Origin of the sequence: Mesorhizobium sp. NZP2298, assembly GCF_013170825.1 — a bacterium.
Classification (GTDB): Bacteria; Pseudomonadota; Alphaproteobacteria; order Rhizobiales; family Rhizobiaceae; genus Mesorhizobium.
The window spans coordinates 2,207,245-2,264,915 of the sequence record NZ_CP033365.1 but is presented as its reverse complement, the minus strand read 5'-3'; the positions used below and the strand labels follow the sequence as shown (position 1 = coordinate 2,264,915).

General features: G+C 64.3%; 45 protein-coding genes (2 of these 45 only partly in view). 14 read left to right on the top strand and 31 right to left on the bottom strand.

All coding sequences use genetic code 11. The annotated features are described in order from the left end of the window. Positions 1-159, top strand: the end of a protein-coding gene (nirD, locus tag EB231_RS10915; protein WP_172348812.1) for a nitrite reductase small subunit NirD. 171 nt of this gene lie to the left of the window's left edge; only the last 159 of its 330 coding nucleotides appear in the window; its start codon lies beyond the left edge, outside the window; it ends in the stop codon at positions 157-159. A 4-nt stretch (positions 160-163) separates the two neighbouring features. Continuing rightward, positions 164-2,914 (top strand): nitrate reductase, encoded by a 2,751-nt coding sequence (locus tag EB231_RS10910; RefSeq protein ID WP_172352863.1) that lies wholly within the window; start codon positions 164-166, stop codon positions 2,912-2,914. A 12-nt stretch (positions 2,915-2,926) separates the two neighbouring features. On the opposite strand, the gene EB231_RS10905 is transcribed toward EB231_RS10910, so the two are convergent. From EB231_RS10905 to EB231_RS10865, 9 genes are all read right to left on the bottom strand, one after another. Continuing rightward, on the bottom strand, positions 2,927-4,321 hold the full coding sequence (locus EB231_RS10905; protein WP_172348811.1) for a glutamine synthetase family protein: 1,395 nt from the start codon (positions 4,319-4,321) through the stop codon (positions 2,927-2,929). Positions 4,322-4,353: 32 nt separating this feature from the next. Continuing rightward, positions 4,354-5,439, bottom strand: a complete 1,086-nt coding sequence (locus tag EB231_RS10900) for a branched-chain amino acid ABC transporter permease (RefSeq protein WP_172348810.1) — start codon at positions 5,437-5,439, stop codon at positions 4,354-4,356. 33 nt (positions 5,440-5,472) lie between these two features. After that, complete coding sequence (locus EB231_RS10895; RefSeq protein WP_172348809.1) at positions 5,473-6,372, bottom strand: branched-chain amino acid ABC transporter permease; 900 nt, start codon at positions 6,370-6,372, stop codon at positions 5,473-5,475. An 8-nt stretch (positions 6,373-6,380) separates the two neighbouring features. Continuing rightward, a complete protein-coding gene (locus EB231_RS10890; protein ID WP_056578155.1) occupies positions 6,381-7,085 on the bottom strand; it encodes an ABC transporter ATP-binding protein in 705 nt (234 codons plus the stop codon). A 42-nt stretch (positions 7,086-7,127) separates the two neighbouring features. Beyond that, positions 7,128-8,282 carry an ABC transporter substrate-binding protein gene (locus EB231_RS10885; protein ID WP_172348808.1) on the bottom strand — a complete coding sequence of 385 codons (1,155 nt, stop codon included), beginning with the start codon at positions 8,280-8,282 and terminating at the stop codon, positions 7,128-7,130. A gap of 45 nt (positions 8,283-8,327) precedes the next feature. Beyond that, the gene (locus EB231_RS10880) at positions 8,328-9,053 is read right to left on the bottom strand and encodes an ABC transporter ATP-binding protein (RefSeq protein WP_172348807.1); all 726 of its coding nucleotides are present in this window, start codon (positions 9,051-9,053) and stop codon (positions 8,328-8,330) included. A 145-nt stretch (positions 9,054-9,198) separates the two neighbouring features. After that, positions 9,199-9,783: a helix-turn-helix domain-containing protein gene (locus tag EB231_RS10875; protein WP_172348806.1), complete on the bottom strand. Its 585-nt coding sequence runs from the start codon at positions 9,781-9,783 to the stop codon at positions 9,199-9,201. Between the two features lie 71 nt (positions 9,784-9,854). Further along, positions 9,855-10,658 (bottom strand): N-formylglutamate amidohydrolase, encoded by an 804-nt coding sequence (locus tag EB231_RS10870; RefSeq protein ID WP_172348805.1) that lies wholly within the window; start codon positions 10,656-10,658, stop codon positions 9,855-9,857. 16 nt (positions 10,659-10,674) lie between these two features. Then, positions 10,675-12,084, bottom strand: a complete 1,410-nt coding sequence (locus EB231_RS10865; protein ID WP_172348804.1) for an aldehyde dehydrogenase family protein — start codon at positions 12,082-12,084, stop codon at positions 10,675-10,677. Between the two features lie 154 nt (positions 12,085-12,238). On the opposite strand from EB231_RS10865, the gene EB231_RS10860 reads away from it, so the two are divergent. From EB231_RS10860 to EB231_RS10830, 7 genes are all read left to right on the top strand, one after another. After that, complete coding sequence (locus EB231_RS10860) at positions 12,239-12,997, top strand: SDR family NAD(P)-dependent oxidoreductase (RefSeq protein ID WP_056578165.1); 759 nt, start codon at positions 12,239-12,241, stop codon at positions 12,995-12,997. 129 nt (positions 12,998-13,126) lie between these two features. Then, positions 13,127-14,512 carry an MdtA/MuxA family multidrug efflux RND transporter periplasmic adaptor subunit gene (locus EB231_RS10855; protein WP_172348803.1) on the top strand — a complete coding sequence of 462 codons (1,386 nt, stop codon included), beginning with the start codon at positions 13,127-13,129 and terminating at the stop codon, positions 14,510-14,512. Further along, positions 14,509-17,643 carry an MdtB/MuxB family multidrug efflux RND transporter permease subunit gene (locus EB231_RS10850; RefSeq protein ID WP_172348802.1) on the top strand — a complete coding sequence of 1,045 codons (3,135 nt, stop codon included), beginning with the start codon at positions 14,509-14,511 and terminating at the stop codon, positions 17,641-17,643. Before EB231_RS10855 ends, EB231_RS10850 begins: the two co-directional genes overlap by 4 nt. Further along, positions 17,640-20,924, top strand: coding sequence for an efflux RND transporter permease subunit (locus EB231_RS10845; protein WP_172348801.1), 3,285 nt, complete (start codon positions 17,640-17,642; stop codon positions 20,922-20,924). The genes EB231_RS10850 and EB231_RS10845 overlap by 4 nt, the downstream gene beginning before the upstream one ends. A 194-nt stretch (positions 20,925-21,118) precedes the next feature. Then, a complete protein-coding gene (locus EB231_RS10840; protein WP_172348800.1) occupies positions 21,119-21,493 on the top strand; it encodes a hypothetical protein in 375 nt (124 codons plus the stop codon). Between the two features lie 686 nt (positions 21,494-22,179). Next, a complete protein-coding gene (locus EB231_RS10835) occupies positions 22,180-22,908 on the top strand; it encodes a hypothetical protein (protein WP_246741010.1) in 729 nt (242 codons plus the stop codon). A 150-nt stretch (positions 22,909-23,058) separates the two neighbouring features. Beyond that, complete coding sequence (locus EB231_RS10830) at positions 23,059-23,925, top strand: hypothetical protein (RefSeq protein WP_172348799.1); 867 nt, start codon at positions 23,059-23,061, stop codon at positions 23,923-23,925. A 397-nt stretch (positions 23,926-24,322) separates the two neighbouring features. Here the strand turns inward: EB231_RS10830 and amaB are convergent, their stop codons facing one another. The 9 genes from amaB to EB231_RS10785 all read right to left on the bottom strand — a co-directional run bounded on the left by amaB (position 24,323) and on the right by EB231_RS10785 (position 38,212). Continuing rightward, complete coding sequence (gene amaB / locus EB231_RS10825) at positions 24,323-25,837, bottom strand: L-piperidine-6-carboxylate dehydrogenase (RefSeq protein ID WP_172348798.1); 1,515 nt, start codon at positions 25,835-25,837, stop codon at positions 24,323-24,325. Positions 25,838-26,041: 204 nt separating this feature from the next. Further along, positions 26,042-27,316 carry an RNA polymerase sigma factor gene (locus EB231_RS10820; RefSeq protein WP_172348797.1) on the bottom strand — a complete coding sequence of 425 codons (1,275 nt, stop codon included), beginning with the start codon at positions 27,314-27,316 and terminating at the stop codon, positions 26,042-26,044. Next, the gene (locus EB231_RS10815; RefSeq protein ID WP_056578181.1) at positions 27,313-27,687 is read right to left on the bottom strand and encodes a YciI family protein; all 375 of its coding nucleotides are present in this window, start codon (positions 27,685-27,687) and stop codon (positions 27,313-27,315) included. Before EB231_RS10815 ends, EB231_RS10820 begins: the two co-directional genes overlap by 4 nt. A 94-nt stretch (positions 27,688-27,781) precedes the next feature. Then, positions 27,782-28,876 (bottom strand): DNA topoisomerase IB, encoded by a 1,095-nt coding sequence (locus EB231_RS10810; protein ID WP_172348796.1) that lies wholly within the window; start codon positions 28,874-28,876, stop codon positions 27,782-27,784. A gap of 113 nt (positions 28,877-28,989) precedes the next feature. Next, on the bottom strand, positions 28,990-29,925 hold the full coding sequence (locus tag EB231_RS10805; RefSeq protein ID WP_172348795.1) for a glycosyltransferase family 2 protein: 936 nt from the start codon (positions 29,923-29,925) through the stop codon (positions 28,990-28,992). Between the two features lie 146 nt (positions 29,926-30,071). Next, positions 30,072-30,956, bottom strand: coding sequence for a transglutaminase family protein (locus EB231_RS10800; protein ID WP_172348794.1), 885 nt, complete (start codon positions 30,954-30,956; stop codon positions 30,072-30,074). Positions 30,957-31,122: 166 nt separating this feature from the next. After that, positions 31,123-33,534, bottom strand: coding sequence for a circularly permuted type 2 ATP-grasp protein (locus EB231_RS10795; protein WP_172348793.1), 2,412 nt, complete (start codon positions 33,532-33,534; stop codon positions 31,123-31,125). 6 nt (positions 33,535-33,540) lie between these two features. Further along, positions 33,541-36,900, bottom strand: coding sequence for a transglutaminase family protein (locus tag EB231_RS10790; protein ID WP_172348792.1), 3,360 nt, complete (start codon positions 36,898-36,900; stop codon positions 33,541-33,543). 115 nt (positions 36,901-37,015) lie between these two features. Further along, entirely contained in the window at positions 37,016-38,212 is a 1,197-nt protein-coding gene (locus EB231_RS10785; protein WP_172348791.1) for an acyl-CoA dehydrogenase, read from the bottom strand. 157 nt (positions 38,213-38,369) lie between these two features. On the opposite strand from EB231_RS10785, the gene EB231_RS10780 reads away from it, so the two are divergent. Then, on the top strand, positions 38,370-39,281 hold the full coding sequence (locus EB231_RS10780) for a LysR family transcriptional regulator (protein WP_172348790.1): 912 nt from the start codon (positions 38,370-38,372) through the stop codon (positions 39,279-39,281). On the opposite strand, the gene EB231_RS10775 is transcribed toward EB231_RS10780, so the two are convergent. From EB231_RS10775 to EB231_RS10740, 8 genes are all read right to left on the bottom strand, one after another. Continuing rightward, positions 39,282-41,603: a Tex family protein gene (locus EB231_RS10775; protein ID WP_172348789.1), complete on the bottom strand. Its 2,322-nt coding sequence runs from the start codon at positions 41,601-41,603 to the stop codon at positions 39,282-39,284. Between the two features lie 126 nt (positions 41,604-41,729). Further along, positions 41,730-42,911, bottom strand: coding sequence for a serine hydrolase domain-containing protein (locus EB231_RS10770; RefSeq protein WP_172348788.1), 1,182 nt, complete (start codon positions 42,909-42,911; stop codon positions 41,730-41,732). A 33-nt stretch (positions 42,912-42,944) separates the two neighbouring features. After that, complete coding sequence (locus EB231_RS10765) at positions 42,945-44,141, bottom strand: serine hydrolase domain-containing protein (RefSeq protein WP_172348787.1); 1,197 nt, start codon at positions 44,139-44,141, stop codon at positions 42,945-42,947. Positions 44,142-44,202: 61 nt separating this feature from the next. Next, complete coding sequence (locus tag EB231_RS10760) at positions 44,203-45,237, bottom strand: ABC transporter substrate-binding protein (RefSeq protein WP_172348786.1); 1,035 nt, start codon at positions 45,235-45,237, stop codon at positions 44,203-44,205. 22 nt (positions 45,238-45,259) lie between these two features. Further along, positions 45,260-46,060 (bottom strand): ABC transporter permease, encoded by an 801-nt coding sequence (locus EB231_RS10755; RefSeq protein ID WP_172348785.1) that lies wholly within the window; start codon positions 46,058-46,060, stop codon positions 45,260-45,262. After that, positions 46,053-46,973 carry an ABC transporter permease gene (locus tag EB231_RS10750; protein WP_172348784.1) on the bottom strand — a complete coding sequence of 307 codons (921 nt, stop codon included), beginning with the start codon at positions 46,971-46,973 and terminating at the stop codon, positions 46,053-46,055. The genes EB231_RS10755 and EB231_RS10750 overlap by 8 nt, the downstream gene beginning before the upstream one ends. Beyond that, positions 46,973-48,067 (bottom strand): ABC transporter ATP-binding protein, encoded by a 1,095-nt coding sequence (locus tag EB231_RS10745; protein WP_172348783.1) that lies wholly within the window; start codon positions 48,065-48,067, stop codon positions 46,973-46,975. The genes EB231_RS10750 and EB231_RS10745 overlap by 1 nt, the downstream gene beginning before the upstream one ends. A 139-nt stretch (positions 48,068-48,206) precedes the next feature. Then, positions 48,207-49,886, bottom strand: a complete 1,680-nt coding sequence (locus EB231_RS10740) for an amidohydrolase (RefSeq protein WP_172348782.1) — start codon at positions 49,884-49,886, stop codon at positions 48,207-48,209. Between the two features lie 258 nt (positions 49,887-50,144). Between EB231_RS10740 and EB231_RS10735 the strand changes: the two genes are divergently transcribed. The 4 genes from EB231_RS10735 to EB231_RS10720 all read left to right on the top strand — a co-directional run bounded on the left by EB231_RS10735 (position 50,145) and on the right by EB231_RS10720 (position 53,781). After that, positions 50,145-50,798: a TetR/AcrR family transcriptional regulator gene (locus EB231_RS10735; protein WP_172348781.1), complete on the top strand. Its 654-nt coding sequence runs from the start codon at positions 50,145-50,147 to the stop codon at positions 50,796-50,798. Positions 50,799-50,821: 23 nt separating this feature from the next. Further along, on the top strand, positions 50,822-51,853 hold the full coding sequence (locus EB231_RS10730) for a histone deacetylase family protein (protein ID WP_172348780.1): 1,032 nt from the start codon (positions 50,822-50,824) through the stop codon (positions 51,851-51,853). 450 nt (positions 51,854-52,303) lie between these two features. Continuing rightward, positions 52,304-53,014: a helix-turn-helix transcriptional regulator gene (locus EB231_RS10725; RefSeq protein ID WP_172348779.1), complete on the top strand. Its 711-nt coding sequence runs from the start codon at positions 52,304-52,306 to the stop codon at positions 53,012-53,014. Continuing rightward, positions 53,011-53,781, top strand: a complete 771-nt coding sequence (locus tag EB231_RS10720; protein ID WP_172348778.1) for a response regulator transcription factor — start codon at positions 53,011-53,013, stop codon at positions 53,779-53,781. The genes EB231_RS10725 and EB231_RS10720 overlap by 4 nt, the downstream gene beginning before the upstream one ends. Positions 53,782-53,892: 111 nt before the next feature. Here the strand turns inward: EB231_RS10720 and EB231_RS10715 are convergent, their stop codons facing one another. The 5 genes from EB231_RS10715 to EB231_RS10695 all read right to left on the bottom strand — a co-directional run. Further along, positions 53,893-54,327, bottom strand: coding sequence for a hypothetical protein (locus EB231_RS10715; RefSeq protein WP_172348777.1), 435 nt, complete (start codon positions 54,325-54,327; stop codon positions 53,893-53,895). After that, positions 54,324-55,406, bottom strand: coding sequence for a flagellar biosynthesis protein FlhB (gene flhB / locus EB231_RS10710; RefSeq protein WP_172348776.1), 1,083 nt, complete (start codon positions 55,404-55,406; stop codon positions 54,324-54,326). Before flhB ends, EB231_RS10715 begins: the two co-directional genes overlap by 4 nt. 67 nt (positions 55,407-55,473) lie before the next feature. Continuing rightward, entirely contained in the window at positions 55,474-56,484 is a 1,011-nt protein-coding gene (locus EB231_RS10705; protein ID WP_172348775.1) for a flagellar motor switch protein FliG, read from the bottom strand. A gap of 46 nt (positions 56,485-56,530) precedes the next feature. After that, positions 56,531-56,929, bottom strand: coding sequence for a flagellar motor switch protein FliN (gene fliN, locus EB231_RS10700; protein ID WP_140771704.1), 399 nt, complete (start codon positions 56,927-56,929; stop codon positions 56,531-56,533). Positions 56,930-56,945: 16 nt separating this feature from the next. Beyond that, positions 56,946-57,671, bottom strand: the 3' portion of a protein-coding gene (locus tag EB231_RS10695) for a FliM/FliN family flagellar motor switch protein (protein ID WP_172348774.1). Its footprint extends 222 nt past the window's final position; 726 of the gene's 948 nt are visible here — the last part of the coding sequence; its start codon lies off the right edge, out of view; its stop codon occupies positions 56,946-56,948.

The following is a 57,671-nucleotide window of genomic DNA, read 5'->3' as shown; positions in this document are numbered from 1 at the left end:
GGCGCGGCGGTGACCTGTCCCTTGCACAATTGGGTGATCTCGCTGGAGACGGGCAAGGCGCTCGGCGCCGACGAAGGCGTGGTGCGCACCATCCCGGTCAAGGTCGAGGGCGAACGCCTGTTCCTGGCACTGGAAGCGCTGGCGAGCCATGCGGCCTGAACACATGCAGATTGACGAGGCACGCGAGGTGAGGACCACCTGCCCCTATTGCGGGGTGGGCTGCGGCGTGCTGGCCAAGGTCGCCGCGGACGGGCAGGTGTCTGTCCGCGGCGACCCCGATCATCCCGCGAATTTCGGCCGGCTCTGCTCCAAGGGTTCCGCGCTGGCCGAGACGATCGGCCTCGACGGCAGGTTGCTTCATCCCGAAATCCACGGCCGCCGGACAGGCTGGGATGAGGCGCTCGACCTCGTCGCTTCGACCTTCTCGCAAACCATCGCCGAACACGGCCCGGATGCGGTCGCCTTCTATGTCTCGGGCCAATTGCTGACCGAGGATTATTACCTCGCCAACAAGCTGATGAAAGGCTTCATCGGCTCGGCCAACATCGACACCAATTCTCGCCTCTGCATGGCCTCGTCCGTAGCCGGCCACCGCCGCGCCTTCGGCTCCGACACGGTGCCGGGAACCTACGAGGACCTTGAACTCGCCGACCTCATCGTGCTGGTCGGCTCCAACCTCGCCTGGTGCCACCCCGTGCTCTACCAGCGCATCGCGGCGGCCCGGGAGAAACGGCCCGGGATGAAGATCGTGCTCATCGACCCGCGCCGCACCATGAGCGCTGACATAGCTGACATGCATCTGGCGATCGCGCCCGATGGCGACGCCGCTTTGTTCACCGGCCTGCTCGCCTGGCTCGGCCAGCACAATGCGCTCGACCGCGCCTATATCACGGCGCACACGACCGGCTTCGGCCAAGCCCTTTTCGCTGCCTCCACGCTCGATCTTGCCGGTGTTGCCACGGCCACCGGCCTTAGCGAAGACGAGCTTGGCCATTTCTATAGCCTGTTTGCCGCGACCTCCAGGACAGTGACGGTCTACAGCCAGGGTGTGAACCAGTCGTCGTCGGGCACCGACAAGGTCAATGCCATCATCAACTGTCATCTCGCCACCGGCCGCATCGGCAAGCCGGGAGCCGGGCCGTTCTCCGTGACCGGCCAGCCCAACGCCATGGGCGGCCGTGAGGTGGGCGGCATGGCGAATATGCTCGCCGCCCATATGGAGATCGACAACGCCGAGCACCGTGACCGCGTGCGGCGCTTCTGGAACGCGCCTGATATCGCGCAAAAACCCGGGCTGAAGGCCGTCGAGATGTTTCAAGCCGTGGCCGACGGCCGCATCAAGGCGCTGTGGGTCATGGCCACCAACCCGGTCGATTCGATGCCGGACGCCGACGCCGTCGAAGCGGCAATCAAGGCTTGCCCGTTCGTCGTGGTGTCGGACGTGCTGGCCAGCACGGACACGGTGCGCCACGCCCATGTAAGGCTGCCGGCCACGGCCTGGGGCGAAAAGGACGGCACCGTCACCAATTCGGAACGCCGTATCTCGCGCCAGCGCGCCTTTCTGCCTCCGCCCGGTGAGGCGCGGCCCGACTGGTGGATTGTCGCCGAAGTGGCGCGACGGATGGGGTTTGCCGAGGCGTTTACGCATACGGTCCCTGCTGAGGTTTTCGCCGAGCACGCCGCGCTGTCGGGCTACGAGAACGATGGCGCGCGGGATTTCGATATCGGCGCTTATGGCCGCGTTGATACTGCGGCTTACGAGGGATTGACGCCGTTCCAATGGCCGGCACCGGCCTTACCCCCCTCCCCCTTGGGAGGAGGGTCGGCTCACTGGTTGAGCGAAGCGGGACAAGCGAACCAGGATGAGATTGTCGCCGGCGACCCCCTCTGGCCTGTTCGCTTCTTCGCCAACGGTGGCTATTTCACACCCGACCGCAAAGCCCGCTTCATAGCCATCCGTCCCACCACCGAAATCCGCGCCACCCCCGACTTCCCCCTCATCCTCAACACCGGCCGCATCCGCGACCACTGGCACACCATGACGCGCACCGGCAAAAGCCCGCGTCTTTCCCAGCACATCGCCGAGCCCTTTGTCGAAATCCACCCCGTGGACGCGCAGCACCACGGCATCGACGATGCCGACATCGTGCGTATCTCTAGCCAACGCGGTGATGTGCTGGTCCGCGCCCTGATCACGTCCCGCCAGCGCCAGGGCAGCGTCTTCGCACCAATGCACTGGACCGACCAGTTCGCGGCAAGGGGCCGGCTCGACGCGCTGACCACGCAGCTCGTCGATCCGGTCTCAGGCCAACCCGCGCTGAAACACGTCGCCGCTCGCATGGAGAAATTTGCCGCCAAGGCTTTTGGTTTTGCCGTCACACGGCAACGCCCCGCGACCATTGCCGCAGACTATTGGGCGCTTGCCCGCTGCAAGGGTGGCTGGCGGGTAGAGCTTGCCTTCGCTGACGATGGCATCGACTGGACGGGCTTTGCCCAATCCCTGTTCGCCACGTCACCCGATGCTCAGATGCTCGCCTATCACGACCGCGACGCCGGCCGGCATCGCATCGCCGCCTTCGACCGTGAGCACCTCGTGGGCGCCTTGTTCGTCGCGCCTGGCCCGGTCGCGGTGTCGCGTGGCTGGGCGGCCGAACAACTCGAGGAGGTTTACGCCAGCCAGCGTGAACGCTTCCGGATCGTCGCCGGCCGCGCCGGTGCCGACCGGCCCGATGCCGGCGCCGCCGTCTGCTCCTGTTTCAACGTCGGCGCCAACCAGATCGTGGCGGCAGTGACAGCCGGCTGCGCCACCGTCGAAGCCATCGGCGGTGCGCTGAAGGCCGGCACCAATTGCGGCTCCTGCCGGTCTGAGATCCGCGCCCTCATCCAGGCCAATCGCGTCCAGGCCGCCGAGTGAGCCGCCCCCTCGTCAGCTGACGAAATAGCGCTGCCACTCGAAGTCGGTGATGTGCGACGCCTGCCAGGCATCGAACGCTGCCTGCTCCGCCCGCCGGCTCTCGGCGTAATTGTCGCGGAACGCTTCACCGAACGCCTCGGCGCAGAAGTCCGACGCGGCGAATGCCTCGATCGAGGCATTGAGCGTGCGCGGCAGTTTCGGCTTGTCGAGAGTGGCGAGGTTGGATGTCACCGGCGCTTCCAGCGGCAGCTCCTTTTCGATGCCCTCGCAGCCCGCCGCCAGGATCGCCGCGATCGACAGATAGGGATTGATGTCGGCGCCCGGCGCGCGATGCTCCAGCCGGCAGGCGCCGTCATTGGGCGTGGTGATGGCGCGGATTGGCGCGGTGCGGTTCTCGAAGCCCCAGGCGACATCTTCCGGTGACCAGGCGCCACGGTCGAAGCGGCGGTAGGAATTGACCGTCGGCCGGAACATGAGATGCGTTTCCTGCATCCGGTTGAGCACGCCGGCGAGGAATTTCTCGGCGACCGGCGTCAGCTTGTTCGGGCCAGCGGCGAAGGCCGGCTTGCCGTCGCGCCACAGGCTGACATGGTGATGCGCGCCACAAGCGCTTTCCTTGCCCGGCGGCTGGAAGCGGGTCATGAAGGTGGCAACTAGGCCCCGCTCGGCGCAGAGCTCGCGCAGGTGCAGCTTGGCGCGCATAGCGTCATCGGCTGCCTGCAGCGGGGTCTTCGGCGTCAGCGCATATTCATACATGCCATAGCCATATTCGGTGACCAGCGAGGCAACGCCGATACCGATGCTCTTCATCCGGGTGATGAACTCGGCGGCGAAGTCCTGATATTCGCCGCTGCGCACCAGATCATAGTTGATCAGCGAATGGCCCCAGGGCTTCAGCTCACGATAGCGCCCGGCGCGCATCAGATCGTGGTCGGCATGGAAGATGCCGAACTCGTATTCCAGCGCGAACATTGGCTCGTAGCCGAGCCCCCTGGCGCGCTCCTCGACACGAGCCAGCACGCCGCGCGGATCGAACGGACAGACCGCACCGTCGAGCATGTAGGAGCGGGTAATGGCCGAGGCGAATTTCGGCTTCCAGCCATGCCGCACAACGGTCGCCGGATCGATGATCCCCTTGATGTTGGGAAAGCCGTTCTCCTCATTGGCGCTGGGCGAAGCAAACGCGACATCGCCCATCGGCTGGCCGTCGCCATGGGTGACGCAATAGAGGATGGCGTTGATGGATTCGCCATGGGTCGACAGCTTCAACGGTGCGATCTTGGAGCGGAATGCGCCCGACGTGTCGACCGTATGCACCTCGATGAACTCGACCCCGTCTGCCGCGAGTTTCTTCTGCAACGCCTCGAGCTGGGGCGCGTAAGCCGCGGCCTTGTCCTCAAATTCCACTTTCAGTCCTCCACCAAGAATGCAGGGCGCCGCTATTTCGCGTTGCGCCGGAAAAATCGCGACAACAATTCGTCGAGCTCGTAGCGGCCGCTGATGCCGCCTGGCCGGAACGCCATGCACAGCACGATGACGACGCCGAGCGCCACGCCGGACAGGCCGAGCAATTGCGGTAGTTGAATACTGCCGATCGTCACGCCGGATTCGATACTGCGGATGAATTCGAGCCCGACCGAAAGCACGATCACGCCGGTCACCGCACCCGTCACCGTTGCCATGCCGCCCAGGATCAGCATCGCCAGCGTGTTGAAGATCATCTGGAAGTAGAACAGTTTCGGGCTGATCGTACCGGCGAAATAGGCATAGAGCACGCCGGCCAGGCCGCAGATCAGCGCCGACAGCACCCAGGACATCAGCCGCAGCCGCCGCGCGTCGATGCCGAGGGCTGCCGCTGCCTGCGGGCTTTGCGCGCTGGCCCTTAGTTGCAGCCCCCAGCGGCTGTCCTTGAACAGCCGTGCCAGCACGATCACCACCACCGAGGACACCAGCATCCAGGGCAGGCCAACCACCTTCGGGATACCGAAGAAGGCCTGGTTGCCCTTGAACAGATCGGTCCAGTTGAGAAACACCGAATGCACGATGATCAACAGCGCCAGGCTGACGATGGTCGCGGCGACGCCCGACAAGCGGCTGATGACCTTGCCGCTGATAGCGGCGACAATGCCGACCACAACGAGAGCGATCAACGCGGAGGACACAGGGTCGAGCTGAAGGGTTGCGAAGCCGAACGGCGCGTTGGGGATCGACAGCTTCTTCATCGCGAGCGGTGTCGAGAGAATGGCGACGCCATAGGCGCCAAGGCCGACAAAGGCGCTGTGGCCGAGATTGGCGATGTTGGAATTGCCCATGAACACTTGCAGGCCGACGACGACGATCAGGTTCACGAAGGCGCCGAGCGCAAGATAGGTGTAGTAGGTCGGCGCGAAACCGAGGATCGCCAGCCCGATCGCCAGTACCGGCAGCGATGTCACCAACCCGCCGATCAGTGAGCGCGTCAGGGCGCTGCTGGGCCGCATCACGGTGGCGGCGGGGGGCGCGGTGTTTTCGATCACTTGGGACACCTCAGATCTCCCCCACGTCAAATCTCCCCCACGTCAAATCTCCTTGTCGCCAAGTTCAACCCGCTGGCCGAGCAGGCCTTCCGGCCGGTAGACCAGCAACGCGACGATGATCACGTAGGTGAGCGCATCCTTGAAGCCCCCATATTCCTGCGGCAAGGCAACCAGCAGCCCGACTTCGATGAAGCCGAGCAGCATGCCGCCGGCCGCCGCCCCCGCCAGCGAGCCGAAGCCGCCGATGACGCAGGCAACGAAGGCCTTCAACACCAGGCTGAAACCGAGATCGGGCGAGACGCTGCCGCGCCGCGCGATGATGAAGACGGCTGCGATGCCGGCCAGCGCGCCCGAAATGGCGAAGGCGGTGGCGATTACCCGGTTGGCCTTGATGCCCATCAGCCGCACCGTGGCGAAATCACGCGATGCCGCGCGGATCGCCAGGCCAAGCGTCGAGCGGTTGAGGAAGAGCACCAGCGCCAGAATGGTCAGGCCGGAGACGACCAGCTCCATCACCTGCAGCGACGACACAGCGAAGGGGCCGAAGAACCACATCTGGTTCAGCCCGTTGAGGATCGAAACCGACTGCGGCTTGGGCGAGATCAGCAGCATGAACAGGTTCTGCACGACGATCGAGACGCCGAAGGCGGTGAGCAGTCCTGTCGTCGTCGGCGCGTAGCGCACCGGCCGGAACGCGACGCGTTCGAAGGCGACCGCCGCAAGGGCGGCGGCAGCGACGGCAAGCAGCACGGCCACGAATGGCGAGGTCAGGCCAAGGGCGGCCGCCAGGAACACGCTATAGGCCGAGACGCCGATGATTTCGCCATGCGCGAAATTGACCAGGCCCATGATGGAGAACACCACCGCCAGGCCGAGCGCGACCAGCGAATATTCCGCGCCGAAGGCCAGCGCGTTGAGAAGCTGCTGCAGGGCATAGTCCATGTCGCCGCCTACCCGCCAATATAGAGGTTGAAGAGGCCATGTTCGTCGGCAAGCTCGGCCGGCGGCCCGTCGTAGCGGAGCGTCCCGGCGCTGACGACATAGACGCGGTCGGCGAAGCGCAGCGCCTGCTTGGCGTTCTGCTCGACCACCAGCAGCGTCAGCCCTTCCCGCTTGAGTTCGCCGATGAAATCGAAGATCTGCACGACGATCTTCGGTGCCAGCCCGAGCGATGGCTCGTCGAGCAGCAACAGCTTCGGCCGCGACATCAGAGAGCGGGCGATGGCAAGCATCTGCTGCTCGCCGCCCGAAAGCGTGCCGGCCGCTTGGCCGTAGCGCTCGGACAGCACCGGAAACAGGGCCAGGAAGCGCTCGATATCGCCACGCACGCCCTTGGGGTCGCGTCGTGTCGCGGCCCCCAGCCGCAGGTTCTCGCCCACGGTCAGATTGGCGAAGATGTGCCGGCCCTCCGGTGTCGAGGTCAGGCCGGCGCGGATACGATCCTCGGTGCGGACACGCGAGATGTCCTGGCCGTCAAGGACGATGCGACCCGAGGCCGGCGTGACCAGGCCGGTCAGCGCGTTGATCGTCGAACTCTTGCCGGCGCCATTGGGACCGAGCAAGGCGACAAGTTCGCCCCGCCCGACCTTCAGGCTGAGGTCGCGCACCGCGCTCACCGCGCCGTAGCGGACGACCAGATTGTCGACGCTCAGCACGACGGGGCCTGCCAGGCTCTCATCATCATCGCCTGCTGCCCGTCAGTTCAGCGCCGGCACGAAAGTCGGCGGCGTGTCGGTGATCAGCACCCGTTTGCCGTTGGAGAAGCCCATCACCGGTACGGCTTTCACCGGATAACCCTTCTTCTCGGCGAAGGAGATGGTGGGCGCGGTGGTGCCGGGATAGCCGCCCGGTGCGCGGATCGCCTCGCGCAAGGCAGCGGGTTCGACGGTGCCGGACTTCTTGGCCGCCTCGTAGCTGATCTGCACCATGTCGGCGCCGAGCGCATCGAAGATGCCGTTGATCTTGTAGCCGTCGGCCTTGCACTGGGCGAGGAACTTGTCGATCGGGCTGTCGATGCCGGTCGCGCCATGGGTGGCGAACATCACCTTCTCCAGCGACGCCGGATCGCCGACGGTGCCTTCCAGGGACTTGTCGTCGAAGGCATCGCAGCCGGCGACCCAGCCGTCATAACCATTGGCGCGCAGCTGGCGGATGAAGATGCCGACATCGGGCAGCACGCCGCAGATATGGATGGCGTCGGGCTTCTGCGGCAGCGCCTTGATGCTGGCGATCTGCGGCGACCAGTCGGTGGTGCCCCAGGAATAGTTGAACTTGCCGACGACCTTGCCGCCGAGATGCTCGAACACCTCACCGAACCATTCCGGCAGCTTTTCCGAATAGGATCCGGCATCGGGCGAGACCATCAATGCCACGCTGCGCGCGCCCTTGCCGTAAAGCGCGTTGGCGGTGGCTGCCGCGTTGATCGGATCGGGCACCGCGCCGGCGATGAAATTGTCGAGCCCTGCCTGCTGCATTTCGAGCTGCGTGTTCGGCGCCGAAAACACGGTGGCGCCGTAGGGTGCCGCGATCTGCGCGGTCGGGATCAGCGCGTCGGGGAACGGCACGCCGGTGATGATCTGCGCGCCCGCATCGAGGAATTTCTGGCCGAGCGACACCGAAAGCTGGGGGTCGGAGCGGTTGTCCTCGATCATCAGCTCGACCTTGGGATCGCCTGCACCCGCAGCCTTGTTCAGCTTGTCGGCCATGCAGCGCGCGCCTTCGGCTTCGCTGTAAGGTGCATAGGTGCCGGTCATCGCAACGGCGAGCCCGATCTTCAGATCGGCGGCCTCAGCATGCGCCACCTGCAAAAGCCCCGCCGCGACGACCGCGGCTCCCAAGATCATCTTCTCCATTTGAACCCCTCCTTCTCTCTCTTGTTGTTGCTGGCCCGGGTGCCGTCACGATGTGGCCGACTGCCCGACATAAACCTCGATGACGCGCGGATCGCGCCACACCTCTTCGGTCTGCCCGGAGGCGATCACCTGGCCCTGGTCCATGACGCAGAGCCGGTCGCACAGCCGGTTGATGAAGCGCAGATCGTGGTCGATGACGATGGTGGCGCAGCCGACATCGCTGCGAATGCCTTCGATCGCCACCGCCAGCGTCTCGGACTCGCCTTCGTTGAGGCCCGCGGCCGGCTCGTCGAGCAAAAGCAGCGATGGGCCCAGCGCCAGCGCTCTGGCGATTTCGAGCCGGCGCTGGCTGCCGTAGGACAGCGTGCCGGCCGGGACGTCGGCAAAACCATCGAGCTGATACTGGGCGAGCAGTTGGTCGATGCCGATGCGCGCCGCCGCATCCGGGCGAACCGTCTGGCAGGTGATATGGGCGACCTCGACATTCTGCCGGACAGTCAGATCCTTGAACAGGCGGATGGTCTGGAAGGTGCGCGCGACCCCTGCCCGGGCGCAATGCTCGGGACCATGGCCGGTGATCTCCTGGCCTGCCAGCCGGACACTCCCGGTGTCGGGCTTGAGCACGCCGGAGATGGCATTGACCAGCGTGGATTTCCCCGCGCCATTGGGGCCGATCAGGCCGAGGATCTCGCCGGCTTCACAGGACAGCGACGCATTGCGCAATGCCTGTACGCCGCCAAAGGTCTTGCTGACTGCCTCAACCGACAGCATCGGTCACATCTCCCATCCCGGTCGATGGCTATTTCTCCTGTCGGCCGGTCAAGTGGATGCTAGACCTCCGACTTTTCCATAACAAGTATTTTTTTCCATTTTAGAAAATATTCTTGAGATGAGCAGGTTTGCGATCAGGCTGGGCTCAAATCCCCGCGCTGGCGGCAAGCCCGTCGCGTGGCACTGTGTTCGACATCAGCATGACGACTGGCTCGCCACCAAGCGCGATATAGGCGTGCTGCATTTCGCCGTCGAAGAGGATGCTGTCGCCCGGCAGCAGCACCGTCGGATCATAGTGGATCGTGTGCAGTTCCAGGCTGCCGCTCAACACGTGGATGAACTCTTCGCCCGAATGGCTGCGCCAGCCGCCATTCTCCTCAAAACTCTTCGCGCGCAGCGTGACGCGCCAGAAAATGTTGGTCTTGTCGCGGAAATCGCTGCACAGGACCTCGAATTCCATGGCATTGCCCTGGTGCAGGATGCCGCTGCCGGCGCGCGTGATGGAACGGCGCGCCTGCATGCCGGGCTTGGGGCTGAACAGGAAGGAAGCCACCGGCACATGCAGCACGCCGGCGATCATCAGCGCGACATCGACCGTCAGCCGCGCCTTGCCGTTCTCGAGTTTGGACAGTTGCGACACAGACAAGCCGGAGCGCTCGCTGAGATCACGCAGCGTGATGTTCTGCTCCTTGCGCGCGTCGCGGATCTTGCTGCCCACATTGCCCTGCATCGCCCATGCCCTTGGCTGTCGTGTTTCCAATTCGACAAGCTCTAGCGGGGCCGCCTTGGGGCGTCCAGCCTTTAGACGGCCACGGCTGGTTTCGGCCATAGCGACATCGCAACAGTTGCAAAGACGGTCTCGAGCGTGCGGCTGACAAGCTCGAATGTTTCCGGATCGGAAAGCAGGTCGTTGCGGACCTCGAGGTAGAGGCAAGGCCTGCCCTGCTCCAGACCGTGCCTGTTCAGCGTGTAGCCGATCGCCTGGCGCCAGTCATAGGGTTCGTTGTCGCCGATCCTCAAGCCTGTTTCCGCACCGTGCGCGCCAAGCATCTTCAGCACCGAGGTGACGAAGGCAGATGGCTCCCGCCACAAGACGCCGATGTCGACATTGCGCCTGACGCCAGCCATCACCGGGGTGAAGGAATGCACCGAGACCAGGGCTTGCCGCCCGGCTGCGGCCTCGACGATTGCCTGTTCGACCGGCGCCCAGGCGATGGACTTGCGCAGCCTGACATCGGTCGCATCCGGCGTGACATTGCCGGGCACCGGGATGCCACCTAGATCCGGACGCATGAAGTCCCATTCCCCGGCCGGCCTGTTGTAGTCCAGGAACAGCCGCGAGTAGTGCGCGATAACGGCTGGCGCCCGCAACGTGCGCGACAGCCGGCGCGTCAAGGCGTCGATGCCGATGTCGACCGCGAAATGCGTGCCGAGATAGGGCCCTGGCAGGCCAAGGTCATGCCAGGGCGCGGGCACGACATGGCCGGCGTGCTCGGCGATCAGCAGGTAGGGGCTGGCGGCATCGATGTGCAGGCGCTCGACGCTGGCCGCGGCCAGCGCGGCGATGGCCGCATCGTCAAGCCCTGCAAGGCCCACAGCGTTCATCGCACCAGGCTCTGGATCAACCGATGACGGAGCGGACATGGTAGGCCTTCGCCGCTGTAGCCTCCGTCAGTCCGGCGCGGCCATTGGTGCGGCCAAGGCCGGAGTTCTTGATGCCGCCCCAGGGCAGATGCAGGTCGGCATGGTCGCAGCGGTTGAGATAGACCGTGCCGGCCTCGACTTCGTCAAGCAGCGCCACGCCGCGCTCGATATCCCTGGTCCAGATCGAGGCGCTCAGCCCGAAATCGCTGTCGTTCATCAGGCGGATCGCCTCGTCATCGCTGCCGACCGACTGGATGCAGGCCACCGGCCCGAACAGTTCGTCGCGCATGATCTGCATGCTGTGATCGACCCCGACCAGCACCTCCGGCGCGACATAGGCGGCGCCGAGGCCGGAGGCCTTGAGCGCGCCGTCCTGCGGCATCAGGCGCCTGGCCCCTGCCCGCACCGCGCTGTCAGTGAGACCGCGAATGGTGTCGGCCGCACTCGCCCGCACCACAGGGCCGACCATTGGCTTCTCGTCGAAGGGATGGCCAATGGTCCATTTGGCCGTCTCGGCGACCAGGGCTTCGACGAAGCGGTCATGGATCGCCTTGTCGACATAGATGCGCTCGACCGAGCAGCAGGACTGGCCGGCATTGGAGTAGGTGCCTTCGGCGATCTGCGGGATCGTCGCCTCGAGATCGGCATCGGCCCTGACATAGGTCGGGTCCTTGCCGCCGAGTTCGAGATGCACCTGTGTGAAGGTGCCGGCGGCGGCCGCGTGGACACGCCTTCCGCCATTGACCGAGCCGATGAAATTCACCGCGTTGAAGGCACCCGACGCGATCAGCTTCTCGGCATCGGCATGGTCGAGATGCAGGCTCTGGAAGACACCTTCCGGGCCACCGGCGGCACGGAAGGCTTCCTCGGCCAGTTCGGCGATCAGCGGCGTCTGCGGCGAATGCTTGAAGATCACGACATTGCCGGCCGCGAGCGGCGACGTCACGAGATAGCCGAGCATGGCGGTCGGGTAATTCCAGGCACAGATCGACAGATGCAGGCCACCTGCCACGGGCTTGGCGTAGCGGCGGATGTTTTCGTCCGAGGGATACGGCACATCGGCCAGCGTTTCCGGTGCGACGCCGGCCAGCAGCTCACCAACCAGTGCCAGGCGCGGCGTCTCGTCGGCCTGCCACAGGGGCCGGCCGATCTGCCACGCCACCATTTCAGCCAGCGGCGTTGCCCGCGCTTTCATCTCCTCGCCGAAACGCAGCAGCACCGCCAGCCGCTCGGCCAGCGGCGTGCGCCGCCACGACGGCAGCGCGGCTCGTGCCCGGCTCAGCGCGGCTTCGATGGCCGCCCCGTCCGCATAGGCGCGCGTCGTGTAGGTCGAGCCGTCGACGGGAGAAGTCACGGAAAAGGTCCGCGCGCCGGAATGCAGGTTCATGGTCGTGAATCCATCCGAGATGAGAGGTCTTTCGGGCCACGATATCGCGATTTTCCATTTTGGCAAATTTTTTCTAATACCGCTTGATGGAATTTTTATCCGCCCCTATTGTCCCGACATCGCGCATTGGCGGCAGCACATGAGGGGAGTTGAGATGATCGCTTACGATTTCACCGGCAGGCATGCGGTGGTCGCCGGCGCGGGCGGCGGCATGGGCGAGGCGATCACGCTGGCCCTGCTCGATGCCGGCGCCTCCGTCACCGCCATCGACGTCAAGGCCCGTCCGGCGTCGCTGGCCGCCTATGACGACAGGCTCACCTTCGCGCAAGGCGATCTGACCGACGCCGCCTTCGTCGAACAAGTCGTCAATACGGCGGGCCGCGAACGCGGCGGCATCGACTATCTCGCCAATGTCGCGGGGGTCCTGTGGTTCGGCCGCGACAAGTCGGCGCTCGAAATGGACCTCGACGTCTGGGACGAGGTCTTCAACATCAATCTGAAGTCCTTCGTCCACACCGCACGCTCGGTCGTTCCGCATATGCGCTCGGGCGGGCGCGGCGGCGCCATGGTGCATTTCTCGACCATCCAGTGGTATCGCGGCGACGCCAATCCGCAGGACGCCTACCAGGCCTCGAAGGCAGGTGTGTGCGCGCTCTCCAAATCACTCGCCATGCAGCTCGCCGGTGAGCGCATCCGCTCCAACGCCATCTGCCCCGGCATGGCGTTGACGCCGCTGCAGGCGCGCTGGGACACCGAGGAAAAGCGCTCGGCCGTTGCGAGCTACGCACCGCTCGGTCGCATCGGCACGCCTCAGGACATGGCCAATGCCGCGCTCTTCCTCCTCTCCGACGCCGCGAGCTACATCACCGGCATCGAGCTTGCCGTCGATGGCGGTCTGTTGATGCGCATGTAGAAGCCGCCCACCAGGGCGCGATGGCGACCGAGGCGAACGGCCGGAGAAAGCCGTTCAAACCTGTCCAAGTGTTAATTCGACTTGGGCCGGATTCGGCCATATTGGTTCATGGGGGTGAAAGACGCCGCCATGGACCAGCAATTGGAAATGCCCCTGCAGACGACCGTCGCGCAACGCCGTTCGCGCGGCTGGATTCCCTGGCTGATCTTCATTGCGATCGTTGCCGCCACGGGCGCCTATCTCTATCAGCGACCGCATGTCGAGGCCAGGCAGTCCGGCGGCAGACGCGGCGCGCAGCCGACGACGATCGGCGCCGCCGCCATCGAAAAGGGCACGATAGACGTCACCCTCAATGCGCTCGGCACGGTGACCTCGCTCTCCACCGTCACGGTCAAGCCGCAGGTCACCGGTCCGCTCGTCCAGGTGAATTTCAAGGAGGGCCAGGATGTCAAGAAGGGCGACCTGCTGGCTGAGATCGATCCCCGCCCCTATCAGGCGGCGCTCGCCCAGGCTCAAGGCCAGTTGGTGCGCGACCAGGCGATGCTCAAGGATGCTGGGCTCGACCTCGTTCGCGACCAGAAGCTGGTGGCCCAGGGGACGGTGACACCCCAGACCCTCGACGCGCAGGTCGCCCTTGTCGCGCAGGATCAGGGTTCCATCCAGGTCGACCAGGCGATGATACAGACCGCCACCCTCAATCTCGATTATTGCCGCATCCTGGCTCCCGTCGACGGGCGGGCCGGACTGCGCCAGGTCGATCAGGGCAACTACGTAACCCCCAGCGATGCCAACGGCATCGTCGTCATCACGCAGGTGCAGCCGATCAGCGTGCTGTTCACCGTGCCCGAGGATGAATTGCCAGCGATCGCGCAGCGCATGCAGCAGGGGGCCACGCTGCCCGCCACGGCCTTCGACCGTGCCGGAGCCAAGAAGCTCGCTGACGGCCAGCTCGAAACCTTCGATAGCCAGATCGACCCGAGCACCGGCACCATCAAGCTGAGGGCGGGCTTCGCCAATGAGGCGCGTGTCCTCTATCCGAACCAGTTCGTCAATGTCGTGCTTCTCGTCGACGAGCACAAGGACGTGGCGATCTCCCCGATCGCCGCGATCCAGCGCGGCCTGCCCGGCACCTTCGTCTACCTGGTCAATCCCGACAGCACGGTTTCCGTGCGCAAGGTTACGCTCGGCGTCACCAATGGCGAGCATGTCGAGATACTCGCCGGCCTGAACCCCGGAGACCGTGTCGTCGTCGACGGCGCCGACAAGCTCCGCGACGGCGCCCACATCAATCTCGGGCAGGACGGCCAGGCGCCACTCCCGGCACCGGCCTCAGCGCAGGCTCCAGCGCAGACACCTCCGCAGGCCTCGGCTGCCGCGCCCACGGGGACAGCACCCCAGGCACAGACGCCGGCACCCGATCAGCCCACATCCGATACGCCGAAGCCTGACGACACGGGCAGGCACAAGGGCCAGGGTCGCAAGCACCGTCACGCGGAGTCCGGGCAGCAGCAATGAGCCCGTCGCGAGCCTTCATCCTGCGGCCGGTGGCGACGTCGCTGTTCATGGTCGCCATCATGCTGTCCGGCCTGCTGGCCTATCGCTATTTGCCCGTCTCGGCCCTGCCCGAGGTCGACTATCCGACCATCCAGGTGCAGACCTTCTATCCCGGCGCCAGCCCAGACGTTATGACCTCCTCGGTCACCGCGCCGCTGGAGGTCCAGCTCGGCCAGATCGCCAACCTCAACCAGATGAACTCGGTAAGCTCGGCCGGCTCCTCGGTCATCACGCTGCAGTTCAGCCTGGCGATCTCTCTCGATGTCGCCGAGCAGGAGGTGCAGGCCGCCATCAACGCCGCCGGCAACCTGTTGCCGGCCGACCTGCCGGCGCCCCCGATCTACGCCAAGGTCAATCCTGCCGACGCGCCTGTGCTCACCCTCGGCCTGACCTCGGCCACGATGCCGCTGCGTGACGTGCAGCAGCTTGCCGACACCAGGTTGGCGCAGAAGATATCGCAGCTGCCCGGCGTCGGCCTGGTCAGCCTCAGCGGCGGCCAGCGGCCGGCCGTGCGCGTCCAGGCCGACCCGCGCAAGCTCGCCGCCTATGGCCTCAATCTCGACGACCTGCGCACCACCTTGGGCAGCGCCAACGTCAACACCCCCAAAGGCAATTTCGACGGACCGTCGCGCGCCTACACCATCAACGCCAATGACCAGCTGAAGAGCGCCGACGAATACCGCTCGCTGATCGTCGCCTACAAGGATGGCGCCCCGGTGCGCTTGAGCGACGTGGCTGATGTGGTCGACGCCACCGAGAACAACAGGCTGGCGGCCTGGATGAACAGCACGCCGGCGATCATCCTCAACATCCAGCGTCAGCCCGGCGCCAACGTCATCGACGTGGTGGACCGCATCAAGGCGCTGCTGCCGCAGCTCCAGGCCTCGCTGCCGAACGCCGTCGACGTGAAGGTCCTGACCGACCGCACCACGACCATCCGCGCCTCCGTGCGCGACGTCGAATATGAGCTGACGCTGTCGATCATCCTGGTCGTGCTGGTCATCTTCGTCTTCCTGCGCAGCGCGCGCGCCACGCTGATCCCCAGCCTCTCGGTTCCCCTGTCGCTGGTCGGCACGCTTGGTGTCATGTACCTGTTCGGCTTCAGCCTCGACAATCTGTCGCTGATGGCGCTGACCATCGCCACCGGCTTCGTCGTCGACGACGCCATCGTCGTCATCGAGAATGTCGCGCGCTACGTCGAGGAAGGCGCGACGCCGCTGCAAGCGGCGCTCAAAGGGTCGCAACAGATCGGCTTCACCATCATCTCTCTGACCGTCTCGCTGATCGCGGTGCTGATCCCGCTTCTGTTCATGGGCGATGTCGTAGGCAGGCTGTTCCGCGAATTCTCCATAACACTGGCCACCACCATCCTTATCTCCGCCGTGGTATCGCTGACGCTGGTGCCGATGGCCTGCGCCAAGCTGCTTAAGCCCTTTTCGGCGGTGCATGAGAACGCCCTGCAGCGCACCAGCCATGACTTCTTCGACTGGGTGATCCGCGGCTACGGCCACGCGCTGACCTGGGTACTCGACCGGCAGACGCTGATGCTGGTGGTGGCGGCGGCGACGCTGGTCCTGACGGCGGCTCTCTACGTGGTCATCCCCAAGGGGTTCTTCCCCGTGCAGGACACCGGCGTCATCCAGGCGATCACCGAGGCGCCGCAGTCGATCTCCTATGCCGCCATGGCCGACCGCCAGCAGCAGCTGGCCGCCATCATCCTCAAAGACCCCGATGTCGACAGCCTGTCGTCCTTCATTGGTGTCGACGGCACCAACACCACGATGAATGTCGGCCGCATCCTGATCAACCTCAAGCCGCATGAAGGGCGCAGTGCCGACATCACCGCGGTCATCGCCCGCCTGAAACAGGAAGCCGCTTCGGTGGCGGGCGTGACGCTCTACATGCAGCCGGTTCAGGACTTGACCATCGACGGCCAGGTCAGCCGCACCCAGTATCAATTCGTACTCCAGGACGCCAATGCCGACGAACTGGGAGAATGGACGCCAAAGCTGCTCACAAAACTGAACACTCTGCCGCAGCTCACCGATGTCGCCAGCGACCTGTCGAACAGCGGCCTTGCCGTCTTTGTCGACATCGACCGCGACCAGGCCGCGCGCTTCGGCATCACGCCGGCGACCATCGACAACGCGCTCTACGACGCGTTCGGCCAGCGCATGGTCTCGACCATCTACACCACGTCAAGCCAGTACCGCGTCATTCTCGAGGCCGCCCCCTCCGAACAGGATTCGCTGAAGGCGCTGTCCTCCGTCTACCTGCCCTCATCAACGGGCGGCGCGCCGGTGCCGCTGTCGGTGGTGGCAACCACCCATGTCGCCACCACGCCGCTGCAGATCACCCATATGGGGCAATTCCCCGCCACCACCGTCTCGTTCAACCTGGCGCCGGGCGCATCGCTCGGCGAGGCGGTCACCGCGATCGAGCAGGCGCAGGCCGAGATCGGCATGCCGCTCAGCATCATCACCAGCTTTCAGGGCGCCGCGCGCGCCTTCCAGGCTTCGCTCGACAACACGCTGTTCCTGATCCTGGCGGCGGTGGTGACGGTCTACATCGTGCTCGGCGTGCTCTATGAGAGCTTCATCCATCCGATCACCATCCTGTCGACGCTGCCTTCGGCCGGCATCGGCGCGCTGCTGGCGCTGATGATCGCCGGCCAGGACCTGACCATCATTTCGATCATCGGCATCATCCTCTTGATCGGCGTGGTCAAGAAGAACGCCATCATGATGATCGACTTCGCACTCGACGCGCAGCGCCATGAGGGCAAGACGCCGCGCGAGGCCATCTACCAGGCCTGCCTGCTGCGCTTCCGCCCGATCCTGATGACGACACTGGCGGCGATGCTGGGCGCCCTGCCGCTGATGCTGGGCACCGGCGTCGGTTCGGAACTGCGCCATCCCCTGGGCGTCTCCATCGTCGGCGGCCTGCTGCTCAGCCAGTTGCTGACCCTGTTCACCACGCCGGTGATCTATCTCTGGTTCGACCGCCTTGCCGCCCGGCTGCAAGGCATCGAGCCCAACCTGCCCCGTGCCCCCGATCTTCCCAGCATCCAGGGCATGGACGCAGCGCCATGAACCTGTCGGTTCCCTTCATCCGGCGGCCGGTGGCGACGACGCTGCTGACCTTCGGCCTGCTGGCGGCCGGACTTGTGGCGTTTCCGCAATTGCCGGTGGCGCCGCTGCCGGCGGTCGACTACCCCGTAATATCGGTGCAGGCGTCGCTGCCGGGCGCCAGCCCGCAGGTGGTGGCCAACACTGTCGCCAGCCCGCTCGAGCGGCATCTCGGCGAGATCGCCGACGTCAACGAGATGACCTCGTCGAGCAGCGTCGGCAGCGCCCGCATCACCTTGCAGTTCGGCCTGGACCGCGACATTGACGGCGCGGCGCGTGACGTCCAGGCGGCGATCAACGCCGCGCGCGCCGACCTGCCGTCCAGCCTGCGCTCCAACCCGACCTATCGCAAGGTCAATCCCGCCGATGCCCCGATCCTCATCCTGTCGATGACATCGGACACTTTGTCCAAGGGCCAGCTCTTCGATGCCGCCAGCACCGTGCTGGCGCAGAAACTCTCACAGGTCGACGGCATCGGCGAGGTGTCGGTGGGGGGCAGCTCGCTGCCGGCCGTGCGCGTCGAACTCAACCCCCAGGTGCTCTACGACTACGGCATCGGGCTGGAGGACGTGCGCGCGGCCCTTGCCTCCGCCAACGCCCACAGCCCCAAGGGCGCGATCGATGTCGGCCAGCAGCGCTATCAGATCTACGCCAACGACCAGGCCAACAAGGCGGACGCCTACCGTTCCCTGATCGTTGCCTACCGCAATGGCGCGCCGGTCAGGCTTTCCGATGTCGGCCAGGTCAGTGATTCCGTCGAAAACATCCGCAACGCCGGTCTCGCCAACGGCAAGCCGGGCGTGCTGATCATCCTCAACCGGTCGCCCAACGCCAACATCATCGCGACGGTGGACCGGGTGAAGGCACTGCTGCCGACGCTGCGCGCCTCCATCTCGCCGGCCATCGATCTGTCGCTGGCGGTCGACCGCTCGACCACCATCCGCGCCTCGCTGAGCGAGGTCGCGCGGACGCTGATGATCGCCATCGGCCTGGTGATCCTCGTCGTCTTCGCCTTCCTGCGCGACGTGCGCTCGGCGCTGGTGCCGATCGTGGCGGTGCCCGTGTCCCTGGTCGGCACGCTGGGCGCCATGTACCTCATGGGCTTCAGCATAGACAATCTGTCGCTGATGGCGATGACGGTCGCCACCGGCTTCGTCGTCGACGACGCCATCGTCGTGCTCGAAAACATCGCCCGCCACACCGCATCCGGCATGGGCCGCATGGAGGCGGCGATCAAGGGCTCCCAGGAAGTCGGCTTCACGGTGCTGTCGATGAGCCTGTCGCTGATCGCCGTCTTCATCCCGATCCTGCTGATGGGCGGCATCGTCGGACGGCTGTTCCGCGAATTCGCCATCACGCTGTCGGCGGCGATCCTGGTCTCGCTCGCAATCTCGCTAACCACCACGCCGATGATGTGCTCGATCCTGCTTCGCCCTGAGGGAGAACGCGAACACGGCCGGCTCTACCGCTTCAGCGAGCGTATCTTCGAGGGCATGCTGGGCTTCTACCGCCGGTCGCTGTCCTGGGCGCTCGACAATCCGCTGCTGATCATGGCGGTGCTGGCGGCAACGCTCTGCCTCAATGGCTATCTTTATGTCACCATCCCAAAAGGCTTCTTCCCGCAGCAGGACACCGGACGGCTGACCGGCTCGATCCAGGCCGACCAGGCAACCTCTTTCCAGTCGATGTCGCAGAAGCTCAGCCAGTACGCGGCCATAATCGGCAAGGATCCAGCCGTCGACACCGCCGTCGGCTTCACCGGGGGCGGCCAGACCAATTCCGGCTTCATGTTCGTTTCGCTGAAGCCGCTGGCGGATCGCAAGGTCTCCGCCGACCAGGTCATCGCCAGGCTGCGGCGCGAACTGGCTGATGTGCCGGGCGCCACGCTGTTCCTGCAGGCGGTGCAGGATATCCGCGTCGGCGGGCGTCAGTCGAACGCGCAATACCAGTACACATTGCAGGGCGACAGTTTCGACCAGCTGGCGGAGTGGGCACCGAAGCTCGCGGCCGCGCTGCAAACCGAGCCCAGGCTCAACGACGTCAACTCTGACCAGCAGAACAAAGGCCTGGAAGCCGACGTCACCATCGACCGTGATACGGCGACGCGCCTCGGCATATCGGCCAGCCAGATCGACAACACGCTCTACGACGCCTTCGGGCAGCGCCAGGTGTCGACTATCTACGTGGCGCGCAACCAGTACCACGTCATCATGGAGGTGGCGCCGCAATACTGGCAGAACCCGGACGCGCTGAACAAGGTCTATGTCAGCACCTCCGGTGGCTCGGTGCATGGTTCGCAGGCCAGCAACGCGGTCGCCGGCACATTCGTTGCGACAGGCCAGTCCGCCTCGGCCCAGTCGATCGCCGCCGACGCGGCGCGCAACCAGGCCAACAATTCCATAACCAGCACCGGCAGGACGGCGGCTTCGACCGGATCGGCGGTCAGCACCGGAGCCGAGACCATGGTGCCGCTGTCGGCCTTCGCGCATTACGGCCCCGGCAGCACGCCGCTGTCGGTCAACCACCAGGGCCTGTTCGTCGCCACCACCCTGTCGTTCAACCTGGCGCCTGGCGTCGCGCTCAGCGAAGGCATCGCTGCCATCAATGCGGCGGCCGACCGCATCGGCATGCCGGCCACCATCCATGGCAGTTTCCAGGGCACGGCGCGTGTCTTCCAGGATTCGCTCTCTGATCAGCCGCTGCTGATCCTCGCCGCGCTGATTGCCGTCTATGTCGTGCTCGGCATTCTCTACGAGAGTTACGCCCACCCGCTGACCATTCTGTCGACCTTGCCCTCGGCCGGTGTCGGCGCCTTGCTGGCGCTGACCCTGTTCAACATCGAGTTCTCGATCATGGCGCTGATCGGCATCATCCTCCTGATTGGCATCGTCAAGAAGAACGCGATCATGATGATCGACTTCGCGCTGGCTGCGGAACGCAACGAAGGCAAGCCGGCCCACGACGCCATCTACCAGGCGTGCCTGCTGCGCTTTCGCCCGATCATGATGACGACCATGGCGGCATTGTTCGGCGCCGTGCCATTGGCGATCGGCCTTGGCGAGGGCGCGGAACTGCGCCAGCCGCTTGGCATCGCCATCGTCGGCGGCCTGATCCTGAGCCAGATCCTGACCCTCTACACGACGCCGGTCATCTACATCTATGTCGACCGCTTCAGTCTCTGGTGCAGGCAATTACGGTGGCGGGCACGGTATCCCCGGCAACCAACTGTGCAAGCCGGGGAGTGAGCCGGCTCACCTCGCCGATCACAAGCTGTCAACTTTCCGTTCTCTGTCGTGCCAGGCTCCGGAACATCCCTATATCGACTATGCGGGTCACGATCCGCCGGCGATGACAGGATCATCACGACGCGACGGGAGCAGATCGCCCGCGATCGGAAAGCGATAACCTTACCGCTTTCCCGTTGAAGGGAGGCGCGACCATGCGCGGTTTCACACCAAAGATCATAGCAATCGCATCGCTCCTGGCGGCGGTGCCACTATCGAGTGCCTACGCGGTGCATCGCCACCGGGTCAAACCCGGCGGCATGTCCGTCGAGGCACGGGTGGTCCTGGATCAGTTGCAGGGCGTGAAGCAGGGGATTGTCGAGGCAATGGAGGCAAAGGCGATCACCCCTGAGCAGGAGCACGATCTGATGATGCGGGCCGACAGCATCCATCGCTCGGCCACGGGTGGCGATGCATACCAGAGCTTGCTCGGCCAGATCGAGAGGCTGGATCAGCAACTGCAAACCGATTCAGGCGGCGGCACCTACATCGGCGACGGCGCCGATGGCGGTTATTACCCGAACGGCTGACGCGGGCTGATCATGATCGCACGGCGCCTCGGACAGATTTCCGGGGCGTCGGGTTTTTCCATCGAGCCTCGCGAACGAGCAAGGCAAGAGCCTGCCGGACCGAGGCGATTGCGCGGATGGAAGCGGTTTCGGCCATGCCTTTGGCCGAAGGCCAGGCCACCAAGCCGAAGATCCTCGACCAGCACCCGCGTGTTGCCATTCACCGGCTGCCCGGTGAAGAAGGCCGTCACCGGCCCGCCAGCACCATGTGCATAGGCGTTGTAGGCCCCTGTACTGGCGGCTTGCGATGAAGCCCGCACCGGCATAGGTGATATTCGAGTTTGCCGCGTTGGAAGATCAATCCAACCGGCGCTCGTTCGACTGACTGTGATTGGGAGGTTTTTTCCAAGACATGGCAATCAGTTAGCAGACTGAAACGTGAACTGTCGCCGTGGATCCGTATCTCGGCTGGCCCTGTTCTTCGCAATTGGTACGTCTGGACACATACTGAAGGCTGGAAAATGAGGAACGCAATCTCGCCATCAGGGTTGTTTTGAAGCTTCAGGAGATCCGCGCTGAAATTGGAAGACATAGCGGCCCATCCGGCCTTGCACCGCTACGTTCAGGAACAGTCGCAGTCCCTGATCCGAATCTATGAGGAAACCCCGCGGCTGGCTTCCATCTTTGCCACGCAGCAGCGCTGGCTTATGGGCCATGTCGGCCTTGCCATGCACTTCAGGCGCGATCCGAACGACCGCCGCAAGGAACTGACAGTCTCGCGTTTCATCGAGGTCGTGCACAAGAACGCGGTAGCCAGCCGCAACACGGCGGACGCCTTCATCAAGGAGATGCTGCACTACAACATCGCCGAGTATGTGGCGGGCGGAGACGGCCGCACGCATCCCCTGCAGCCGACGGCGGCCACCATCGAGAGGTTCACCGGCTGGGTGATCGCCCATCTGCGCACGCTTGACCATATCGATGGCGGCGACCGGTTGGCCAGATTCCTGGATCGGCCCGACATGCTTGCCACGCTGCAGCCCCTGATAGCCGACGGCCTGCTGGCCTCGAAGCCGGTGCGTGAACCCAACCAGACCTTTTCCCTGTTCATCTGGCTCAACAATGGCGGCATCGTCATGGACTGGCTGATGTCTGGCATCGATCCCGATCACGCAGGCCTGGAGCGAATCCCGACCAGCGTGGTTTCGATCGGCGACTTCGCCAAATGGCTCAAGCTGTCGCGGACCCATCTCGGCCGCAAACTGCGCACCGCCGAGGAATTAGGCAGCATTGGCTGGCTTGGCCAGCGCGGGCATTCGGTGATGTGGGTGTCGCACGGGTTCTACGAGGAATACATGACTGTCCAGGCCGCCAAGCTGGCCGTTGTCGACACCGCCTTCGAGACTTGTTTTCCGCCATCGCGAGGCGGTGGCTGAGCGGCGGCTCGAAGCGATGAAGCGCCCCCCGATTTGTACCCGCTATACGCATTCACTCACTGTTGACGGCCGGCGTCTGGACACGAGCCACGAAGACTGAAAATGTGTTCTTGCGTCTTCGCGACAAGGGGTCTTATCGCAGCGGGGGGAATGGCGCTGACGTTGGAAGAAATTGCCGGTCATCCGGCCCTGCATCGCTGTATCCGCGTCCAGGCACAGGCGATGAACCAGACCTATGAGATGAATCCGCGGCTCGCGTCGGTGTTTGCCACGCAGCAACGCTGGCTCATGGCCCATATCGGTCTTGCCTTGCATTTCAGGAGGGAGCCAGACGACTATCGTAAGGAACTGACGTCAGCGCGTTTCCTCGACGCGATCTGGCAGAATTCGGTGGCCAGCCGCAACACCGCCGACGCCTTCGTCAAGGAAATGCTGCACTACGGTTTCATCGAGTATATCCCCACGGCACAGGACGGCCGCATCCGTCCTCTGCAGCCGGCCGCGGCCTCGCTGGAGCCGGTTACCCTCTGGCTGATGGCGCATCTGCAGACGCTGGACGGTCTCGACGGTGCGAACCGCCTGGCCCTGTTCCTGGCCAGGCCGGACGCGCTCGCCATGCTGCAGCCACGGATTGCCGATGGCTTGCTCTCGTCCAATCCGGTACGCGAGCCCAAGCAGACCTTTTCCCTCTTCACCTGGCTCAACAATGGCGGCGTCGTCATGGACTGGTTGATATCGGGCGTCGATCCCGAGCATGCCGGCCTTGATCGGCTCCCGACCGGTGTCGTCTCGATCGGCGATTTCGCCAAATGGCTGAAACTGTCGCGCACTCACCTTGCACGCAAGCTTCGCGCCGCCGAAGACCTCGGCAGTGTCGGCTGGCTCGGCCAGAGGGGCCAGTCGGTCATGTGGATATCGCGCGATTTCTATGGGGAATACATGACCGCCCAGGCAGTGAAGCTGGCGATTATGGATGCCGCCTTCGCCGAAGCCTTTGGTTCGACGGCAGGCCGCTGACTCGTGCGGCGTCTCCCGCACGGGGATGCACGAATCCGTCGTGCCCGCTAGCACTCCAATCGCCGTTATGCGCGGCACCATGATTGGAGAGGGGCCTGCATGAAAAGACGTTATGAAAAGCCGACTTTGGACAAGCGCGAACGACTGTCCGACGTCACGGCGGTCTGCACGCCATCGACCTGCGCGACTTGATCGTCGAAGCGCCTCCCGTAAGCGAGACACGCTTGCACGACAAGACATCCCGAGAGGCCCCTGCATGAAGAGACCGTACGAAAAGCCAACGCTGGACAAGCGTCAGAAACTGTCCAGCGTCAGTGCGGCATGTACGCCCTCCACCTGTGTCGATTGATGCTCGCCGAGCCTGATCGACACTAGCCTTGGACAACTCCCGGCGTTCTCAATCGATGTCGAATGAGACGCCCTGGGCCAGCGGCAGCGCCTTGGAGTAGTTCACCGTGTTGGTGGCGCGCCGCATATAGGCCTTCCACGCATCGGAGCCGCTCTCGCGGCCGCCGCCGGTTTCCTTTTCGCCGCCGAAGGCACCGCCGATCTCGGCCCCCGACGTGCCGATGTTGACGTTGGCGATGCCGCAGTCCGAACCGTCGACGCCGAGGAAGCGCTCCGATTCCTGCAGGTCGCGCGTGAAGATCGAAGACGACAGGCCCGCACCCACCGCATTGTGCTCGTCGAGCACGGCGTCGAAGTCGGCATATTTCATCACATACAGGATCGGCGCGAAGGTCTCTTCGGTCACCGGCGAAACCTGCTTCGGCATTTCGACAAGGGCGGGATGCACGTAATAGGCATCGGGATGACCGTTCTCGACCCGCGTGCCGCCGGTCACCTTGCCGCCATGTGCGGTAGCTTCCTTCAACGCCTTCTGCATGGCCTCGTAGGCGGCCTTGTCGATCAGCGGCCCGACCAGCGAGGAGGTCTCCAGCGGATTGCCGACCGAAACGCTCTGATAGGCCTTCTTCAGCCGCGGCAGCAGCGCGTCATAGACGCTCTCATGCACGAACAGGCGCCGCAGCGTCGTGCAGCGCTGCCCGGCCGTGCCCATGGCGCCGAAGGCAATCGCCCGCAGCGCCATGTCGAGGTCGGCGCTGGGCGCCACGATGCCGGCATTGTTGCCGCCGAGTTCCAGCACCGCGCGCGCAAAGCGCTTGGCCAGCCGCGGCCCGACCTCCCTGCCCATGCGCGTCGAGCCGGTGGCCGACACCAGCGGCACCTTGGGATGATCGACCAGGACTTCGCCGACGGCACGGTCGCCGATCAGCACCTGGAGCAGGCCCTGCGGCGCGTCGGCGCCGAAACGCTTGACAGCGTGCGCAAAGATCGCCTCGCAGGCAAGTGCGGTCAGCGGCGTCTTCTCCGACGGCTTCCACATCACCGCATCACCGCAGACCAGCGCCAGGGCTGCATTCCACGACCACACCGCGACCGGGAAGTTGAAGGCGGAAATGACACCGACGACACCGAGCGGATGCCAGGTTTCCATCATGCGATGGCCCGGACGCTCGGTGGCGATGGTGAGGCCGTACAATTGGCGCGACAGACCGACGGCGAAATCGCAGATGTCGATCATCTCCTGCACTTCGCCGAGGCCCTCGGACGGGATCTTGCCGACCTCGATCGACACCAGCCGGCCAAGCTCGGCCTTGTGGATACGCAATTCCTCGCCGAGCAGACGCACCAGTTCGCCGCGCTTGGGACCCGGCACCAGCCGCCAGGACTGGAACGCCTTGTGCGCGGCATCGATGGTCTTGGCCGCATCGGCGGGCGAAATAGTCTTCAGTGCGGCAATCTCTTCGCCCGTCACCGGGCTGCGCACGATGAGGTCGCCACCGACAAGCGCGTCCTTGGCCACACCCAGTTTCGCCAGAAGCTCAGCCGTTTCCTTCGCTATGGTCATTTTTTGTCCCTTTCAGATCCCGTCGTCATCATATGGCGTCGGGTCGAAGCCTCGCGCCATGCCGCCCGCGTGCCGAAAAGACACTTCAGGCACAGTCATGGCGTGGCCTTACTCGTTTCAGGGGAAAATCGCCACCCCGGCATGGTCCAAGCCCAAATTACAAGATTGAGCCAAGGACGATCGAGCCAGACGGGCGAATGCTGTTCAGTTGGCCTTTTTGGCCGGCGCACGCACGGCACCGTCTTTCATCAAACGGTCGATATGCATGCGGATATGGGCTGCTTCCGCCGCCGTGTTGGCAAGCGCGATGGCCCGGTCGAAAGCGATACGCGCCTCCTCGCCCCGGTCCAGTTGCATCAGCAGTCCGCCCTTGAGGCCGAAGAAATGGAAATAGCCGGAAAGCCTCGGCTCCAACGGCTCGATCATGGCAAGGGCGGCTTCCGGGCCGCGCACCTTGGAGACCGCCACCGCGCGGTTGAGCGTGATGACCGGCGACGGCTGCATCTGTTCGAGCAGGCCGTAGAGCAGGTCGATCTCCACCCAGTCGGTGTCCTCGGCCTTGTCAGCCCGCGCATGCAGGGCGGCGATCGCCGCCTGCACCTGGTAGGGGCCGGGCTTGCGATGGCGCAATGCCTTGTCGACAAGGGCCAGCCCCTCGTCGATCATCTTGCGGCTCCACAGGCCGCGATCCTGGTCCTCGAGCAGCACGATCTCGCCGTCTTCGTCGAAACGGGCTGGTGCGCGCGCATGCTGGAGTAGGAGCAGCGCCGTCAGCCCCATGATTTCCGGCTCGGTCTGGAACAGCCGCAGCAACAGCCGGGCCAGCCGGATCGCCTCCTCGCACAGCGGCGCGCGGGCCGGTGCCTCGCCGCTGTTGGTCGAATAGCCCTCGTTGAAGATCAGGTAGACCATGGCCGCAACCGCCGCGAGCCGCTCGGATCGCTCGACGGCGCCCGGGGTCTCGAACGGCACTCCGGCGTCGGCGATGCGCGCCTTGGCGCGGGTGATGCGCTGTTCCATGGCGCTCTCGCCGACCAGGAAGGCGCGCGCGATCTGCTTGACGGTCAGGCCGGAGACGATGCGCAGCGCGACCGCGATCTGCTGCGTCGCCGGCAGATCGGGATGACAACATATGAAGAGCAGCCGTAATATGTCGTCGCGGTAATGCGCTCCGTCCAGCCGCTCGGCGATATCGCTCTCGGCATCGTCCAGATCGGAGATCTGGTCTTCTTCCGGCATCGGCGCCTGCTTGGCGCGCTTGCGCACCGCGTCGATGCCGCTGTTGCGGCCGACGAAGATCAGCCAGGCGGCCGGATCGCGCGGCGGCCCGTTCTGCGGCCAGTTCTTCAACGCCCTGAGACAGGCATCCTGGAAAGCTTCCTCCGCCGTATCGAGATCGCGGAAATAGCGCAGCAGCGCGCCCATCGCCTGCGGGCGGGCGGCGCTGATCGCGGAGCTGATCCAGGCAAGTTCGGTCATACGGCAACCCCGGTGGGATTGAACACCGAGACCGGCCGTATCTCATAGGATCCACCGCTCGGATTGACCTCGGAAAGCTCACGAGCGAACTCGACCGCCTCGTCGAGATCGGCGCATTCGAGCGTATAGAAACCGAGGAACTGCTCCTTGGTCTCGGCGAACGGGCCGTCGATGACGATCGATTCACCCTTGACCTTCCGCAGCGTCGTCGCAGCCGTCGTCGGCAGAAGCCGCGCCACGGGACCAAGCCGCCCGGCCTTGGCGTATTTCTCCTGGACGCCGAGGAGGTTGGCCATGACTTCGTCGTCCTGCGCCTTGCTCCATGAGCTGACGACGTCTTCGGAGGCATAGCAGAGGATGGCGTAGAGCATGGCTGGTCCTTTCTGTATCAAAGGACGAAACAGTAGGGCCGATCCCGACACGACGTCGATAAAAAAATCCCGAGACGGCGGCGGACAATTGCCGTCAATCACCGTTCGTGTGTTTCAACCATCTCAGCACGAGCGCCTCCTCCTCATCGAGCCCCTCAATGGACCGCTTGCGCTTGTTGGCCTCCGCCATTTCGGCAAGCAGCCGCCCCTCCAGCCAGGCTTCGAAGACCTGCGGGTGGATATAGCATTTGCGGCAGACCGCACGGGTATTGCCCAGCCGTTCGGCCACTCTGTCGACGACGCTGTTCATCACCCGCTTTTGCTGTGCCTGGCTTTCGGGCAGTTCCGTCTGCGCAAACAGCGACCCGGCATGGATGGTGCCGCCCCAAGTGCGGAAATGCTTGGAGCTGAACGCATCGCCGGCGGCATCCCTGATGTAGCGGTTGACGTCGTCCGAGCGAACCGGGCGCCTGTTTCCGTCCTCGTCGAGATATTGGAACAATTTCTGGCCCGGCAGCTCCTGCGCGCCGCGCACGATCCCGGCGATGCGGCGATCGACCAGCTTCAGTTTCCATTCCTTGCCGGATTTGCCCTTGAAGGCAAAGCGCAGGCTCGATCCCTTGATGTCGACATGGCGATCGCGCAATGTCGTCAGGCCGAAGCTCTTGTTGTCACGCGCATAGGCGGTATTGCCGACGCGGATCATCGTGTTGTCGAGCAGCCAGACGACCGCGGCGACGACACGCTCAAACGGCAGGCCGCGGCGGCGGAAATCGCGGTCGATGATGCGCCGGAGATCCGGGAGGCTTTCGGCGAAGGCGACGAGGCTCGAATATTTGGCACCATCGCGTTCCTCGGCCCATTGCGGATGATAGCGATATTGCTTGCGCCCCCGCTGGTCCCTGCCGGTCGCCTGGATATGCCCATCCGCGTCGGGCGAGATCCAGACATCCGTCCAGGCCGGCGGAATGACGATAGCATCGATCCGTGCCCTGGTGGCATCCGAGACTGCTTTCCCGTCTGGCCCCTTGTAGGAAAACCGCTCGCCTGCCTTCAGCCGGCGGATACCGGGCTCAGCATCGCTGACATAGGTCAGTGCGGCGTCCCTGGCTGAAATCTGCGCGGCGCTCTTTGAGGCGACATCTTGATCAGACGAGCGGCCGCGTGACGGTCCGGATCCCTGCAGCATGTAAGCTCCATGCAAAATACGCAGAGATAAGCTGCTGGCCGATTGCTGGTTCCACAGACCGTTCGAAAAGCCGGGCGCCGCAGATGGTGCGGACAGCCCAGGGCGCCGGTGTGCTACAGGGCGCCTTGCATCTGAAGCGGAGCCGACAGCCGGCGCCGCACCGCGAGCTTGAGCCTGTAGCGCAGGCAGCGCCATGCCTCCGACCGTCGCTTCGGCGCGACCGCCGCCACCGCCAGGAAGCGCGCGGCGGTGTCCAGGTCGCCACGTGCGTAGTGGACGCGGGCGATCTTCAGGGCGACCAGTCCCTCCCTGGCCTTGAGCGCCGAGACCGGGATGCTGCAATCCGTGAGCGTGCGCAGTTCGCGGCGCCACTCCAGGAAGCGCCGCACCGGGTTGATAGCAAAACGATCGTCCGAACGGGCGGGCGAAACCTCATAGACCATCACCGGCTGCGGCATCATGGCCAGCGAGGCCTTGCTCATCAGCCGTGCCCAGAACAGCGTGTCCTCGTCATAGGCAAGACCCACAGGAAACCGCGTCTCGCCGATCAGGCGCCGGGATGCCAACACGCTGCCCACGGCGACCGAACGTATATCGCCCTTCACATAGGCGGAAGCGTTTGCCAGGCAGGCGGCCTGGTAACCGTTCGGCACCTTGATCTGCCGATCCTCACCGCTCACCCGTCGCCGATAGGCGCCAACGATCATGTCGGCTTTCGGCTGGCGCTCGGCCTGCCGCAGCAGTGCGCGCAATCCGCCCTCAAGATGCAAATCGTCGGCGTCGATCAGGTAAACCCAGGGATGGAGTGCCTCAGCCAGCGCCACGTTGCGAGCGCCGCCGGCGTCGCGGCAATTGGCCGGCAGCACACGCAGCGGCAAGGATAGTCGCGCCGCGACCTGCAGCGCCGTCGCCGTCATGCCGTCCGTCGATGCATCGTCGACCAGCAGGACCTCGCCGATAACCTCGGCCTCGCCGGCGAGTGACGCCAGCGTTGTGGCGATTGTGGCCGCTGCATTGTAGGCAGGAATGACGACGCTGACCGCTTTCAATTACAAAACCCCGCGTTCGCGCGCCTTGGCAGTACGATGGTTGTCCCTCGGAACAAATACAGACTAGCGGCCCCTTCGATGTTTGAGAAGTCGCCTTCGACAATCCAGAATTGCAACAACGGGACGCCTCGGCGTTTCGCTCGCCTTCACACCTTTTCGAGCGCGACCGGAATGACGTCGACAGCCTGCTCGCCCACCTGACCGCCCGTGGTCTTGAGAACGCCGACGATCGGCGCGACATCGGAATAGTCGCGGCCATAGCCGACGGTGATGTGGTCGTTGCTCGCCCGCATGCCGTTGGTCGGATCGAACTCCTGCCAGCCGGCGTCACGCCCGCACCAGACCTTGACCCAGGCATGCATGGCATCGGCGCCTTCCAGCCGGGGCTTCCCCTTCGGTGGAATGGTGCGCAGGAAGCCGCTGACATAGCCGGCCGGAATGCCGAGCCCGCGCAGGCCGGCGATCATGATGTGCGAAAAATCCTGGCAGACGCCGCGCTTCAGCTTGAAGGCATCGCTGGCCCGGGTCCGCACCGTGGTCGCTTCACCGTCATAGGTGAAGTCGCGATGGATGCTATTGCAGAGATTCATCGCCGTACCGGCGGCCGAGCCGGCAATGCTATCCCCTGCATAGGCGGTTATCGCCGCGTCGATGCCGGAGTGAGCGCTTCCCGCCAGAAAATGATGCGGCGCATCAGGCGCCAGCGACCGCACCGCGGCCAGTTCCTGCCTCAGCCGGGCGATATCGGGCGACACGTCGAGTCCAGGTTCGGGCCGCGACACCGAAACGCGTGCGCTCATACGGATGTCGAGCGCGTCATGCGCGTCGCGAAAGGCGATGGAGGTGACGTTGTTGCCGAAGAAGTCCGAAAAATCCGAACGTTCATTGGGTGCCGGCGTGAAGGACAGGGATGCAGCGATGACGCGTTGCACGCCGGATATCGTCGATGGCAGCACGCGGATCTGGTGGCGGCCGCCGCCGGCCGCCGCTGCATAATCGTAGTGGAGATGGAGCCTGATGTCGTAAAGCATGCCTACTTTTCTTGTTTGCCGCAGGTTCTTGTCGCAAAACCGTGCGACACTTTTGCGGAACCTGCCTAGAGCATGATCCCGAAAAGTATGAACCGGTTTTCGGACGACATCATGCGCTATCTTTTCTAATTGAGAGCCGGATGATTGATCTAAAAATCATCCGGCTCTAGCCGAAATAGGCCTTGGCGAGACTGTTGTAGAGACCGCCTATTTCATAGGCGAGGTCGTCCAGGGCCTTTGCCGTCATGTCCGAAGGCTCCTTGATGGCGATCTGGGTGTTGAGCTGCAGGATCTCCTTTGCCGCGGGCGACATATGCCCCTCGCCGCCGACCGACGGCAACAGGCCGATCTCCGCCTTCAGCCTTTCCAACTGGAACAGGATGGAGCGCGGATTGAGTGGGTCGAGCGCCAGAAGATCGATCACCGTGCGCCGGCCGGCCTGCACCGGATACTGCCGGCGGTGGGTCATGACGCTGTCGCCGATCTCCAGCATCATGTCGAGCGCGCCGTCCGGCGCCTTGGGGCTGGTCAGCCGGGCGAGCGTACGGGCGATCTGGATGCCGCGTTCCAGCCGCCGGCCGATCTCGAGGAACCGCCAGCCGGCGAAGCGGTACATGTTCTCGTGCAGCAGGCCGGAAAAGCCGGCGAGCTTGCGTAGGATCACGGTCATGGCCCGTGTCGCGTCGTCGCCCGGCGCCACCGTCGTCGCGAACTGATGGATGGTCTTCGACAGATCCTTGAGCGCCAGCCAGCCATCGGGCGAGAAGCGGTCGCGGATCTGCCCGGCGCTGTAGACCGCGCTATCCAGCGTGCCGATCAGCCCGGACGGGATCGCCGTCTCGACGTCGATGCCGAACGGTTCGAGATAGTCCCTGATGTCGGAGAGCAGCGGCATGTCCGGATCGGAGGTCTCGGCCAGCCGCACATGGTAGGCGCGCAGGATGCGCACTGTGTCTTCCGAGCGCTCGATATAGCGCCCGAGCCAGGTCAGGTTCTCCGCCGCGCGGCTGGGCAGGCTGCCCGGCCTGGTGCGGGTGAAGCTGTCGCTCTCTTGCGGCAGCAGCGTCTCGCGCTCCACCGGCTTGTCGCTGACCACCCAGACGTCGGCCGCCTGGCCGCCACGCTGCATGGCGATCGCCGTCGGGTCGAGCGACAGGCCGACGCGGGCGAAACCGCCCGGCATCACCGTCCAGCCCTCCGGCGTGCGCGCCAGGTAGACGCGCAGGCTCGCCGGCCGCGGCTCCAGCCAGCTGCCGACAAAGACCGGTGTCGTCGACAGCGTCACCGCTTCCTGGCCGACGAAGGCGCCGCCATCGCGTTCGATGCGCGCCACCAGCTCAGCCCGCTCCCCGGCCGACAGCGCCGAGCCGAGCGTGGTCTGGCCGTCATCCTCGAAGGCAAGTCTCGTCGAGAGCGCCGGGCCGACCACCATGCGGTCGATATTGGCAAGCACATGGGCGCGTTCCGTCGCCTGCCCGCACCACCAGGTCGCAACGCTCGGCAGCAGCAGCCGCTCGCCGCGCAATTCGCGCGCGATCTTGGGCAGGAAAGCAAGCAGTGCCCGCGTTTCCATCAGGCCCGAGCCCAGCGCGTTGACGGTCGCAACCGCACCCTGGCGGATCGCTTCCACCAGCCCCGGCGTGCCGATCTGCGAATCCGATCGCAGTTCGAGCGGATCGGCGAAGGCGGCATCGAGACGCCGCCAGAGCACGCTGATCGGCATCAGGCCGGAAACAGTGCGCACCATCAGCCTGCCGCCGGAAACGGTGAGGTCCTCGCCCTCGAGCAGCATGATGCCGAGGTAGCGGGCGATATAGGCGTGTTCGTAGTAGGTTTCGTTGAGCGGCCCCGGCGTCAGAATGGCGACGCGGCCGTCGGTTTCCCTGGCCATGCCGATCAGCGCATCGCGGAACCGGCGGAAGAAGCCGGCAAGCCGGTGCACATGCATTTCGCCATAGATGTCGGACAGCGCGCGCGTGGTGGCGACGCGGTTCTCCAGGGCGAAGCCGGCGCCCGATGGTGCTTGCGTGCGGTCGCCCAGCACCCACCACCGGCCATCGGGCCCACGGCCGAGCTCGAAAGCACAGAAATGCAGGAAATGGCCACCGGCTGGCGTGGTACCGACCACGGGCCGCAAATACTCCGGGCTGGCCGCGATCAATCCCGCCGGCAGGATGCCTTTTTCGACGAGCCGGTTGCGCCCATGGATATCGGCGATGGTTTCCTCGAACAGCTCGGCCCTCTGGATGAGCCCAGCGCTGATTGCGGCCCATTCGGCGTCTTCGATGAGCAAGGGCACATGCGCCAGCGGCCATTCGCGCTCATTGGCGCCGGCCTTGTCGTAGACGCGGTAATAGACGCCGGCATCGCGCAGATACTGGTCGGCGCGGGCGAAACGCTGGCCGAGCTTTTCAGACCCTATTTCGTCGAGCGCCTCGATGAACTGCTTCCACACCGGACGGGGATTGCCTGACGCATCGACCATTTCGTCGACGACACCGTCGATCGGCTGGTAGTGCTCCAGCAGGCTGTGGATCTGCGGCTTGCCGCGTACCCTCTTGTGATTCCCCTTTGCCATGTCCGATCACAGTCTGGGTGGACGCCGAAGGTCAAGGGTCATCGGGAAATCTTCCGCCGGTTGTTCTTCACGCAGCACATAGCCTGATGGCGTGTGGCCGCGCGGTTCGAAGCGGGCGAGCCGCCGCGCTTCCGCCTCGTTGCCGTTGACCGGGAACGTATCGTAGTTGCGCCCGCCGGGATGCGCGACATGGTAGACGCAACCGCCGACCGCCCTGCCCGACCAGCGGTCGTAGATGTCGAACACCAGCGGCGTGTTGACCGGCAGCGCCGGATGCAGGCCGGACGCGGGTTGCCAGGCCTTGAAGCGCACGCCCGCAACCGCCACCTCGCGATTATCCGTCACCTTCATCGGCACGATGCGGCCGTTGCAGACGATTGCATGGCGTTCCGGATTGAGCCCTTCGGTCTTGACCTGCAGGCGTTCGACCGAGGAATCGACAAAGCGCACGGTACCGCCGATCGCGCCCTGCTCGCCCATGACATGCCACGGCTCCAGCGCCTGCCTCAGTTCCAGCTTGATGCCGGCATGCTGCACCTCGCCGCAGAAGGGAAAGCGGAAATCGAGCTGCGCGTCGAACCATTCAGGCCGGAATTCGAAACCGTTGAGCTTGAGATCGTCGAGCACGTCGAGAAAATCAGCCCAGACATGATGCGGCAGCATGAAGCGGTCATGCAGCGAAGTGCCCCAGCGCACGAAACGGCCGTCGAGCGGGTTCTTCCACGCACGGGCGATGATGGCACGCACCAGAAGCTGCTGCGCAAGGCTCATCCGCGCGTTGGGCGGCATTTCGAAGCCGCGGAATTCGACCAGGCCGAGCCGGCCGGTCGGCCCATCCGGCGAAAACAGCTTGTCGATGCAGATTTCCGAGCGATGCGTGTTGCCGGTCACGTCCGTCAACAGGTTGCGGAACAGCCGGTCGACCAGCCACGGCAGGGGCGCCGCGCCCTGGTCGGGATGCGGCACCTGCGCCATGGCGATTTCGAGTTCGTAGAGCGAATCGTGGCGCGCCTCGTCGAAGCGCGGCGCCTGGCTTGTCGGGCCGATGAACAGGCCCGAGAACAGATAGGACAGCGACGGATGCCGCTGCCATTGCAGCACCAGGCTCTTCAACAGATCGGGCCGGCGTAGGAACGGGCTGTCATTTGGTGTCGCGCCGCCGACGACGACATGATTGCCGCCGCCGGTGCCGGTGTGGCGGCCGTCGATCATGAACTTGTCGGCGCCAAGCCGCGTCAGCCGCGCTTCCTCATAGATTGCCGTCGTCGTCGCCACGCAATCCTGCCAGTTGGCAGCCGGATGGATGTTGACCTCGATGACGCCTGGATCGGGCGCGACGCGGATGACATTGAGGCGTGGATCATGCGGCGGGCCATAGCCCTCGATGTGGACGGGTAGGCCGATGGCCCGCGCAGCGTTCTCGGCGGCCGCGACCAGTTCGAGATAGTCCTCCAGTGCTTCAACCGGCGGCATGAACACGCAGAGCCGTCCATCGCGCGGCTCGACCGAGAGTGCGGTGCGCACCGCGCCACCAATCTCGGTGATCTCCTGTTCGACCCGGTCCTGCTGGCCGGTCGCCGCGGTGAACGATACCGCCTGCTGCCGGCGCGCCATCTCGTCGGCACCTTCAAGTTCGGCCGGCGCGGCGGAGGGCAAGATAGCTTCACGCGGGGGCAGCGCTCCGCGCGGCAGCGACGGATCGACGGGCACGATGTAGGGGAATTGCGCGGGTGGCACATAAGGCAGCGTGCCGAGCGGCAAGCGATAGCCGACCGGTGAATCGCCAGGCACCAGGAACAGCCGCCCGCGTCGCGTCTTCCATTTTTCCGAGCGCCAGCGCGGCCCGGACGCCTGGCTGTTCCAGCGCTGCACCGGCAGCACGTAGCCCGACGGTTTGGTCAGCCCGCGCTCGAACACTTTCGCCATGCGGCTGCGCTCTTCCGGATCCTCCAGCTTGGAATTGGACGGATCGACATTCTCCGGCAGCTTGCCTTCCTTGAGCAGCCACTCGGCCGGGTCTTCGTAAGCTTCGCTGACCATCGACGTGTCGATGCCGAGTTCACCGGCGATCGCGGTGAGCAGGCTTTCGGCCTGTTTTGGGCCGATATCGGCCGAACTTTTTTCGCGCGCGATCAGCGACGGGTCGCTCCATACCGGCTCGCCATCGGCGCGCCAGTAGAGCGAAAAGGTCCAGCGCGGCAAGCTTTCGCCGGGATACCATTTGCCCTGGCCGTAATGGAGGAAGCCTCCCGGCGCGAAACGTTCGCGCAGCCGGCGGATCAGCGCATCGGCCTTTTCGCGCTTGGTCGGACCGACCGCGGCGGTGTTCCATTCGGCGGATTCGAAATCGTCGATCGACACGAAGGTCGGCTCGCCGCCCATCGTCAGCCGCACGTCGCCTGCCGCCAGTGCGGCATCGACCTTGTTGCCGAGCGCGTCAAGCGCCCGCCAGCTTTCATCCGAGAACGGCTTGGTGATGCGCGGATGCTCGGCGATGCGGTCGACCCGCATGTCGAAGCCGAATTCGACATTGGCAAAGCTCGCCATGCCGGAAATGGGGGCCGCATTGCGGAAATGCGGTGTCGCGGCGAGCGGCACATGGCTCTCGCCGGTGAGCAGGCCGGAAGTCGGGTCGAAGCCGATCCAGCCGGCGCCGGGAAGATAGACCTCGCACCAGGCGTGCAGATCCGTGAAGTCGACCGATGTGCCTGCCGGCCCATCGAGTGCGATGAGGTCGGGTTTGAGCTGGATCAGATAGCCCGACACGAAGCGCGCGGCGATGCCAAGATTGCGCAGGATCTGCACCAGCAACCAGCTTGAATCCCGGCACGATCCCTTGCCGGCGGCTAACGTTTCCTCCGGCGAGAACACGCCGGTCTCCATGCGCACGATATAGGCGATCTCGCGCTGCAACCGAGCGTTGAGGTCGACAAGGAAATTGACGGTGTTCTTCTGGGTGGTGTCAACGGTTTTCAGGAAAGCCGAAAGCAGCGGCCCCGCGGGTTCCGGCGTCCGGTAGATAGCGAGGTCATCCCTGATCTCTTCCGGGTATTCGAACGGGAATGTCTCGGCCGACGGTTCGACGAAGAAATCGAACGGATTGTAGACCGTCATGTCGGCGACGAGATCGACCTCGATCTTGAGCTCACTCACTGGCTCGGGAAAGACGAAGCGGGCGAGGAAGTTGCCGTAGGGATCCTGCTGCAAATTGACGAAGTGGTTCGCCGGCCCGACCTTGAGCGAGTGGCTCAAGACCTTGGTGCGGGAATGCGGTGCCGGCTGCAGCCTGATGATTTGAGGGCCGAGAATCACCGGCCGGTCATATTTGTAGTGGGTCAGGTGGTAGACGGCTGCCAGAATTGCCATGGGGCCCCGGAGATCGGCGTTTATTCAGTCGAACCCTGACACATCTGGTCGCCATTCTCCAAGCGGATGTTGCGCTGCACCTAAATTAAAGAACCGGTTGCCGGCTTAAAGTCGCTCAAAAGAACGCCTGTATCCCGGTCTGGGCCCGACCCAGGATCAGCGCATGCACGTCGTGAGTGCCCTCATAGGTGTTGACCGTCTCCAGGTTCTGCGCGTGGCGCATGACGTGGTAGCCGATCTGGATGCCGTTGCCGCCATGCATGTCGCGGGCCTGGCGGGCGATGTCGAGCGCCTTGCCGCAATTGTTGCGCTTGACGATCGAGATCATCTCCGGCGCCATCTTGCCCTCATCCAGCAGCCGTCCGACGCGCAAGGATGCCTGCAGCCCGAGCGCGATCTCGGTCTGCATGTCGGCGAGCTTCTTCTGGTAAAGCTGCGTGCCGGCCAGCGGCTTGCCGAACTGCTTGCGGTCAAGGCCATACTGGCGGGCGCGATGCCAGCAATCCTCCGCCGCCCCCATCGAGCCCCAGGAAATGCCATAGCGAGCCCGGTTGAGGCAACCGAACGGGCCGCCCAGGCCCTTGGCGTTTGGCAGCAGCGCGTCTTCGCCGACCTCGACGCCTTCCATCACCACCTCGCCGGTGATCGACGCCCGCAGCGACAGCTTGCCGCCGATCTTCGGCGCCGACAGCCCCTTCATGCCCTTCTCCAGGACGAAGCCACGGATCTCGTCCTTGCCGTTCTCGCCCTTCAACTTCGCCCAGACGACGAACACGTCGGCGACCGGCGCGTTGGAAATCCACATCTTGGAGCCGGAGAGCTTGTAGCCGTTAGCGGTCTTCTCGGCGCGCGTCTTCATGCCGCCGGGATCGGAGCCGGCATCCGGCTCGGTCAGGCCGAAGCAGCCGATCCACTCGCCGCTGGCGAGCTTGGGCAGGTACCTCTTGCGCTGTTCGTCCGAGCCATAGGCGTAGATCGGATACATCACCAGCGACGACTGCACCGACATCATCGAGCGATAGCCGGAATCGACACGTTCGACTTCCCGCGCGACCAGCCCGTAGGTCACATAGCTGGCGCCGAGCCCGCCGAATTCCTCCGGGATGTTGATGCCGAGCAGGCCGGCATCGCCCATCTCGCGAAAGATAGCGGTGTCGAAGGTCTCGTTGAGGTACGCGTCCTCGATGCGCGGCGCGAGCTTGTCGGCGGCGAAGGCCGCGGCACCATCGCGTACCATGCGCTCATCTTCGGAAAGCTGGTCCTCGATCAGGAACGGATCTTCCCAGACGAAGGCATTCTTATCGGCGGCCATGGCTCTCTCCCGGACTCGATGCATGCCGGCGAAGGAGCTCAGGATCCTTGGCAACAACGGCATGCGTGAAGCAAAATCTTGGCCCGGCTTATCGACCCGGGGCCCGAAAAAATCAAACGAAATTGCTTCACCAATCAATGAGCGTTAGGAATGGATCATGAGTGTCCAGCGCCGCCTCCTGCCTAACATCAGCGCCCTCGCTGCCTTCGAAGCGGTGGCTCGGCTTGGGTCTTTTACCGCCGCCGCCCAGGAGCTGGATCTGACCCAGGGCGCGGTAAGCCGGCAGATCAAGCTGTTGGAGGATCAGTTTGGCCGCCGGCTGTTCGAGCGCGACAGCCGCAATGTCCGGCTGTCCACCGCGGGCGAAATCTATGCCGAAGCGGTACGTTCAGCGCTTGGCCAGTTGCGCGATGCCGCCCTTGGATTGATGAGCAATCGGCATAGTGGCATCTTGAACCTTGCCATATTGCCGACCTTCGGCACGCGCTGGCTGATGCCGATGATCCCCGATTTCGTCGAGAACAACCCCGACATCACCATCAACTTCGTCACCCGCGTCGGCCGTTTCGACTTCGCCAGGGAGAGGCTGGACGCCGCCATCCACTATGGCCTGCCCGATTGGCCGGACGCCGACTCGACCCTCCTGGTGCGCGAAACGGTGGCGCCGGTGGTGTCGCCCGAATTTCTCGCCGGCCGCGCCATCGCCACGCCGGCTGATATCGGTCGCCTGCCCTTGCTGCATATGGCAACGCGCCCCGGTGCCTGGACCGAATGGTTCGAGCATCAGGGCCTGAGCGCGCCGACCGGGCCCGGCATGCAGTTCGAGCAGTTCGGCACCGCCGCCCAGGCCTGCATGGAAGGCCTTGGCGTCGCGCTCCTGCCGCTGCTCCTCATCGCTGGCGAATTGCAGCGCGGCCAGCTTGTGCCGGCGCCCGGCCAGCCCATGCAAAGCCGCAGCGCCTATTATCTCGTCGTCCCGCACGACAAGCGCGGCCATCCGCCGGTCGCCAGTTTTCGCGACTGGCTGCTGAGCCAGATTGAGAAGGAGCCGGCCGTTCTGGCGTGGTAGCTACTTCCGCTTCAGCGCATCCGCCAACGCAGCACCAAACGCGCCCTGCTGGGCCGGCCGCTCCGGCTGGCGTTGTGGTGCCGGGCCACGTGGCGCCGGCCTGCCGCCGCCATTGTCGCGCGGCCCCCCTTTTGACGCCCCCTCACCGCCGTCCTTGCGCATGGAAAGCGCGATGCGCTTGCGCTTGATATCGACATCGACGACGCGCACTTTCACCACGTCGCCCGCCTTGACCACCTCATGCGCATCCTTGATGAAACGGTCGGCCAGTTGCGAGACATGCACCAGGCCGTCCTGGTGCACCCCGATATCGACAAAGGCGCCGAAGGCCGCGACATTGGTGACTGTGCCTTCCAGCAGCATGCCGGGCTTCAGATCCTTTATGTCATCAATGCCATCGGCAAAGGTCGCCGTCTTGAAGCCGGGGCGCGGGTCGCGGCCGGGCTTTTCCAGCTCGGCAAGAATGTCGCGCACCGTCGGCAGGCCGAAACGCTCGTCGACGAAGACGCGCGGGTCGAGCGCCTTGAGCGCGGCGCTGTCGCCCATCAGCGAACGCACATCGCGGCCGCAGGCGGCGACGATCTTCTTCGCCACCCCATAGGCTTCCGGGTGGACCGACGAGGCATCGAGCGGCTCGCTGCCATTGGCAATGCGCAAAAAGCCGGCGGATTGCTCGAACGCGCGCGGCCCAAGCCGTGGCACCTTGAGAAGGTCCTTGCGGCTGGCAAACGGCCCGGTCGCGTCGCGATGGGCGACGATGGCGTCGGCGAGCGACGCGCCAAGGCCCGAAACGCGCGCCAGCAATGGCGCCGAAGCGGTGTTGAGATCGACGCCGACGGCGTTGACCGCGTCCTCGACCACCGCCTCCAGCGAGCGGCCGAGCCGATACTGGTCGACGTCATGCTGATACTGGCCGACGCCGATCGACTTGGGTTCGATCTTTACCAGCTCGGCGAGCGGATCCTGCAAGCGCCGCGCGATCGACACCGCGCCGCGCAGCGATACGTCCAGACCGGGGAATTCCGCCGCCGCCGTCGCCGACGCCGAGTAGACCGAGGCGCCCGCCTCGCTGACGATGACCTTGAGCGGCTTGGGTCCGCCGTCGGAAGGCATGTCGGACAGCATGTCCGCCACCAGCTTCTCGGTCTCGCGGCTGCCGGTGCCGTTGCCGATCGAAATCAACTCCACCTTGTGCTGGCGGACAAGCGCGGCGAGTTCCGCCTGTGTGCCGCGAACATCGTTCCTCGGGGGGAATGGATAGACCGTCGTCGTCGCCACCAGCTTGCCGGTACCGTCGACCACGGCCACCTTGACACCGGTGCGGATGCCGGGATCGAGCCCCATCGTCGCCCGCGAACCGGCCGGCGCGGCCAGCAGCAGATCCTTCAGATTGCGGGCGAAGACATGGATCGCCTCTTCCTCGGCCCGTTCGCGCAGATCGCGCATCAGGTCGAGCGTCAGGTGCAGCGACAGCTTTATCCGCCAGGTCCAGCCGGCGACGTCCATCAGCCAGCGGTCGCCCGGCAGGCTGGGGCCGATGGCATAGGCATTGGCGATCATCCGCTCGACCGGCTTCACCGGCGAAGTGTCGTCGGCGTCGACCTCGATGTCGAGCGACAGGACCTCTTCGTTGCGGCCGCGCAACATGGCCAGTGCACGGTGGCTCGGCACATTTGCCCAGCGCTCGACATGATCGAAATAATCCGAGAATTTCGCGCCGGCCTCCTGCTTGCCGTCGACAACCCGGGCACGCATGAAAGCGCGTTCCTTCATATAGGCGCGCAGCTTGCCGACCAGATCGGCATTCTCGGCGAACTGCTCCGACAGGATGTCGCGCGCGCCCTCAAGTGCCGCCTTGGCGTCGGCCACCTCCTCGCTGACATAGGCCAGCGCCAGTTCGGCGGGCACCAGCGAACGGTCCGCAAGAATGGCCTCCGCCAGCGGCCCCAGCCCGCGCTCCCTGGCGATCTCGGCCTTGGTGCGGCGCTTGGGCTTGTAGGGCAGATAGATGTCCTCGAGCTCCGCCTTGGTAGCGGCGGCGGCGATCTTGGTCTCAAGCTCCTGCGTCAGCTTGCCCTGTTCGCGGATCGAGCCAAGGATGGTGTCGCGGCGGGCGTCGAGTTCACGCAGATAGGCGAGCCGCTCGGCAAGGTCGCGCAATTGCGTATCGTCAAGCCCGCCGGTCACTTCCTTGCGGTAGCGTGCCACGAACGGCACCGTCGCGCCCTCGTCGAGCAGTTGGATCGCCGCGGCCGCCTGTTCGGGCCGGGCAGCGATCTCGGCCGCGATGATGGCTGCGATGCGCTTGATGTCGGATGCCATGTCATTCCCACTCTCGTCGAAAAGAGGGGCGACCATAGGCGCAGACATCCAGTCCGCCAACCGCCGCGCCTCCATCAGCCCGGCAGGTCCACAGGAAAGCGCGCGCTAATGTGGTTGCGGAGCCGCTCAGACCATCCGGCTCAGCGCTTCGAAAAACGCGACGAGTTCAACATCCAGCGCGTCATCGACCGGCTCCGGTTGCGACGACATCTTGGAGATCACCACTTCGGTCCTTGGATCGACATAAAGCCACTGGCCATGGATGCCGATGCCGCAATAGGCACCATTCTGATGTCCGGTCTGGTACCATTTGTTGCGGTAACGGCCCTTGGGAAACAGCGGCAGCATCGCGCCGCGCTGCCAGGCTTCCGCGCTGCCGCCGGTGCTTGTCGTGTCGCGCACCCAGGCCTCGGACACGATGCGGCGTCCATTGGCGGTGCCCCCTTGCCGCATCATTTCGCCGACGCGCGCCAGGTCGCGCGGCGTCACCGAAATGCCGCCGGCGGCGCGCGCCGTGCCTTCCATGTCGACGCCGATCGAGGCTTCGCTGACGGCGCCAAGCGGCAGCCACAGCTTCTCGCGCATCAGGTCGGTGAAGCGCTGGCCGGAAGCCCGTTCCAGCAACAGGCCGAGCAGGTCTGAATTGGGCGAGCGATAGCGGAAGGTCTGGCCATGCGGCTCTGCCAGGCGCTGCAGCGTCAGGATGAATTCGCGCAGGCTTTCCGTGCCGCCGCCCGGATTCCACAACGTGGCGCGACGGTAACGCGCGAAAGCGCTTTCAGGATCGAGATAGGCTTCCTCGAAATCGAGGCTGACGCTCATGTCGAGCACATGCCGGCAACTCGCATCGCCATAGGCCGAGCCGGCGGCTTCCGGAATATACAGCGTCACCGGCGCGTCCGGATCGAACACGCCCTCGCCTTCCAATATGCCAGCGATGATGGCGGTGACCGACTTGCTGATCGAGAAGATGATGTGACGGGCGCCAAAATCCATATGCGGCGCGAACCAGTCACCGATCACCTTGCCGCCCTTCATCACCGTCAGCGCATCGGTGCTGGAGCGCACGAGGAATTCCGCCACCGTCTCCGGAGCACTTGCAACCGAAACCTTTTCACCAGCCAAGCCGCCGAAATCCCGCGCGGGTGCCTCGGCACTGCCCGACGTCGCGGCCACGCGCGCTGTCGGCACCAGTTCGCCCAGATTCTGGAACGACCATCGATTGAACGGGTTCACGCGCCAGTTGGAAAGCAGCACCTCGTTGCGGCGAAAGCCGTAGCGGGTCTCGAACGCGGTCTTGCCGGTCATGGCGTTTCCTTCCAGGTCGTTTCTTGTGGGAGCTCAGAGCAGTGCGGCGGCGATGGCGTGCACCGCCTTCAGCGTCGCTGTGGAATAGGCGAGATTGCTGAAATCCGGCCAGGTCGAAAGCTTCACCACGACCATTCGGGTGTTCCAGTCCATATGGATCATTTGCCCGAACACACCCCGGCACATCAGTGCGCGCGAGCTGGCATCCTCGATCCAGAACTGGTTGCGATAGCTGCCTTCCGGCAGGCTGGCGGAGAAATCCGGCCCATGCTTGCCGTTGCGTGTCGCCTCGATCCAGCCGGCCGGCACGATGCCGCCTCCATTGTCGAGGATCATCTGGCCGAAGCGGGCATAGTCGCGCAGCGTCGCATTGAAGCCGCCATCGGCCAGCGCATAACCGGCGCTGTCGACGGTGAAGCAGGCGCTTTCATCGGCACCGAGCTTTTGCCAGAGTTCTTCCGAAACCAGCTGCGCCAGCCGCTTGCCGGTCACCCGCTCCATGATGAAGGCGAGCACGTCGGTCTCGATGGAGCGGTATTCAAATGCGGCGCCATGCGGGCGGACCGTGTCCTTCAGGCCCAGGATCAGCTCGAACATGTGCGAGGGCCAGCGGAAATCCGGATCGCTGCCTGGCGGCACCGGCTTCCAGCCGGTGGCGACATCGACTTGGCCGATATCGGAATAGCGGTCGATGTATTCCTCGGAAAAACGCACGCCCGTCGTCATGTCGAGCACATGCTGGACGCTGGCCCCGGCCCAGCCGGTGGCGCCGAGTTCCGGCAAATAGTCGGTGACCGGCATGGCCGGATCGATCAAGCCGCGTCCGGCCAGTATGCCGAACACCGAGCCGGTGACGGACTTGGCCATCGACTGCGACAGATGCAGCGTGCGCTCGTCCATGCCGTTGAAATAGCGCTCATAGGCTATCTTGCCGTCCTTGAGCACGAGGAAGCCATCCGTATAGGTCTCGTCCAACAACCCGGCGAGCGTTGTCGGCTTGCCCTCGCTGTCCTCTACCGCCAGGCCGTCAAGATCGACTTCGGCGCGTTCGAGACGATGGCGATGGCCGTTGCCGCGCCAGACTTCGGCGGTCGGCAGAATTTCCCTGATGTGCTGGAACGCCCAGCGGTTCCACGGCGGCCGGTCCCAGTCGAGCTTCGGCGGCACCATGGCGGGCGGCGAGCCCTGCATGATCGGCGGCCGCGGATCGCTGTTGCGATAGGAGTCCATGAAAGGCCATTCCCGGAAAAGAAAAGACCCGGCGTGTACCGCCGGGTCTCTAATGCAGCGATTACTTCTGCAGTTCGGTCCAGATCTTGGTGTAGAGTTCCTGCGTTTCCGGCGCGCACATCTTCTGGAATTCGCCTTTCGGCTTGGCGTCGGCCGGAATGACCACTTCCGGCGCATCCTTCATGTCGGCCGGCATGTACTTGTCCGAGCCGGTGATGGCGTTGGCATAGCGGTGGAAGGCCGAGAGGCCCGCCGCGTTTTCCGGATCCATGATGAAGTTCTGGAACAGCTTGGCGTTCTCGACGTTCTTGGCCTCCTTCAGGACGACGACGTTGTCGCTCCACAGGCCAAAGCCTTCCTTCGGATAGTTGTAGTGGATGGCCGGGTTGGCCAGGCGTTGGCGCAATGCCGAGCCGTTCCAGTCGCTGGTCGCCTTGAAGTCGCCGGCGCCCATCTTCTCGATGGTGTTGTATTCCATCGCGATCCAGTTCGGCTTGGCCGCCACCAGGAGGTCGCGCACCTTCTTCAGCACCGCCTTGTCGTTCGTGCACTGCTCGCCGCCGACATATTTGATCGCCGCGAAGATCACGTCACCCATCTCGGGAACAACGTTGACCTTGCCTTTCAGCTCGTCCGGCGTGTTGAAGACGATACCCCACGTGTTGGCCGGCCCCTTGTAGGCATCGGTATTGACGACGACGCCGATCGTGCCCCAGGCCCATGGCACGGAATATTTGCGGCCCGGATCGAACTCGGGATTGGCCCATTCCGGAGCGACGTTCTTGAAATTCTCCATCTTGCCCGGATCGGTCTCGAGCAGGAGACCTTCCTTGATCCAGATCGGCACATAGGTCTGCGAGGGCACGGCGATGTCGAAGCCGGTGCCGCCCTGCCGGACCTTGGCGAGCGCGGTGTCATTGGAATCGTAGTCGGTGATGGTCACCTTGATGTTGTATTTGTCCTCGAACTTCTTGATCACATCGGGGCTGGTGTAGTTGCCCCAATTGTAGATGTTGAGCACGCCGTCGGCGCGGGCGAGGCCCGTCGAAGCGAGCAACGCCAACCCCATGGCGGTCGCTGTTGTCTTCCAGTTCATCGTTCTATCTCCCATTTCAGGTTCAGTCTCGTTTCCTGCTGACAAAGAAAAACAACGTGACGATCGCGACCGAAAGCAGCAGGAAAGCGGTCGATATCGCGTTGATCTCGGGTGTGATGCCGCGGCGGATCTGGCCGAGCATGTAAGTGGGCAGCGTGTCCTGGCCGCCCGATTTGACGAACTCGGTGATGACGACATCGTCGAGCGAGATGACGAAGGCCAGCATCAGGCCGGCCAGGATGCCCGGCCACAAAAGCGGCAGCGTGATGCGGCGGAAGGTCTTCCACGGCGTTGCGTAGAGATCGGCCGCGGCTCGCTCCAGCGTCAGGTCCATGTTCTCCAGCCGCGCCCGGATGGGCAGGTAGGCGAACGGAATGCAGAACGCCGTATGCGCGGCGACCAGGTAGCCGAGGCCGGAATAGCCGGTGAAGATCTTGATACGCGAGAAGAAGATCAGCAGCGCCACGCCGGTGACGATCTCGGGCACCATCAGCGGCTGGTTGATCGCCGCGTATTTGAAGGTAAGGCCGGGATAGGAGGCGGTGCGCGTGGTGGCAAGCGCCGCCATGGTGGCAAAGATCGTCGACAGCACCGCCGCGATGGCGCCGATCTGGAACGAGCGCAGCGTTGCATCGATGACTTGCGTGTTCTGGTATGCGGACTGGAACCATTTCAGCGAGAAGCCGCCCCATTCGGAGGTCGAGGTGGCCGCATTGAAGGCATAGATCACCAGGACCACGATCGGCAGGTAGAGCACGACGAAACAGGTCGCCGCGATCGCGGTGAAGCCCGGCTGGTGCTTGATGGAGAAGTTGCTAGCCATGACGCACCCCCGACTGGCCGGCATTGCGCACATAGGCCAGCAGCGCCACCATGACGATGATCATCACCGTGATCGACAGCGCCGAGCCAAGCGGCCAGTTGCGGCCCTGCCCGAACTGCAATTCGATCAGGTTGGACAGCATCATGTTCTTGCCGCCGCCAAGCACGCTTGGCGTCACATAGGCGCCGAGGGCTGGAATGAAGACCAGGATGGAGCCGGCGATGACGCCGGGTTTGACCAGCGGGAAAATGATCTTCCGCAGCACCTTGAAGCGTGTCGCGTAGAGATCGTAGCCCGCCTCGACCAGGCGAAAGTCGAGCTTCTCCATGCTGGCGTAAATCGGCAGCACCATCAGCGGCAGGTAGACATAGGCCATGCCGATCAGGATCGCCGTGTCGGTATAGAGGATCTGGACCGGCGCCGAGATGATGCCGAGCTTGAGCAGGATCGTGTTGATGATGCCTTCGTTGCGGATGATCTGCAGCACGGCAAAGGTACGGATCAGCAGGTTGGTCCAGAACGGGATGGTGATCAGGAACAGCCAGAGATCCCTGGTCTTTTCGCTGCGCGTCGCCATGAAATAGGCGGTCGGGAACCCGAGCGCCAAGGTCGCCAGCGTCGTTACCACCGCAAGCTTGATCGAGCGCCAGAAGATGGTGACGTGCGCCGCGGCGAGCGAAAGCGTGTCGTCGAAAATATCGCGTTCCAGGAACACCGATGTCCAGGCGTCGGACGAGAACTGCCATTTCACGTCGCCATAGGCGCCGGGCGTCAGGAACGAATAGACGAGCACGATCAGCAACGGGCCGGTGGCGGCGAGCAGGATGACCAGCAGCGCCGGCGCTGACAAAAGCCAGCGGTCACGGACATCACGCCGTTCGGCGGCCTTGGCGACTTCTTCCGCGGTGGCCATCAGTCCCTCAGCACTTGCGCGGCATCGTTGCCGATCAGGATGCCAACCTTGTCGCCGCGCTCGAAACCGCAGCCGGCGCTGCGCGTGTTCTGCTGGCGCACGGTGAAGGGATCGCCGCTGTCAAGCTGGACGTGGATATGCGTGTCGGTGCCGAAATAGACGATGTTTTCGACCGTGCCCGACAGGTCGCCCTTGTCCTTCGTCAGCTTGGCATGCTCGGGCCGCACCACCACGGTGGCGTTGTCCTTCGGCTGGAACCCTTCGGCAACGGTGGCCTCGATGGTCGTGCCGGATTTGAGCGTCGCGCGCGCCTTGCCGTTGCCGGCGCCCGATATGGCGGCGGTGAGGAAGTTGGTTTCGCCGATGAAGTCGGCGACGAAGCGTTCCGCCGGCTTGTCGTAGATGTCCCAGGGCGAGCCGACCTGCAGGATCTTGCCCGCCGACATCACCGCGATGCGGTCCGACATGGTCAGCGCTTCTTCCTGGTCATGGGTGACGAAGATGAAGGTGATGCCGGTTTCGTGCTGCAGCCGCTTCAACTCGATCTGCATCTCCTTGCGCAGCTTGTAGTCGAGCGCCGAGAGCGGTTCGTCGAGCAACAGCACTTTCGGCTGCGGCGCGAGCGCCCGTGCCAGCGCCACGCGCTGCTGCTGGCCACCGGAAATCTGGGCCGTGCGGCGGCCGGCCAGCGCCTCCATCTTGACCAGCTTGAGCATCTCTGCGACGCGCGCCTTGATCTCGGCCTTGGGCTTGCCGAGCATCTCCAGGCCAAAGCCGATATTGTCGGCCACGGTCATGTGCGGGAACAGCGCATAGGACTGGAAGACGGTGTTGACAGGCCGCTTGAACGGCGGCAGCGGCGCGATGTCCTGGCCGTAGAGAAGGATCTCGCCGGCGGTTGGAAAGTCGAAGCCGGCAATCAGCCGCAAAAGGGTGGTCTTGCCGCAGCCGGACGGTCCCAGCAGCGTGAAGAACTCGTTCTCGCGAATGGACACAGAGACCTTGTCGAGGGCAGCGACCTGCCCCTCACCCGATCCGAAAATTTTGCTGACGTCTACTACTTCAATCGCATTCCGATCCGGTTTGTCCGGCACGATTACGCCTCACTGTTGACCCCGCTCTTGCTGGCGGAGCTGTTCCCCTGTTCGATGTGACCACACGCCCGGTAGGTTGGCAAGCCCGGCATTGAATCACAGTTCAGTCCGTCTTTAGCCAGCAAGCCTCATGCCATTGTCAGGCCTGATAAGTGATTTTGCCACCGCAGATCGTCGTCACCGGGCGCACCTTGTGCAGATCGGCCGGCGCAGTCTTCTCGATGTCATCAGACAGAACCACCAGATCGGCCATATAGCCTGATTTCAGCGTGCCTTTGCGATGCTCCGCGAATTCGGCATAGGCGCCCTCGACCGTGTAGGCGGCGATCGATTCCTGCAGCGAAAAACTCTGGTCCGGATCGCTTTCTGCCCACGGTTTGCGCGTCACTGCCGCCTGAATGCCCAGGATCGGGTCGATCGGCGACACCGGCCAATCCGAGGCGAAGACGACATGCGCGCCGGCGTTCTTCAGGGTTCGCCAGGCATAGCTCAGCGGCCAGCGGGCCGGCCCGATGCGCGACACGGTCGGCTCGAGCGGGAAATCCATGGCGCCTGGCGGATGCGGCGGCTGCATCGAGGCGATGACGCCGAGTTCGGCAAACCGCGGCACGTCCGCGGTGGTGGTGACCTCGATGTGTTCGATGCGGTGACGGCTGTCGCGCTTGCCATTGGCCTTTTGCGCCGCCTCGTAGCCGTCGAGCACCGCACGCACCGCGCCATCGCCGATGGAGTGGACGGCGATCTGCAGCCCACGCCTGTCGACGGCGACGGCCAGATCGATGAACTGCTGCGGCGTGAACAGCGGCTCGCCGACCCAGTCCGGACGGTCGGCATAGGGCTCGACCATGACGGCCGTCCAGGAATCGAGCACGCCGTCATAGAACACCTTGACCATGCCCGACGACAGCCACTCGCTGCTGTAGCGCTCGGCCATGACGGACGCCTTGTCGAGCATGTCGAGCGTCATGAAATTCTTGTAGTGGAATGGGATCTGCACACGGCAGGGCAAGCCCTCCTCGGCGTCGATCTCGGCCAGCAGTTCGAGCTGGTAGAGATTGCCGTCCATGTTCTGGATGGAGGTGATGCCGTGGCGCGCGCACCAGGCGAGGCCGCGCCGCATGATGTCGCGGTCGGCGGCGCGTTCGGCGGCCGAGGGCATCGGGTCCGGCTCGCCGCCGGTGGCCAGCCCCAGCCTCACCCGGCCCTCGCCGGCAAGATCGAGCACCGGACCGAAGGCCTCGCCCTCGCGCAATTCGCCCGCCGCCAGGCCATCGTCGCCCATGACGATCTCATTGCCCGGGCCAAGCGCGCGGCCATGCAGGATGCCGGCCAGTTCCAGCGCCTTGGTGTTGGCCCACATCGTGTGGTGATCGGGCGCGGCCATGCAGAAAGGGCGGTCCGGCAGGATCGCGTCGAGATGGTGGCGCGTCACCCGCTCGCTGCCGAGCACCGTGTAGTCGACACCCTGCCCGACCAGCATCGGGGCATTGGGCTTTTTCGATGCATAGTCGCGGATCCCCTTCTGCAGCGCCTCGAAGCCATGGACACCGCCAAGCTGAAGATGCGCGAGCTCGGCCCCTCCCGAGAACAGATGCATGTGGGCTTCGATGAAACCGGGCAGGACCGAACCGCCCTTGGCGTCGATCACCCTGGTTGTCGATCCCTTGAATTCTTCGATCACAGCGCGGCTGCCGATGGCGATGATGGCGCCGTCCCTGACGGCCACGGCCTCGGCTGCGGGATTGTCGTCGTCCATGGTCAGCACGCGACCGTTGATGACGATCAGATCCGCATTGTGACCCGCACCCGTGACAGACATCGCGACTCCGCGCTTTTGATGACCGACTGAGACCGACAACCCTGCGCTCGACGACCGGCCACCCACCTGAGCGGCGCCACGGAACAAAAAACGATGCCAGTCCGCTGCCTTCGAAATTCCCCTTGTTATCCCTTGGGACAGCGTGGATAAAGAATGCGACTGATTATTCGCGTTTGTCAACATGCGGAATTTAGAATGTATTGTGGACAGCCCCCCGCGCCTGTGTTGGGACCAGGCGGGGAACGAGGACATCGAGCAGTGAAGCGCAGTCTCGACCGCAAAACCAGGACAGCGCTCGAGCCGCGCAAGCAGCCGCGGCAGCAACGGTCGAGCAGGGTTGTCGACCGGATTCTCGACGCGGCGCTGATCCTGACGCGAGAGCAAGGGACCAGGACTCCGACGACGCTCGCCATAGCGCAGCGCGCGGGCCTGTCGGTCGGTTCGGTCTACCAGTACTTTCCCAACAAGGAAGCCATCCTTCTGGACCTCGCCCGGCGCTGGCTGTCCTCCTTTCCCAAGGTGATCGAGAAGCGCATCAAGGTCCCCCGGCCCACCAACCGCGAAGAATTCCGGCGCGAAGTGCGCAAGCTCTTCATCGACACGTCCAGTATCTATCTCGAGAACGCGACCCTGATGCCGGTGATCGAGGCCATTTCAGGCAACGCCGATCTCAGGCCTATCCAGGACGAATATGACGAGCAGATCATCGCGCTTTACGCCGCCTGGCTGCGGCATGTGAACCCGGCTCTCGAAGACAAGATCGCCAAACGGCTCGGCCTGGTGATGATGGAGGTCGGGCACGCCTGCCGGCTGGTCGGACTGAAGAGAGATCGCAGGACATTCGACCTCATCGAGGACGACGTCGAAGCCATGTGGCTGGCTCTGGTGAGCCCCTATCTCAACCTGGACTGATTTCGCATTTCGAGAGGAATTTCATGAAGACTGTCTATTCGCCGCTTCATGCTGGCCATGCCGGCCAGATGGAACTGGTCACATCGGCCATCGTGCCGGGTTTCGAAAAACCCTCGCGTGCCGAATTCATCAAGGCGCGGGTTGAAAGCGAGAAGCTCGGTCCGATCATCGCGCCGGTCGAGCACGACCTAGCCGCCGCCAAGCGCGTTCACAGGGCCGACTACATCGACTTCCTGCCGACGGTCTGGCCGCAATGGGTGGAATCCGGTTTCCAGGGTTCGGCGATGCCTTTCACCTGGCCGACGCGCGGCCTGCGCGGCGACGTACCGCCAAAGCGCATCGACGCCCTGCTCGGATACTATTCCTTCGACGGCGGCGCCACCTTCGTCGAAGGCACATGGGCAGCGATCAAGTCCTCCTACGACGTGGCGCTGACCGCGGCCGGTCTGGTCAAGGGTGGCGAAAGGTCGGCCTTCGCGCTCTGCCGCCCGCCCGGCCACCATGCCGGCGCCGGCTTCATGGGCGGCTATTGCTACATCAACAACGCCGCTGTCACCGCGCAATGGTTTCTCGACCAGGGCGCGGCCCGCGTCTCCATCCTCGACGTCGACTACCACCATGGCAACGGCACGCAGGAGATCTTCTACGACCGCGCCAACGTGCAGGTCCTCAACCTGCATGGCGACCCGATGGTCGAATATCCGTTCTTCCTCGGCCATGCCGATGAACGCGGCGTCGGCGCGGGCGAAGGCTTCAACATCAACTATCCCATGCCGTTCGGCACCGGCTGGGACGCATGGAACGCCTCGCTGGAGGATGCCTGCGCCAGGCTCGCCGCCTACGCGCCCGACATCGTCGTCGTCTCGCTTGGCGTCGACACCTTCGAGAAGGACCCGATCAGCCAGTTCAAGCTGAAGAGCGCGGACTATCCCAAGATCGGCCGCCGCATCGCCAAGCTCGGCCTGCCGACGCTGTTCGTCCAGGAAGGCGGCTATGCCGTCGAGGAGATCGGCATCAATGCCGTCGGTGTGCTGACCGGTTTCGAGGACCGGTAAGCTCGTCGCCCGAAAGCGGCAGCCCTTTCGGAGAAAACGACAAGGCGAGAAAGGGCGGCGTCAGCCGCCCTTTATGTATCTGGCCGATATGGCCGGCTTGCCCAGTCCCGGTATTTTCACCCCCCCGAAGGCCGCGAAAATGGCCTCCTGAGTCGCGCCTGAGTCCATCGGATTCGATTTTGTCAAATCGCGTTTGATGTCAGATTCATCTGCGGGTAGATTAGACCCGAATCAGCCGGTCCTCGGGGGGCGCGGCAACCACCCAAAGTCTCACGTTCCGGAATCTTCCGGCGCCAGACGCGGACGGCTTCGCGTTCCCTGAATGGATTCCGTCTGGTTGGGCGCGGCCCCGCGCCTCGTGTGTGTCTCGTAAAAGTAACGCGTTTTCGGGTTCGGCGGCTGGCTCTCCAGCATCCGGGCATCAGAAACGATTCCGGCCAAAAGCAACAAATGAGCAGTCCCGCCGCGCCTCTTCAATCCGACACATTGGGCTCGCGCCTGGCGTCGCGCGGTGATCTGACCAGCTTCTTCATGGAGTTGACCGCCGAGATCGGCGCCGACAGCTACATGCTGGTTGCCATCGTCCATGACCAGGACCGCAACGACGCGCGCATCGTCTCCTCCAACTGGATCTTCGACGCCATCGAACTGATCGGCAAGCGGCTGATCGCCAGCCTTGCCCAAGGCGCGCTTACCGTCGCGCCCGGCATCCGGCCCAGACCGCTGGTGGCGGCACAGGCGCCCGACGTCGACGGGCTGGTCTCCGGCGAAGAGGCCCGTCTCCTCGACGTGCTCGGCCATGCCGAGATCTATTCGCTCAGGCTGAATGTCGGCCGCCAGCGCCTGTTTGCTCTGTTCTCGGCGGCGATGGCCGGCCAGATCGACCAGCCGGCGCTGATGAGGGCGCAATTGAAATGCTGCTACGCGCTCTCGCATATTCCGCAGCTGATCGCCGCCGCGGCCATGCAGGATCCCCTGTCGGATCGTGAGCGCGAATGCCTGTTCTGGGTTTCGGAAGGCAAGACCACCGATGAAGTGGCGGTCATCCTTGGCGTCTCCTCCAACACCGTCAACAGCTACATCACCCACGCCATCCAGAAATTCGCGGCCAGCAACCGTGCGATGGCCATCGCCACGGCGATCAGGAGTGGCATCATTTGAAACAGGCCGACATCAGGGACGCCGCGGAGGCGATTTTCAACGATCAGCGCAGCCCCTTCGGCGCCTTCTCGCTCGGCTCCGAAACACATCACGCCGTCACCATTCCCGATGCCGTGCGCCGCTGCCGCTGGATCGCGGTCGACATCAGCGCCTCGGCCTTCGGCCTGTTCTTCGTCAGCCCGTCGCCGGAACGCGCACGGCTGGTCCCGTGTTTCGATTCCGACTATCCCGGCATTGCGGTGGCGACGAAGTTTATCTCGGGCGCCAATGGCGAGGAGATCGTGCGCCACACCCACAACTCGACGGAGCCACGCTGGTGGACGGATGACGGCGTCGCCGCGATGACCGAGACGTTCGGCAACCTCGCCTGGACCGAGCAGATGGCGCCGCTGGCGCCCGGCACCAGCGGCATCGCCTTTCCCGTCCATGCCGATCGCGGTCAGTGCGGCCTTGTCGTCTTCCTGGGGTCGGAGATCGCCCTGCCCCAGGATGCACTCTACGAAATCCACGCCCGCTGCTTTTCCCTGTTCGCCGCGGTCGCCCGCATCCGTCCGGGCGACACCGGCAGGATGCGCGCCATCTCCAAGCGCGAGCTGGAGTGCCTGAAGCTGACCGCCAACGGCAACACCAGCGAGGAAATCGCGCGGCTCCTGAAGCTGTCGGTGCACACAGCCAATCAATATCTGACCCAGTCGACACAGAAGCTCAACGCCGTCAACCGCAACCAGGCGGTCGCCAAGGCGCTGCGGCTCGGTCTGATCGAATAATGAAACGATGAGGCGCAAGAGCCAGAGCGGAGCGAGGTCGGGTATGTGAGCACCCGAAAACGCGGGGAACCGCCATTCTGCAGGCCGGCCTCGCCGGGCCCGCAACAGACCTCAGAAAGCCATTGGCTCCACCTTGCGGATACGGGCCTGTTCGATCACCGCTTCCAGCAGCGCTGTATTGTGATCGGGATCCTCGCCAGGCTTTTCGAACGACACGTAATTGACCACGACCGAGTTACCGGCCTCGCTCAGCGTCAGTTGGAAATAGACGGTCACCCCGGGCGGCCGCAACTCCAGATCGAGCACGATGCGCGGGCTACCGCTCCAGTCGACATGCGCCTCGCCGCCGTGGCCGAGCCTGAGCGTGCCGGGCATGAAGAACAGCTCCACCGCTGAATCGACCAGGTCCGACAGGCACGCGAAATGCTCCAGCCGGATGAAGGCGATATAGTCGGCGACATCGATCAGCCGCAATTCGCCAACCACCTGCTCTATGGCGTTGGCGACGATGATCTCGCGGGATTTTGCGTGCGGTTGGCGATTCATGAAATCTGTCTGCGCTCAGCCTTCTTCGAGTAGACGATCCGCACCAGTTCGGCGACGGCCTGGTAGAATTGCGACGGGATCACATTATCGACCGAAACTTGCTTGTACATGGAGCGGGCGAGCGCCACGTCCTCGAAGATCGGAATGTTGTGCTCCTTCGCGATCTCGCGGATTTTCAGCGCCACCAGATCCTGCCCCTTGGCCACCACGAGCGGTGCCGAATCCTCGTCACGCACATATTTCAGCGCGATCGAGAAGTGGGTCGGGTTGGCGATGATCAGCGTCGCGCGCGGCACCGCCGTCATCATCCGCTTGCGTGCGCGGTCCCGCGCCAGCGAGCGCAGCCGGGACTTGACGATCGGGTCGCCCTCGGACTGCTTGAACTCGTCCTTGACCTCCTGCTTGCTCATGCGCAGGTCCTGCCTCCAGTGGAAGCGCGACCAAACGATATCGATTGCCGCGATCAGCCCCATGACGAAGACGATCGCCACCAGTATGTCGACCGCGATGCCGCGGATGACAAGACCGAAGGCGACTGGGTTGGTGATCATCCCGGCGAGCAGCTTGCGGTGATCCTCCGACAGCGTGAAGGTGAGCACGGCGATGGCGAAGCCGACCTTCGCCAGGGATTTCAGGAACTCGACCCAGCCCTGGGCACCGAACATCCGGTTCCAGCCCTTGGTGATCGAAATGCGCGAAAGCTGCGGCCTGATTCGCTCGCCGACGAATTGCGGCATGTTCTGGAGCACCGAGGCACCGATACCGGCTACGGTCAAAAGCACCAGCAGGCTGACGATGGCGCGACCTACTTCCAACATGACAATCTTGTAGAGCTCGATGACATCGGTCTCGGTGTCCATCGGCCAGGCTTCGGGCTTCTCGAGGAACATCGACAGGAACATGCCGAGATCGATGATCGCGTCCTTGGCATAGAAGACGGTGAACACCAGTATGGCGACGAAGGAGGCCAGGATCGCGGTTTCCCTCGAATGGGGCAGCTTGCCCTGTTCGATGGTGTCGCGGATCTTCTTCTCCGTCGCCTCTTCGGTTTTCGAGTCCTTGTCGGTGGCGTCGGACATGCCTTAGAGCATGATGCCGAAAAGTGTGAAGCGGTTGTCGGATGACATCATGCTCTAATCCTTTGATTTAGGCGGCGTTCTGCGTCGACGGAAGCTCGAATGCGCCTTCGCGCGACAGCCGGATCGTCGTCGACACGATCGTCTTGCGCGCCGCCATGATATCGGCGAGGGGAACCCCCTCCGAACCCTGTCCGAGTTCGGCTTCGATCATGCGTCGCGACCGCGCGCCGATGGCCGACAGAGCCGCTTCGGCGAGTGCCGCCGAGGTGCCTCGCAGCGCCAGCGTGACAAGCTCGGTCGACAGTCCGTCGAACAGCAGCACGCGTGCCTTCTGGGTGAGCAATGGCAGGTCGTCGAAAGCGAAGAGCCTTGCCCGCACACCGTCGAGATCGGGCGTGCCGGCGGCTTCCAGATCCTGCATGACCTCCTCGAGCAGCGGCTTGTCCATCTCGTTGAGCACGCTGGCGACGCGCGCTTGTCCCGCCGACGTGTCCTTGGTCGAGGTTTCCGCCAGCACGCTGGCGCGTAGCCGGTTCTCGACGATCCTGGCGGCGGCATCCGGAACGTTGGCCATCGTCACCATGCGCTTGATGATTTCGCCGCGCATCGGCTTCGTCAGTGTCAAAAGCACGCTCGCCGCTGCTTGCGGCGCCAGCTTCGACAACACCATGGCCGCCGTCTGCGGATGTTCGCCGGCGAGGAAGGCGCCGAGCCGCGAGGGTTCGAGCTTCTCAAGATCCGGCCAGATCGGCGGCGGCCCTTCCGGCGCCGCCTCCGGCTTCTTGTTGCCCATGATCGCGCTCATCTCTTCGGGCGACAGGGACTCGTTGAGGATGGTGTCCATCCTGTCGGCGGAATCGAGCAGGCCGGCCCCCTCGGTGAACTCCGCCTCGAATTCTGCGACGATGCGCTCGAGATCGCTTTGCGGAATGGTTCTCAATAGCCGCGCGCCCTCGATCAGCGCCTTCAACTCTTCCTGCTTGAAGAATTTCAAGAGGCGGCTGGCGGATGGCTTGCCCATCGCCACCAATATGGCGGCAGCCTTCTGCGCGCGCGTCAAGGTCGTCAGCGGTGTCATGCTGCCTCTCGCCTCCGCTGCAACCGGCAAGCCCCACCAGCCATGTCTAGGCGCCCTTCGTGCCGGCTATGATTTCAGTCAGCCTGATGCCGAAGCGCGACGGATCGCTTTCGAGCACCGTGATCTCGCCGCGCGCGATCTTGCGGCCATTGACCACGACGTCGACCGGTTCACCGATGCGGCGGTTGAGCGCCACCGTCGAGCCTTTCTGCAGCGCCATCAGGTCGGAGACCGGCATCTCGGTGCTGCCGAGGATGATCTGGACATCGACCGGGATGTTCATGATCACGTTCGAATTGGCCGATGAAGCGGCCCTGAACGCCGCATCCGGACGTTGCTCTTCTTCATGCAGGACGCCGCGCAACTCCTCAATGGCGCGGTCGAGCTGCTCGTCGGGCTGGTCGTCTGGTTGATCGAGGGCGGCTTCCACCTTGGTCTTGGCCATGCGTCGTCTCCAATGCTCAGGCACGCCCGGCGGAAGCCGGCATCAGCCCATCGATAAAGTCCTGGCCGGCATCGTAGGGATGCTTGATTCGGACGGTGTAATTTTGCCCCAGCTTGCCGAACTCGCACACAAACAACGTCTTGCCGCGCGCGCCGAGACGTGCCCGCGACTGCGCCGTTTCCTCGAATTCGATGACTTGGCCAATTTCGAAATCGGCGAGGTCGCCGAGCGTCAGGCGGGCCAGCGGCATGGTGGCCTCGAGCTCCACTGTGGAGCGCATCACCTCTTCCGAAAAGCGCTGGCGCCAGCTCGCGCCCTGGTCGTCCTCGCCGCCAGCGGCTGCGCCATCGCGGCTGGCCAGAACGACACGCTGCGGCATCGTCACCATGACGGTGCCGGTGTCCGCCGGTGTCGAGATGCCAAAGACGATGCGGACCGCCGCGCCGTCGCGCAGCACGTGCCGCTTCGCCTCGGTGCCCGACGTCGCCCGCGGCACGGGAAGGCGCAGGTCGAGCGAGCGTCGTCCGGATCCGTTGAGGGCTTGCGCGACCTGCTGGAACACCATGGTCGAGACATCGATCTCGATCTGCGACAGATCGCGCTCTATCGGCGATGCCGGCATCTCCGGGTCGCCGCCGAACAAGGTGCAGACCGCGATCGCGATCGCCGGTGCGTCGATCACCAGGGTCATGGCATCGGAGGACGTGGACGACGCGACGATAGTCATGGCGAAGGTATCGCC

Excerpts from the sequence above, each read along its gene's own strand:
- EB231_RS10795 (WP_172348793.1), bottom strand. The coding sequence starts at position 33,534 with ATGGCAAAGGGGAATCACAAGAGGGTACGCGGCAAGCCGCAGATCCAC.
- amaB (WP_172348798.1), bottom strand. The coding sequence starts at position 25,837 with ATGACCATAGCGAAGGAAACGGCTGAGCTTCTGGCGAAACTGGGTGTG.
- EB231_RS10780 (WP_172348790.1), top strand. The coding sequence starts at position 38,370 with ATGAGTGTCCAGCGCCGCCTCCTGCCTAACATCAGCGCCCTCGCTGCC.
- EB231_RS10875 (WP_172348806.1), bottom strand. The coding sequence starts at position 9,783 with ATGCAGGGCAATGTGGGCAGCAAGATCCGCGACGCGCGCAAGGAGCAG.
- EB231_RS10760 (WP_172348786.1), bottom strand. The coding sequence starts at position 45,237 with ATGAACTGGAAGACAACAGCGACCGCCATGGGGTTGGCGTTGCTCGCT.
- EB231_RS10765 (WP_172348787.1), bottom strand. The coding sequence starts at position 44,141 with ATGGACTCCTATCGCAACAGCGATCCGCGGCCGCCGATCATGCAGGGC.
- EB231_RS10725 (WP_172348779.1), top strand. The coding sequence starts at position 52,304 with ATGAGCAGTCCCGCCGCGCCTCTTCAATCCGACACATTGGGCTCGCGC.
- fliN (WP_140771704.1), bottom strand. The coding sequence starts at position 56,929 with ATGGCCAAGACCAAGGTGGAAGCCGCCCTCGATCAACCAGACGACCAG.
- EB231_RS10775 (WP_172348789.1), bottom strand. The coding sequence starts at position 41,603 with ATGGCATCCGACATCAAGCGCATCGCAGCCATCATCGCGGCCGAGATC.
- EB231_RS10810 (WP_172348796.1), bottom strand. The coding sequence starts at position 28,876 with ATGCTGCAGGGATCCGGACCGTCACGCGGCCGCTCGTCTGATCAAGAT.
- EB231_RS10770 (WP_172348788.1), bottom strand. The coding sequence starts at position 42,911 with ATGACCGGCAAGACCGCGTTCGAGACCCGCTACGGCTTTCGCCGCAAC.
- EB231_RS10835 (WP_246741010.1), top strand. The coding sequence starts at position 22,180 with ATGGGCCATGTCGGCCTTGCCATGCACTTCAGGCGCGATCCGAACGAC.
- flhB (WP_172348776.1), bottom strand. The coding sequence starts at position 55,406 with ATGTCCGACGCCACCGACAAGGACTCGAAAACCGAAGAGGCGACGGAG.
- EB231_RS10820 (WP_172348797.1), bottom strand. The coding sequence starts at position 27,316 with ATGACCGAACTTGCCTGGATCAGCTCCGCGATCAGCGCCGCCCGCCCG.
- EB231_RS10800 (WP_172348794.1), bottom strand. The coding sequence starts at position 30,956 with ATGCTTTACGACATCAGGCTCCATCTCCACTACGATTATGCAGCGGCG.
- EB231_RS10870 (WP_172348805.1), bottom strand. The coding sequence starts at position 10,658 with ATGAACGCTGTGGGCCTTGCAGGGCTTGACGATGCGGCCATCGCCGCG.
- EB231_RS10885 (WP_172348808.1), bottom strand. The coding sequence starts at position 8,282 with ATGGAGAAGATGATCTTGGGAGCCGCGGTCGTCGCGGCGGGGCTTTTG.
- EB231_RS10855 (WP_172348803.1), top strand. The coding sequence starts at position 13,127 with ATGGACCAGCAATTGGAAATGCCCCTGCAGACGACCGTCGCGCAACGC.
- EB231_RS10845 (WP_172348801.1), top strand. The coding sequence starts at position 17,640 with ATGAACCTGTCGGTTCCCTTCATCCGGCGGCCGGTGGCGACGACGCTG.
- EB231_RS10755 (WP_172348785.1), bottom strand. The coding sequence starts at position 46,060 with ATGGCTAGCAACTTCTCCATCAAGCACCAGCCGGGCTTCACCGCGATC.
- EB231_RS10865 (WP_172348804.1), bottom strand. The coding sequence starts at position 12,084 with ATGAACCTGCATTCCGGCGCGCGGACCTTTTCCGTGACTTCTCCCGTC.
- EB231_RS10785 (WP_172348791.1), bottom strand. The coding sequence starts at position 38,212 with ATGGCCGCCGATAAGAATGCCTTCGTCTGGGAAGATCCGTTCCTGATC.
- EB231_RS10880 (WP_172348807.1), bottom strand. The coding sequence starts at position 9,053 with ATGCTGTCGGTTGAGGCAGTCAGCAAGACCTTTGGCGGCGTACAGGCA.
- EB231_RS10860 (WP_056578165.1), top strand. The coding sequence starts at position 12,239 with ATGATCGCTTACGATTTCACCGGCAGGCATGCGGTGGTCGCCGGCGCG.
- EB231_RS10705 (WP_172348775.1), bottom strand. The coding sequence starts at position 56,484 with ATGACACCGCTGACGACCTTGACGCGCGCGCAGAAGGCTGCCGCCATA.
- EB231_RS10790 (WP_172348792.1), bottom strand. The coding sequence starts at position 36,900 with ATGGCAATTCTGGCAGCCGTCTACCACCTGACCCACTACAAATATGAC.
- EB231_RS10850 (WP_172348802.1), top strand. The coding sequence starts at position 14,509 with ATGAGCCCGTCGCGAGCCTTCATCCTGCGGCCGGTGGCGACGTCGCTG.
- EB231_RS10730 (WP_172348780.1), top strand. The coding sequence starts at position 50,822 with ATGAAGACTGTCTATTCGCCGCTTCATGCTGGCCATGCCGGCCAGATG.
- EB231_RS10815 (WP_056578181.1), bottom strand. The coding sequence starts at position 27,687 with ATGCTCTACGCCATCCTCTGCTATGCCTCCGAAGACGTCGTCAGCTCA.
- EB231_RS10740 (WP_172348782.1), bottom strand. The coding sequence starts at position 49,886 with ATGTCTGTCACGGGTGCGGGTCACAATGCGGATCTGATCGTCATCAAC.
- EB231_RS10830 (WP_172348799.1), top strand. The coding sequence starts at position 23,059 with ATGGCGCTGACGTTGGAAGAAATTGCCGGTCATCCGGCCCTGCATCGC.
- EB231_RS10910 (WP_172352863.1), top strand. The coding sequence starts at position 164 with ATGCAGATTGACGAGGCACGCGAGGTGAGGACCACCTGCCCCTATTGC.
- EB231_RS10750 (WP_172348784.1), bottom strand. The coding sequence starts at position 46,973 with ATGGCCACCGCGGAAGAAGTCGCCAAGGCCGCCGAACGGCGTGATGTC.
- EB231_RS10840 (WP_172348800.1), top strand. The coding sequence starts at position 21,119 with ATGCGCGGTTTCACACCAAAGATCATAGCAATCGCATCGCTCCTGGCG.
- EB231_RS10715 (WP_172348777.1), bottom strand. The coding sequence starts at position 54,327 with ATGAATCGCCAACCGCACGCAAAATCCCGCGAGATCATCGTCGCCAAC.
- EB231_RS10895 (WP_172348809.1), bottom strand. The coding sequence starts at position 6,372 with ATGGACTATGCCCTGCAGCAGCTTCTCAACGCGCTGGCCTTCGGCGCG.